We start from the raw sequence: 57671 nt of genomic DNA, 5'->3' as shown, positions 1-57671 counted from the left end.
CGATGCGCAGCTGACGATGATGGCCGAGCTGACCGGTGGCGCACTGGATCCCGAAACCCTGGTGCAGGTCGTGCTCGCCGAACTGTTCCCCGGTGTGGTCGACGCCGCCGACGGCACGTTCGGGCTGCTGCTGGACGCGCTGGCCGGTGACGCCATGGCCGCGCTGGGGGTGGAGCCGCCGGCGGCGGGGCAGGCGCCGACCCTGGTCGACCGCTTCGCCGAGCAGCTGGCCCGCACGCCCGACCTGGTCGCGGTGCAGTTCGGCGCGCAGACGCTGACCTATGCCGAATTCGACGCCAGGGTGCGGGTGCTGGCGGCGCGGCTGGTCGCGCTCGGCGTGGGACCGGAGGCGCTCGTCGGGCTGGCGATGCGCCGCGGCATCGAGCTGATCGTCGCCGTGCACGCGATCGTGCGCGCCGGTGGCGCGTACGTGCCGCTGGATCCGGATCACCCGGTGGACCGGCTGCACTATGTGCTCGAGGTGGCGCGTCCGGTCGTGGTGGTGACCCGCGCCGCCGACGAGCCCGACCTGAACGGTGCCCCGGTCCTGCGCACCGACGACATCGACTGGACCGTGCCGCCCGTCGAGGTGGACGGTGGCGCGCGGGCGGGCAACACCGCCTATGTCATCTTCACCTCGGGGTCCACCGGCAGGCCCAAGGGCGTGGCGGTCACGCACGGCGCGATCGTGGCGAACCTGGACTGGCGACAGCGCTGCTACGGGATGACCGATGCCGACGTGGTGCTGCAGAAGACGCCCTACACCTTCGACGTGTCGGTGTGGGAGCTGTTCTGGCCCTTGCAGATCGGGGCCCGGCTGGTTGTCGCGGAGCCCGGCAGGCACGGCGATCCCGCCTACCTGGCCGCGCTGATCGCCGAGCACCGGGTGAGCGTCACCCACTTCGTGCCCTCGATGCTGGCCGCGTTCGCCGGTGAGCTGTCCGAGACCACCGCACCGGTGGATCTGTCGTCGCTGCGGATGGTGTTCGCCTCCGGTGAGGCGCTGCCCGCCGCCACCGCGACGCGGTTGCGCAAGCTGTCGGCGACCGCGCTGCACAATCTGTACGGCCCCACCGAGGCGGCGGTCGACGTGACCGCGCACGAGGTGACTGTCGCCGACGAGGTGTCGGTGCCGATCGGCGGTCCCGCCGACGACACCGGTCTGCTGGTGCTCGACGAGAACCTCGACGAGGTGCCCGCCGGTGTGGTGGGCGAGCTGTACCTGTCCGGCGTGCAGCTGGCGCGCGGGTACGTGGCCAGGCCCGGCCTGACCGCCGACCGCTTCGTCGCCAATCCGTACGGCGGGCCCGGCGAGCGGATGTACCGCACCGGTGACCTGGTGCGGCAGCTGCCCGGCGGGGACGAGCTGGAATATCTGGGGCGCACCGACTTCCAGGTCAAGCTGCGTGGCCTGCGGATCGAGCTCGGGGAGATCGAGGCCGTGCTGGCCGCGCATCCCCGCGTCGGCAATGCCGCGGTGGTGCTGCATCGCCATGCCGCCGGTGAGGCGCTGGTCGGCTATGTGGTGAGTGTCGACGGCGCACCGCTCGACGAGGCCGAGCTGGTCGCGCACGCGAAAGCGTCGATGCCGGAATACATGGTGCCCTCGCTGCTCGTGCAACTGCCCGCGATGCCGATCAACGCCAGCGGCAAGCTGGATCGGAAGGCACTGCCGGAGCCCGATTTCCGGGTCGCGGCGGCCGAGTTCCGCGCGCCGGTCAGCAGCACCGAGCGCGCCGTGGCCGCGCTGTTCGGTGACCTGCTCGAGGTCGAGACCGTCGGCCTGGACGACGACTTCTTCCGCCTCGGCGGCAACTCGCTGATCGCCACCCGCGCCATCGCCCGCCTGCAGGCGAATTTCGGTGTCCGGGTGGATGTGCGGGACTTCTTCGACAGTCCGACCGTCGCCGTGCTGGCGAAGCTGGTCGACGGTGGGGCCGTCGACGACCGGCCAGCCCTGGTCGCGGGCCCGCGACCCGAGGTGCTGCCGCTCTCGCCCGCCCAGCAGCGCATGTGGTTCCTGAACCGGTTCGATCCGGAGACCGGCGCCTACAACATCCCGATCGCGGTCCGGCTGTCCGGCGCGCTCGACCTGGACGCCCTGCGCGCCGCCGTCGGCGATCTGATCGCCCGGCACGAGGTGCTGCGGACGGTGTACCCGGAGGTCGACGGGGTCGGAACCCAGCACGTGCTGTCGCCCGAGGCGGCGTTCGATTTGCTTGCCGCCGAGACGAACCCGCCCCTTCCCGCTGCTGGCGCGTTGGCCGGGCCGGGGATCGGTGGTGTGGAGCCGGTGGCGGTGTCGGCGTTGTCCGGCGTGCTCACGCCCGTCAGCGTTGCGCCGCAGGATCTTTCCGAGGTCTTGGCCGCCGTGATTCTGCGCGGGTTCGATGTCACCGCCGCGCCGCCGCTGCGGGCGCGGTTGTACGAGGTCGACGGTGACCACGTGCTCGTGCTGGTGGTGCACCACATCGCCTCGGACGGCTGGTCGGCCGGTCCGCTGGTGCGCGACACCATGACCGCCTACTTCGCGCGGACCCAGGGTGCCGCGCCGGAGTGGGCGCCGCTGCCGGTGCAGTACGCCGATTACACGCTGTGGCAGCGGGCGCTGCTCGGGGCCGAGGCGGAACCCGAATCCAGGGCCGCGCGGGAGATCGCGTTCTGGCGTGGCGCGCTGGCCGGGCTGCCGGACGAGTCGAGCCTGCCGACCGATCGCCCGCGCCCCGCCGTCGCGTCGATGCGGGGTCGCCGGGTCGAGTTCGCGCTCGACACCGAGCTGGTGTCGGCGCTGAATGCCGTTGCCGCCGACCAGGGTGCGACCCTGTTCATGGTGCTGCACGCCGCGCTGTCGGTGCTGATCGCGCGCCTGTCGGGCACCACCGATGTGGCGATCGGCAGCCCGGTCGCCGGGCGTGGCGCCGCCGAGCTCGACGATGTCATCGGCATGTTCGTCAACACCGCGATCCTGCGCACCGAGGTGCGTGGCGGGGAGTCCTTCGCCGATCTGCTCGGCCGGGTCCGCGGCGCCGATCTGGACGCGTTCGACCACACCACCCTGCCGTTCGAGCGCCTGGTGGAGGTGCTCGCGCCGCCGCGTTCGGCGGGTCGCCATCCGCTGTTCCAGGTGGCGCTGTCGCTGCAGAACCTGCCGCCGACCACCTTCGAACTGCCCGGCCTGCGTGCCGCCGCCGTCGACCTGCCCTACGACATCGAGAAGTTCGATCTGTCGGTGACGCTGCGGGAGTCCGACGCCACCGGTCTGTCCGGCGAATTCTCCTACGCCACCGATCTGTTCGACGAGTCCACGGTCGCGCGCATGGTCCGTCGCTTCACCGGCCTGCTCGCCGCGATCGCCGCCGCCCCGCGGACCCCGGTCGCCGACCTGCCGCTGCTGATCGACGCCGAACTCACCGAGCTGACCAGCCGCACCGGCGGTCCGGCCGATCCGTTCCCGCTGCTGCCGCGGGTGCTGGCCGACGCCGCCGCCGACCCCACCGTGATCGCGATCCGCGATGGGGAGCGCACCGTGACCTACGGCGAACTCGACGCCGCGTCCGCGCGCCTCGCCGCGCACCTGACCGGCCTCGGCATCGGCGCGGGTGACCTGGTCGCCGTGAGCATCCCGCGTTCCGCCGACTCCGTCACCGCCGTGTGGGGCGTCGTGAAGTCCGGCGCGGGCTTCCTGCCGGTCGACCCGACCTACCCCGCCGACCGCATCACCCACATGCTCTCGGACTCCGGAGCGGCCGTGGGTATCACCGTCGAGACGGTGCGCGCCGACCTGCCCGCCACCGTGGCGTGGCTCGTGCTCGATGCCGTGGCCGGCGCCGAGCAGCCGGACCGGCCCGGCGCGGACGAGTGGCCTGTCGGCTCCCCGCGCGCAGGGCGGCGCCGCGTGGTGGATCCGCTGGATCCCGCGTATGTCATCTACACCTCCGGCACCACCGGTCTGCCCAAGGGTGTGGTGATTCCGCACGGTGCGGTCGCGGCGTATCTGCCGGTGCAGGCGGAACGGTATGTGGCGTCGGCGGACGCGCGGGTGCTGCATGTGGCCTCGCCGTCGTTCGACATCTCGGTGGCCGAGCTGCTGCTGACCGTCACGGCGGGCGCGACCATGGTGGTCGCGCCGACCGGCGTGTTCGGCGGGGCGGAGCTGGGTGAGCTGCTGCGGGCCGAACGGGTGACCCATGTGATCATCACGCCGTCGGCCCTGGCGACGGTGAATCCGGACGGGCTCGACGCGCTGCGGGTCGTGGTCGTCGGTGGTGAGGCGTGCCCGGCGGAACTGGTGGCGCGGTGGACCGCCGCCATCCCCGGTCTGGTCTTCCGCAACGGCTACGGTCCCACCGAGACCACCATCGTCACCAACATCAGCGAACCCCTCACGGCGACAACGCCGATCACGCTGGGCGCGCCGGTGGAGGGCACTACCGAGCTGGTGCTCGACGAGCGGTTGCGTCCGGTTCCGGCCGGTGTCGTCGGCGAGCTGTACATCGCCGGGGCGCAGCTGGCGCGCGGCTATCACCGCAGGCCCGCGCTCACCGCGGGGCGGTTCGTCACCAATCCCTACGGCGCGCCGGGTGAGCGGATGTACCGCACCGGCGACACCGTGCGCTGGGTGCGCACCGGTGCCACCTGGGACCTGGAGTACCTGGGCCGCAACGATTTCCAGGTGAAGGTGCGTGGCTTCCGGATCGAGCTCGGCGAGATCGACGCCGTCCTCGCCCGGCATGCCACCGTCGACTTCGCCGCCACCCTCGGGCATCGCACCGAGGCGGGCGCGACCGTGCTCGTGTCCTACGTGGTGCCGGTTCCGGGCGCGACCATCGATACCGCGACGCTGATCGCGCACGCCGCCGAACACCTGCCCGCGCATATGGTCCCGGCCGCGATCGTCGTCCTGGACGCGGTGCCGCTGACCCCGGTCGGCAAGCTCGACCGCGCCGCGCTGCCCGCGCCGGTCTTCGAAGCCGCCGCCTATCGCGCGCCGGAGACGCCGGCCGAGCAGGTCGTCGCCGCCGCGTTCGCCGAGGTACTCGGTCTGGAACGGGTCGGCCGCGACGACGACTTCTTCGACCTGGGTGGCACCTCGCTGCTGGCGACCCGCCTGATGGCCCGCCTCGGCACCGACCTCGACATCCGCATCCCGGTCCGCCAGCTCTTCGACACCGCGACGGTGCACGCTCTCGCCGCGGCCGCCGACCGGCTGCGTGGCACCGGAGCCGGCCCCGCCCTCGTCGCGGGCACTCGTCCCGATCCGCTGCCGCTCTCACCCGCCCAGCAGCGCATGTGGTTCCTCAACCGGTTCGACCCCGGGTCGGCCACCGACAACATCCCGATGGCGGTGCGGCTCACCGGGGCACTCGATGTCGCCGCCCTCCAGGCCGCCCTCGTCGACGTGCTGGACCGGCACGAGGTCCTGCGCACCCGCTACCCGGAACGCGACGGACAGGCGATCGCCGAAATCCTGCCCGCGAGCGGTCTCGTCCCCGAGGTGCTGCCGCAGATCGTCACCACGGCGGCGCTCACCGGCGCGGTCCGCGCTTGCGCCACCACGGGTTTCGACCTGACCATCGATGCCCCGATCCGGGCGACGCTGTTCCGTGTCACCGAAGGTGAAGCGGTCGTGGGGCATTCGTCCGCTGCGGCCGTGGTCGACGACTCCCACCCCGACGCGGCGGCATCGATTCCGTTCGTGGGACGTGGCGTGGCGGACGTCGGTGCCGAATCGAGCTCCGGTGACGCCGAATACGTGCTTGTGATCGTGCTGCATCACATCGCCGCCGACGGGTTCTCGTTCGGGCCGCTGATCCGCGATGTGCTCACCGCCTACGGTGCTCGGGCCACCGGGAATGTGCCGCAGTGGGCCGCGCTGACCGTGCAGTACGCCGACTACGCGGTGTGGCAGCACGCGGTGCTCGGCGATGCCGCCGACCCGGAATCGGTGGCGGCGCGGCAGCTGGCGTTCTGGGCCGACGCGTTGGCCGGGGTACCGGAGCAGCTGGAACTGCCTGCTGATCGGACCCGGCCCGCGGTCGCCTCGCGCAGCGGAGCGCTGCACCCGATCACCATCGATGCCGAAACACACCGTGCGCTGGCCGAATTCGCCCGAGCGCAGGGCGTGACCGTGTTCATGGCGGCGCATGCGGTGTTCGCCGTCCTGCTGGCGCGGCTGTCGGCGACCACCGATATCGCGATCGGCACCCCGGTGTCGGGGCGTGGGGACCGGGCCCTCGACGACCTGGTCGGCATGTTCGTCAACACCCTCGTGCTCCGGACCGAGGTCGCCCCCGCGGCCTCGTTCACCGAGCTGCTGGCCCGGGTGCGCGAGACCGACCTCGTGGCCTTCGACCACGCCGACGTGCCGTTCGAGCGGCTGGTCGAGGTGCTCGACCCGGTCCGCTCCACCGCGCGCAACCCGCTGTTCCAGGTGATGCTGTCGCTCAACGAGGACACCCCGCGCGCCCTCGACCTGCCCGGACTCACGGTCGCCGGCCTCGACCTGCCCACCGGCGTGGCCAAGTTCGACCTCGAACTCACCCTCACCGAGCACCGCGACGAGCAGGGCGCGCCGGCGGGCCTGTCCGGCGCGTTCCTCTACGCCACCGACCTGTTCGACCCGACCACCGTCGCCGGATTCGCCACCCGTCTGCACCGCCTGCTCGCCGGTGTCCTCGCGGACTCGTCCCGTCCGGTCGGCGACCTCGACCTGCTCGACCCGGCCGAAGCCGCCGAGGTCCTGACCACCTGGAACGCCACCGACCTGGCCCTGGACGCCGCGGCCACCCTCGCCTCTCTGTTCGCCGACCAGGTCGCCGCTACTCCGGATGCCATCGCGGTGGTCATCGACACCGATCCGGCCGACGAGCCGGTCCCGGGCGATGATCATGGCGCGGAGGAGGGCCGGGCGGACAGCCGTGGCCTCGGCGCGGGCGCGAACTCCGTCGAGTCGCTGACGTACGCGGAATTCGCGAGCCGGGTCCATCGTCTGGCGCGTCACCTCATCGGGGTCGGCGCCGGACCCGGATCGGTGATCGCCGTGGCCCTGCGGCGCGGTCTCGATCAGCTCGTCGCCGTGCACGCCGTGCTCGCGGCGGGTGCCGCGTACGTGCCGGTCGACCCGGATCATCCGGCCGAGCGGACCGCCTACGTGCTGGCGCGGACGGCACCGGTCTGTGTGCTTACGGCTACCGGTCACGGTGTGGCTGTGGGGGAGTCGGTCGTCGAGATCGACACCCTGGATCTGTCGGAGCTCCCGGATCGGCCGATCACCGACGACGAGCGGACCCGCCCGCTGCGACCGGATCACCTCGCCTACGTGCTGTTCACCTCGGGCTCGACCGGCAGGCCGAAGGGTGTGGCGGTGCCGCACCGGGCCGTGGTGAACCAGCTGCTGTGGTTGCAGCGGCAGTACGCGCTCACCGCAAGCGATGTCGTCCTGCAGAAGACCCCGTTCACCTTCGACGCGTCGGTGTGGGAACTGTTGTGGCCGTTGCAGACCGGCGCGCGCCTGGTCCTCGCCACCGCCGACGGGCACCGTGACCCGGCCTACCTGGCCGCCGCGACCGCGCGGCACGCGGTGAGCGTCGTGCAGTACGTGCCGTCGGTGCTGGCCGCCGTCGTCGCCGAGCCGGTGCGCACGGCGAGCCTGCGCCTGGTCTTCGCCGGTGGCGAGGCACTGACCACCGAGCTGGCCCAGCGCGTGCGCACCGCCACCGGTGCGGCGGTGGTGAACCTGTACGGCCCCACCGAAACCGCCGTCCAGGTCACCACCCACGAGGTCGCCGCCGAGCCGACCGCCGCCGCCCCGATCGGTACCCCCGTCGCCAATACCCGGGTGTACGTGCTGGATTCGCGGCTGCGCCCGGTGCCCGCCGGTGTTCCCGGCGAGCTGTACGTGGCGGGCACCCAGCTGGCCGACGGCTATCACGGCCGCGCCGACCTGACCGCCGAGCGCTTCGTCGCCGACCCGTTCGGCGCCGGCGAGCGCCTCTACCGCACCGGCGACCTCGTCGCCTGGCGCACCGGCCCGGACGGCCCGGCCCTGCACTACCTGGGCCGCACCGACTTCCAGGTGAAACTGCGCGGCCTGCGCATCGAGCCCGCCGAGATCGAAGCCGCCCTCGCGTCGGTCCAGGGTGTCGACCGGGTCGCGGTGCTCGTCCGCTCGGACGACGACAGACCGGACCAGCTCGTCGCCTACATCGTGCCTACCCCCACTGCCCCCGCGGGCGATTCGGGCGCCGTCGCCGGTCCGAACTCTGCGGCCGCGGCTCGCGCCGTGTCCGAGCGTCTGTCGCCCGCCGACCTGGATGCCGCCGTGGCGGCGGTGCTGCCGTCGTACATGGTGCCGGGTGCCTATGTCTTCCTCGACGCGCTGCCGATCAACAGCTCCGGCAAGCTCGACCGCCGGGCACTGCCCGCGCCGGAACTGCCGGAACGGGACTACCGCGAACCGGTGACCGCGACCGAGCGGATCGTCGCCGCGACCTTCGCCGAGGTGCTCGGGCTCGACCGGGCAGGCGCCGACGACGACTTCTTCGCCCTCGGCGGCAACTCGCTGCTCGCCACCCAGGTGGCCGCCCGGCTCGGTGCGGCGCTCGACGCCAAGGTGCCGGTGCGGGAACTGTTCGAGGCGAGCACCGTCGCCGGTCTCGCCGTGCGGTTGGACGCGCTGCGTGGCACCGGCAGCAGGCGCGGACCGGTGGCAGGCCAACGGCCGCAGCGGATTCCGCTCTCGCCCGCGCAGCAGCGCATGTGGTTCCTGCACCGATTCGACCCGGACTCCACCGCTTACCACATCCCGGTCGCGATCCGGCTCAGCGGTGAACTCGACACCGACGCGCTTCGCGGTGCCTTGGGTGACCTGGTCGTCCGGCACGAGACGCTGCGCACCACCTATCCCGAATTCGACGGGCAGGCCACCCAGCTCGTCGGCGCGCCGTTCGTCCCGGAACTCGTGGTGACCGAGGTCGACGCCGACGACGTGGCCGCCGCCGTCGGCGCCACGCTCGACGGCGGCTTCGACATCACCACCGAGGTGCCCGTGCGCGCCGCGCTGCTGCGGGTCACGCCGACCGAGCACGTCCTGGTGCTGGTTGTGCACCACATCGCCGCGGACGGCTGGTCGATGGGTCCGCTGACCCGCGACCTGGTCGCCACCTACGCGGCCCGTACCGCCGGCGCCGAGCCGCGCTTGCCCGCGCTCGCCGTGCACTACGCCGACTACGCGCTGTGGCAGACCGAGGGCCTCGGCAGCGCTGACGATCCCGACGCGCCGCTGGCACACCAGCTCGCCTACTGGACCGACCGGCTCGCCGGACTCCCCGACGTGCTCACACTGCCCGCCGACCGCCGCAGGCCGCTGATCGCCTCCCACCGGGGCGCCACCTTCACCACCACCCTCGACGCCGAGCTGCACCGCCGGATCGACCGGCTGGCCCGTGCGCGGCGCGCGACCCCGTTCATGGTGCTGCACGCCGGGCTGGCGGTGCTGCTGGCGCGTCTGTCCGCGGGCACCGACATCGTCGTCGGCACGCCGGTGGCCGGGCGCGGGCATCGCGAACTCGACGACATCGTCGGCATGTTCGTCAACACCCTGGTGCTGCGGGCGAACGTGCCCTCGGCCGCGCCGTTCAGCGCACTGCTCGACGACATCCGCGTGGGCGACCTCGATGCCTTCGACCATGCCGACGTGCCGTTCGAAAGCCTCGTCGACGCGGTCAACCCGGCTCGCTCCCAAGGCTATTCGCCGCTGTACCAGGTGTCGCTGGCGATGCAGAACCAGCGCACCACGGCGTTCGAGCTGCCCGGCCTGACCCTGTCCGGGCTGACCCTGCCGGACGCGCCGATCGAAGTGGACCTGGATTTCACCTTCGTCGACCACTATGCCGCCGACGGCACGGCCGACGGCCTCGATCTCGAACTGCGCTACGCCACCGACCTTTTCGACGCCGACACGATCGCGGAACTGGTCGGCATGCTCGAGCGGGTGCTGCGCGCCGCCGTCACCGCCCCCGGTACCGCCGTCGGCGACCTCGCCGTGCTCGACGACAGCGATCGCGCGCGCCTGCTCGCGGGTCCGCACGGTGACGTCGTACCGCTCGATCCGGTCCTCGCCGAACTCGGCCTGCGCGCTCCGCTGGCCGCGCATCTGCTGGACGCGGCCGCCGCCCGTGACCCGCACGCCCTCGCCGCCGTCTTCGACGGCGACGAGATCACCTACGGCGCGCTCGCCGCCCGCGCGAACCGGCTCGCGCGCAGGCTGATCGACTGCGGCGTCGGTCCCGAGACCCCGGTCGCGGTCGCGGTGCCGCGTGGCATCGAGCTGCTGGTGGTGTTGCACGGCGTGCTCGCCGCCGGCGGCGTGTACGTGCCGATCGACCCGGCCCAGCCCGCCGATCGCGTCGGGCACGTGCTCGAGACCGCGGCGCCGCGTCTGGTCGTCGCCGCGTCCGTGGGTGATCTCGACCATGTCGACCGCGGCATCCGATCCGCCATGGCCTCCACGCATTTCGCCGCGGCCTCGCGCTCCGGGTTCCCGGTGCTGACCCTCGCGCAGCTCGAGGACCCCGCGCAGCCCCCGGTCCACGGCGGCCCGGTCACCGACGCCGAACGCCTCGCCCCGCTGCACCCCGAGCACCCCGCCTATGTGCTGTTCACCTCCGGCTCCACCGGTCTGCCCAAGGGCGTGCTGGTCTCGCACCGGGCCGTGGTCAACGAACTGTGCTGGCTGCGTGGCGAATACGATCTGACCGCGGCCGATCGGCTGCTCCAGCGCGCGCCGCTGACCTTCGACGTCTCGCTGTGGGAGCTGCTGTGCCCGGCGCTGCTCGGGGCCACCCTGGTCCTGCTGCGGCCCGGCGGTCACCTCGACCTCGCCTATCAGGCGCGGGTGGTGCGCGAACAGCGCGTCACCATCGCCGAATTCGTCCCGTCGGTGCTGGCCGCGATGCTCGCCGAAGGTTTGGCCGAGGACCTGAGCGGGCTGCGGATGCTGCACCTGGGCGGCGAGGAGCTGCCCGCCGCGCTGGCGGCCACCGTGCTGGCCACCGTGCCCGCCGAGCTGCACAACACCTACGGCCCGACCGAGGTGACGATCACCAGCACCTTCCAGCAGATCACCGCGCCGGTCGAGCAGACCGAGCTGCCGATCGGCAGGCCGAGCTGGAACGTGCGCGCCTACGTGCTCGACGAGCGGCTGCACCCGGTGCCCGCCGGGGTCGCGGGTGAGCTGTATCTGGCGGGCGACCAGCTCGCCCGCGGCTACCTGGGCAGGCCGGACCTGACCGCCGACCGCTTCGTCGCCGACCCGTACGGCCCGGACGGTGGGCGCATGTACCGGACCGGCGACCTGGTGCGCCGCGATCGTGCCGGTGCGCTGGTATATCTGGGCCGCAACGACTTCCAGGTCAAGATCCGTGGTCTGCGGATCGAGCTGGGCGAGATCGAAGCCGCCCTCGGCGACGCTCCCGGCGTCACCCACGCGACCGTGGTCCCCGCGACCGACGACGCCGGACGCCAGTGCCTGGTCGCCTACGTCGCCGGTGCGGTCGACCCCGCCGTGGTGCGCGCGCACGTCGCGAGCCGGGTGCCCGCCTACATGGTGCCCGCCCACCTGGTGGTGCTCGACACCGTCCCGCTCAACTCCGCGGGCAAGCTGGACCGGGCCGCGCTCCCGGCCGCCGACCTGTCGGTCACCACCGCCTACGTGGCGCCGCGTCCGGGCGCGCAGGCCGCGCTCGCCGCCGTGGTGGGCGAGCTGCTCGGGCTGGCCCGCGTCGGCGCCGACGACGACTTCTTCGACATCGGCGGCAACTCGCTGCTCGCCATGCGGCTCGTCGCCCGTGCCAACGCGGCGCTGGGCAGCGCGCTCGACGTGCGTGATGTGTTCGACGCCCCGACCGTCGCCGGACTGGCCGCCCGCACCGCCACCCACGGCGAGGCGCTGCCGCCGCTGACCGTGGTGGACCCGCGTCCTTCCCGGATCCCGTTGTCGCTGGCCCAGACCCGCCTGTGGCTGCTGAACCGGATCGACCCCGGCTCCGCCGTCTACACCCTCCCGATCGCCCTGCGCCTGACCGGCGACCTGGACACCGACGCGCTGTGGGCCGCACTGGGCGATGTACTCGCCCGGCACGAATCGCTGCGGACCGTCTTCCCCGAAGACGCCGACGGGCCGACCCAGGTGGTCCTTCCCGTCGACCGGGTGCTGCCGCCCGCCGTCGTCGGCGACGTCGCCGAGGCGGACCTGGCCGACGCGGTGCGCGAGATCATCGGGGCCGGCTACGACCTGACCACCCAGCCGCCGGTCCGCGCCGCGTTGCTCCGGCGGACGAACACCGAGGAAGGGCGGGTCAGCCGGACCGACGGTGGTGTGCTCGGTGGGTTGGTGAACAGCGACGCCGGCGAGGTGGTCGGGAACGGAGCGAGGCGTGCGGCCGGCGATGTCGAGCATGTGCTCGTGCTCGCCGTGCATCACATCGCCGCCGACGGTGTGTCGACCACGCCGCTGGCCCGGGACCTGATCACCGCCTATGCCGCGCGCAGCGCGGGGCACGCGCCGGTGTGGGCGCCGCTGCCGGTGCAGTACCCCGACTTCACGCTGTGGCAGCACGCGGTGCTCGGCGACGCCGCCGATCCGGCCTCGCGGCTGGCGCGGCAGCTGACGCACTGGCGCGAGGAATTGGCCGGGCTCGCACCGGCGCTGGAACTCGCCACCGATCGGCCGCGGCCCGCCGTGCGGACCGGCGTCGGCGGGTCCGTCGGTTTCGATGTGCCCGCCGACGTGGTGGCCGGGATCGAGGAACTGGCCCGCCGCCACGGCGTCTCCACCTTCATGGTGGTGCACGCGGCGTTCGCGGTGCTGCTGTCGCGGCAGGGAGCCGGTGCCGACATCGTGGTCGGTACGCCGGTCGCGGGCCGGGCCGATGCCGCGCTCGACGATCTGGTCGGCATGTTCGTCAACACCCTCGTGCTGCGGACCACGGTCGACGCGGGCGCCGGGTTCGCCGAGCTGCTCGCCCAGGTGCGCGCCGCCGACCTGCGCGCCTTCGCCCACGCCGATCTGCCGTTCGAGCGCCTGGTCGACGAGCTGAATCCGGCCCGCTCGACCGCGTATTCGCCGATCGTGCAGGTGATGCTGGCGTTCGAGCACCGGGACGACACCAGCATCGACCTGCCCGGTCTGCGGATCGGCGAATTCGCCCTGCCCGCCGCGACCACCCAGTTCGACCTGTCGCTGGCGATCAACGAGATCGCCGGCACCGCGGGCGAACCCGGTCTCCGTGGCTGGCTGCGCTATGCCACCGATCTGTTCGACGAAGCCACCGTCGTGGCCTTCGGCGAGCGCTTCGTGCGCGTCCTCACCGCGGTGGTCGCCGACGAGGCGCGGCCGGTCGGCGAGATCGACCTGCTCGACCCCGCCGAGACCGCCCAGCTCGCGGCGTGGAACGACACCGCCGCCGCGCTGGACACCGAGGCGACGCTCGTCTCGATGTTCGCCGCGCAGGCCCGGCGCACACCCGACGCCATCGCCCTCGACTTCGAGGGACAGCGGATCACCTACGGCGAGTTCGCCGTTCGGGTCGCGCGTACGGCGCGGTTCCTGATCGCCGAAGGCGTCGGTCCCGGCGCTGTCGTCGGGGTGGGTCTGCGCCGCGGCATCGACCTGCTGGTCGCGATCTACGCCGCGCAGGCGGCCGGCGCGGCCTACCTGCCGCTGGACCCCGACCATCCGGCCGACCGGATCGCCGAGGTGCTCGCGACCGCCGCGCCGGTGTGCGTGCTCGCCGGCGCCGGCTTCCCCGAGACCGCCACCCGCACGCTCGATCCCGCGGATCCGGACCTGTCCGGGTTCGCCACCGACCCGATCACCGACGCCGACCGGATCCGCCCGCTGCGCGCCGCCGACCTGGCGTACGTGCTGTTCACCTCGGGATCGACCGGCAAGCCGAAGGGCGTGGCGGTCAGCCACACCGCGATCGTCAACCGCCTGGTCTGGATGCAGGACGCGTACCGGCTCGACGCCGACGGCATCGTGCTGCAGAAGACGCCGATCACCTTCGACGTGTCGGTGTGGGAGCTGTTCTGGCCCTTGCAGATCGGCGCCACGCTGGTGATCGCCCGGCCCGACGGGCACCGCGATCCCGCCTATCTGGCCGAGCTGATCACCCGCACCGGCGTCGATGTCGCGCACTTCGTGCCGTCGATGCTGGCCGCGTTCCTCGCCGAGCCACGGGCCGCCGACTGCGGGTCGCTACGCCAGGTGTTCGCCTCCGGTGAGGCGCTGCCCGCCGCCGACGCCCAGCGACTGCGCGCGCTGGTGCCCGGGGTGGCCGTGCACAACCTGTACGGACCGACCGAGGCCGCCGTCGACGTCACCTTCCACGAGGTCACCGACGCCGACACCGTCACCGTGCCGATCGGCGCGCCCGTCGCCAATACCGCCCTGCACGTGCTCGACGCCCGCCTGCGGCCCGTGCCGGTCGGCACCCCTGGTGAGCTGTACCTGGCCGGTGTCCAGCTGGCCCGTGGCTACCTGGCCCGCCCCGACCTGTCGGCGGACCGCTTCGTCGCCAACCCGTACGGGACCCCCGGCGAGCGCATGTACCGCACCGGCGACCTCGTCGTGCGCACCCGCACCGGGGAACTGGAATACCTGGGCCGCACCGACTTCCAGGTGAAACTGCGCGGCCTACGCATCGAACTCGGCGAGATCGAAGCGATCCTGTCCGGCCTCGACACCGTCGACCGCGCCGTCGTCACCGTCCGTGACGACGGCACCGGCGACTACCTCACCGCCTACCTCGTCCCCGCGAGCACGGGTAGCGCTCGTCCGGCCGCGAACGGCGAGACACCCGCTCCTGCCGACGCGATCGACGCTGGAGCACCGGCCACGCCGGGCCACGGTGTGGACCTCCCGGACGTGGCTGCGAACCGCGCCCGGTCGGCCGGTCGCGCGGTCGACCTCGAGCTGGTGAAAACAGCTCTGCAGCAGGCGCTCCCGGCCTACATGGTGCCGAGTGCCTACGTGGTGCTCGACACGCTGCCGGTGAACGCCTCCGGCAAGCTGGATCGGCGGGCCCTGCCCGCTCCCGAGCTCATCGCACGCGAATTCCGCGCTCCGGCAACGCCGTCGGAGCAGCTGGTGGCCGGGGTGGTCGCGGAGGTGCTCGGCCTCGATCGGGTCGGCGCCGACGACGACTTCTTCGATCTCGGCGGCAACTCGCTCATCGCGACCCGGGTCGCCGCTCGGCTCGGCGCCGCGCTGGACCGGCAGGTGCCGGTGGCGCGGATCTTCGAGACCCCGGTGGTGGCCGCGCTGGCCGCCGCGCTCGACAGTGCCGAGGGCGGGGCCCGGCTGGCGCTGGTGGCGGGGGAGCGGCCCGCCGTGCTCCCGCTCTCACCCGCGCAGCAGCGGATGTGGTTCCTCAACCGGTTCGATCCCGATTCGGCCGGGTACAACGTGCCGATCGCGGTGCGGCTCAGTGGAGTTCTCGATGTCGACGCGCTCGCCGCGGCCGTCGGCGATCTCGTCGAGCGCCACGAAGTGCTGCGCACGTACTACCCCGAGACCGCCGACGGCCCGGTGCAGGAGATCCTGTCCGCCGCCGAAGCCGGTGTCGCCCTGCGGGTGCGCGAGATCGCGGCCGATCAGGTCGTCGCGGCGGTCACCGAGCTGGCCGCGACCACCTTCGACGTGACGGCGGGGGTGCCCTGGCAGGTCGTGCTGTACCGGCTCACCGGTGGACAGTCGGCGGACCGAGACCACACCGGGGCCTCGGCTGCGGTGTCCTCGGACACCGACGAGGCCGTGCTGGCCCTGGTCGTGCACCACATCAGCGCGGACGGCTCGTCCGTGCCGCCGCTGGTGCGCGACCTGATGACCGCCTACCTGGCCCGTCGCGACGGCGCCGCCCCGCGCTGGACGCCGCTGCCGGTGCAGTACGCCGACTACGCGCTGTGGCAGCGCGCGGTCCTCGGTGACGAAGCCGACCCCACCTCGGTGGCCGCCCGCCAGCTCGACTTCTGGCGCGGCGAACTCGCCGACCTCCCGGACGAACTCGCCCTCCCGCTGGACCGCCCGCGCCCGGCCGTGCGCACCCTCACCGGTGGCACCGTGCCGGTCACCCTCGACGCGGCCACCCATGCCCGGCTGACCGAGCTGGCCAGGGAGTCCGGCGCGACGCTGTTCATGGTCGTGCACACCGCGTTCGCGGCCCTGCTCGGACGGCTCTCCGGCAGCGCCGACATCACCGTCGGCACCCCCGTGGCCGGGCGTGGTGAGGCCGCGCTGGAAGACCTGATCGGCATGTTCGTCAACACCCTGGTGTTCCGCACCCGCCTGGTGGCGGGGGAGACGTTCGGTCAGCTGCTGGCTCGCCAGCGCGCCACCGACCTCGCCGTGTACACCCACGCCGACGTGCCGTTCGAGCGGCTCGTCGAGGTGCTGGACCCGGCCCGCTCCACCGCCAGGCACCCGCTGTTCCAGGTGGGTTTCTCGTTCCAGAACTTCGAGCGCGCCGAACTGGCGCTGCCCGGGATCACGGTGTCCGCGCTGGACACCGACAGCGAGCTGTCCCAGTTCGACCTGCACCTGATCGTCAGCGACGACTACGCCGCCGACGGGGCTGCCGCGGGTGTCACGGGCGTGCTCACCTACGCCGACGACGTCGTCGACACCGAGACCGCGGCGGCGATCGCGGGCCGCCTGGAACGGCTGCTCACCGCTGTCGCCGCGGCGCCGCACACGCCGCTGGACAGCATCGATGTGCTCGAGCCCGCCGAGCGGACCCGCATCCTCACCGAGTGGAACGACACCGCGCACCAGCTCGACCGCACCGCGACACTGCTCACCCCGTTCCACGACCGGGTGCGCGAGACCCCCGGGGCGACCGCGCTCGTGTTCGAGAACACCGAGCTGACCTACGCCGAGCTCGACACCCGGGTCAACCGCCTCGCCCGGCACCTCCTCGTCGAGGGTGTGGGCCCCGATGTGCTGGTGGCCCTGGCTATCCGGCGCTCGATCGACCTCGTGGTCGCCATGTACGCGGTGCTCACCGCGGGCGGCGCGTACGTCCCGGTCGACCCGGATCACCCGGCCGAGCGCACCGCCCAGGTGCTCGACACCGCGCGCCCCCACCTGGTTCTCACCACCGCGCGGGACTACTTCGATCGGCAGTCGTCGACGGGAACCGGCATCGCGGCCATGGCGTCGCCCGCTCCCCGGATCGTCGTCGTCGATACCGTCGATACGTCCGGCTACTCGGCGGATCCGGTGGCCGAATCCGAACTCCGTGCACCCCTGCGGGATTCGAACCTCGCCTACGTGCTGTTCACCTCCGGCTCGACGGGCAGGCCCAAGGGCGTGGCGATGAGTCACGCGGGTGTGCGCAACCAGATCGCGTGGCTGCTCGCGCAGTACCGGATCGACGGCGACGACGTGTATCTGCAGAAGTCCGCCGCCGGGTTCGACCTGTCGGTGTGGGGATTCTTCGCCCCGCTGGCCGCGGGCGCCACGCTGGTGCTCGCCACCCCGGACGGACATCGCGATCCGCTGTATCTGGCCGATCTCGTCGCCGCGCGGGGGATCACCGTCGCCGACTTCGTGCCGTCGATGCTGGCGATGTTCGCCGCGCACGCCGACGCGCGTCAGCTGGCGAGCCTGCGGCTGGTGTTCGCGATCGGCGAGGCGCTGACCCCGGACACCGTGGCCGCGCTCGGCGCGAAATCGGCCGCGGCCGTGCACAACCTGTACGGACCCACCGAGGCCGCCGTCTCGGTCACCGCCTGGCCCGCCGACGGCGCCACCGGGCAGACCGTGCCGATCGGTGTGCCCGAATGGAACACCAGGGTCTACGTGCTCGACGAGCGGCTGCGGCCGGTCGCCCCCGGCGTCGCTGGTGAGCTGTACCTGGCCGGCGAGCAGCTGGCCCGCGGCTACCTCGGTCGCCCCGACCTCTCGGCCGACCGGTTCGTCGCCGACCCGTTCGGCGCGGCGGGCGAGCGCATGTACCGCACCGGCGACCTCGTGCGCTGGAACCGCGACGGTGTCCTGAGCTACCTGGCGCGCATCGACTTCCAGGTGAAGTTCCGTGGCCAGCGCATCGAGCTCGGCGACATCGAGACCGCGCTGGGTGGTCTGCCACAGGTCAGCCAGGCCGCGGTGGTGGTGTCGGCGAGTCCGACCGGCGACCGGCTCGTCGGCTACGCGGTGCCGGTGCCCGGCGCCGAACTCGAGGCCGCGCAGCTGCGTTCGGCCCTGGCGACGGTGTTGCCGTCGTACATGGTGCCGTCGGTGATCGTCGTGCTCGACGCGTTCCCGCTCAACACCTCCGGCAAGCTCGACCGGAAAGCCCTGCCCGCACCGGAATTCGTCGCCAGGCCGTTCCGGGCCCCGGTCACCCCGGCCCAGCGCGCGGTCGCCGAGGTCTTCGGCGAGGTACTCGGCCGCGACCTGGTCGGTCTCGACGACGACTTCTTCGAGCTCGGCGGCAACTCGCTCATCGCCACCAGGGTCGCCGCCCGCCTCGGCGCGGCACTGTCGGCCCGGGTGCCGGTGCGCACCCTGTTCGAGGCGACCACCGTCGCCGACCTGGCCGACGTCCTCGCCGGCCGGATGGGCAGCGGCGCGGGCATCGCGCTGAGCGCCGCGCGGCGCCCGCACCCGATCCCGCTCTCGGCGGCGCAGCAGCGCATGTGGCTGCTCAACCGCCTCGATCCGGCGTCGGCGGCCTACAACATCCCGATCGCGGTGCGGCTGCGTGGCGATGTGGACGCCGCGGCGCTGGCCGCCGCCGTCGCCGATGTGCTCGACCGCCACGAGGTGCTGCGCACCGCGTACCCGGCGATCGACGGCATCGGCCACCAGGCGGTGTGGCAGTTCGTGCCGACCCCGGTCGTGGAGACCGTCGACCCGATCGCGGTGCCCGCGATGGTCGCCGCCGAGATCGGCCGTGGCTTCGACGTCACCGTCGCGCCGCCGGTGCGGGTGCGGGTGCTGCGTTGCGCGCCCGACGAGGTGGTGCTGGTCGTGGTGATCCACCACATCAGCGCCGACGGCTTCTCCGCCGGTCCGCTGCTGCGCGACACCACCGCGGCCTACCTGGCCCGGCGTGCGGGCGTCGACCCCGGGTGGGCGCCACTGGCGGTCCAGTACGCCGACTACACGCTGTGGCAGCGCGAGGTGCTGGGCAGCGAGGCCGACCCCGAGTCGGTCGCCGCCCGTCAGGTCCGGTTCTGGCGCGACGAACTGGCCGGGCTGCCCGGCCTGCTCGAGCTGCCCGCCGACCGGCCGCGTCCCGCGGTCGCCTCGCAGCGTGGCGCGAGCGTGGACACCGTGGTGCCGCCGCGGATCTGGCAGCGGGTCGGGCAGCTGGCCCGGCGTGCCGACGCCAGCCCCTTCATGGTCGCCCACGCGGCGCTGGCCGGGCTGCTGGCCCGGCTCAGCGGCACCGGGGACATCGCCGTCGGCACGCCCGTCGCGGGGCGCGGCGAGGCGGCGCTCGACGATCTGGTCGGCATGTTCGTCAACACCCTGGTGTTGCGCACCGCGGTCGACCCGGCCGCGTCGTTCACCGACCTGCTGCGTCAGGCCCGCCGCGTCGACCTCGACGCGTTCGAGCACGCCGACGTGCCGTTCGAGCGGCTCGTCGATGTGCTCGACCCGGTCCGCTCCACCGCGCACAGCCCGCTGTTCCAGGTGATGCTCGCCTTCCAGAACCTGGACGCCGCGCCCACCGACGTCAGCCTGCCCGACCTCACCGTCACCGGGCTCGACACCGACACCGCCGTCGCCAAGTTCGACCTGGACCTGGTGCTCGCCGACACCGCCGACGGCGGCTGCGCGCTGAGCCTCACCTACGCCACCGACCTGTTCGACGCCGCCACCGCGGCCCGGATCGCCGACGGCTACGTGCGGGTCCTCGACGCCGTCACCGCCGACCCGGCTCGCTCGATCGGCGAGGTCGACCTGCTGACCGACGCCGATCGGCGCCTGCTCGAAACCTGGTGTGACACCGCGTATCCGGTGGTCGCCGAGGTGCTGCCGGTCGCGTTCGACCGGCAGGCCGCCGCGACGCCGACGGCGATCGCGCTCATCGACGGCGACGTCTCGCTCACCTACGCCGACTTCGCGGCCAGGGTGAACCGGCTCGCCCGCCACCTCGTCGACCAGGGCGTCGGACCGGACACGGCGGTCGCCGTCGCCGCGCGCCGCTCGCCCGACCTGCTGGTCGCGGTGCACGCCGTGCTCGCCGCCGGTGGCATCTACGTGCCGGTCGACCCGGATCATCCGGCCGAGCGGATCACCCGCGTCCTGCGGATCGCGCAGCCGGTGTGCGTGCTGACGACCGCCCGCGACCGCGCCGACCTGCCGGTCCTCGGTTCCCCGGTGGACGGGGTCGACGTGGTGGTGGCCGACACGGTCGACCTCACCGGCTACCCGGCCGGTCCGCTCACCGATGCCGAGCGGGTGCAGCCGCTGCTGCCCGAGCACACCGCGTACGTGATCTTCACGTCCGGATCCACCGGTCTGCCCAAGGGCGTCGGGGTGCCGCACCGCGCCGTCGTCAACCAGCTCGACTGGATGGCCACGGAATTCGGCTTCGCCGCGGGCGACACCGTGCTGCACAAGACACCGGTCACCTTCGACGCGTCGATCTGGGAGCTGCTGCTGCCACCGCGCGTCGGCGCCCGCACGGTCATCGCCCGCCCCGGCGGACACGGCGACCCCGGCTACCTGGCCGCCTTGATCGCCGAGCACGGTATCGACACGGCGCAGTTCGCGCCGACCTTGCTCGCGGCGTACCTCGCCGAACCCGCGGCGCGGCCGACGGCAGCCGATCCGGCGCGGAACGGCAGTGCGAGCCTGGCACTTCCGATGAGCGAAGGCGATCGACCGGCCGTCGGCGACGATGTGCGCACAGCGACGGTCAGTGCCTCAGCCGCCGGTCCGGTGCGAGATGGCGTCGTCGACTCGGCCCCTCCGCGGCGCGAGGGCGCTCGGCCCGTCGCCGGCGACGATGTGCTGCCGGTGGCCGTCAGTGCTCCGGCCGCGGACCCGGTGACGGCCGCGGCGGGACTGCGGCGGGTGTTCGCCGGTGGTGAGGTACTGCCCGCCGCGCTGGCACAGCGGACCCGCGACGTGACCGGTGCCCAGGTGATCAACCTGTACGGGCCGACGGAAACCGCCGTGCAGGTGAGTACCCACGTGGTGGGCGACGCCGACACGGTGTCGGTGCCGATCGGCGCGCCGGTGTGGAACACCGGGCTCTACGTGCTCGACGCGCGGCTGCGGCCGGTGCCCCCCGGGGTGACCGGCGAACTGTACGTCGGCGGTGCGCAACTCGCGCACGGCTATGTCGGCGCGGCCGGGCTCACCGCCGAGCGTTTCGTGCCGGACCCGTTCGCGGGTCCCGGCGCGCGGATGTACCGGACCGGTGATCTCGTCCGCCTGCGGACCGGCGAGACCGGTGCGGCCGCACTCGACTACGTGGGTCGCGGCGACCTCCAGGTCAAGCTCAACGGGCAGCGCATCGAACTCGGCGAGGTGGAAGCCGCGCTGCTGCGCCACCCCGGCGTCGCGCAGGCCGCGGCCGCCGTGGTGGCGGGCGCGGGCGCGGACCGGCTCGTCGGGTATGTCGTCGCCGAATCGACCGGGACGCAGGGCGATTCGCCCGATCCGGGCGCCGTGCGCGCAGCACTGGCCGCCGAACTGCCCGGGTACCTGGTGCCCACCGTGGTGCTCGTCCTCGACGACTTCCCGGTCAACACCTCCGGCAAGCTCGACCGCGCCGCCCTGCCCCGGCCGGAACTGCGCCAGGCCGCCTACCGCGGCCCGGTCACCGAGACCGAACAGCTCGTCGCCGGTGCCTTCGCCCGGGTCCTCGACCTGGACCGGATCGGCATGGACGACAACTTCTTCGACCTCGGCGGCAACTCGCTGACCGCGGTCCAGCTGTCCGCGCGGTTGAGCGAGGCACTGGGCGTCGCGGTGCCGGTGGCGTGGTTCTTCACCGACCCGACACCCGCCGTGGTCGTGGAACGGTTGCGCGCCGAGGACGACGCGGCCGACGACGCGTTCGCGGTGCTGCTGCCGCTGCGCGCGCACGGCACCGGCGCGCCGCTGTTCTGCATCCATCCCGTGGGCGGCGTGTCCTGGTCGTTCGCCGGCCTGACCCGCCACCTCGACCCCGAGCGCCCGATCTACGGTCTGCAATCGCCCGCCCTCACCGCGGACGAACCGCTGCCCGGCACCATCGACGCCTGGGCCCGGCGCTACGTCACGGCCATCCGCGAAGTCCAGCCCGAGGGGCCGTACCACCTGCTCGGCTGGTCGCTGGGCGGTCTGCTCGCGCACGCCGTCGCCACCCGGCTGCAGGCCGAGGGCGCCGAGGTCGCGCGGCTGGCGATGATGGACAGCTGGCTCGGCGCCGGACCCGAGCGGACGCCGCTGCCGACCGTCGGCGACCTGCTCGGCGGCCTCGCGGGCGAGGACATCGACGCGGCCTTCGACGCCGACGGCCTCGCCGCCGCGGCGGCCGACCTCGGCGGACCGCTGGCCGCGCTCGACCGGACCCGCCTGGCCCGCATCATCGACGCCGCCACGGCCTCGATGACGATGGTCGACGCCTACCGGCCCGAGCGCTTCGACGGCGACCTCGTCTACTTCGCGGCCACCGTCGACGACCCCACCGGCGCGCACGGCGCGGCGAGCTGGGCCGGCGTCATCGGCGGCGATGTGCACCGGTACGGGATCGAGGCCACCCACTGGGCGATGGCGGGCGAGGCCGCGCTGGCCCGGATCGCCACCGTGCTCGACGCCGCCCGGCCGGCGGACGGGGACCTCGGAGCGGCGAGGGCCGATGCGCGAGCGGGGGTGCGGGGCGCATAGAATCGCGGAGCCGGCCGTCGAGCCTGCTGCCTGATCGCCGAGGCATCCGCGCACGTCGCCAGCATCCTTTCGAGAGGTTGAGAAGCCATGTCAGTACAGCCGTCCGGTGGGATCGGGTGACGAAGCCACAGTTGACCGAGTCGAGTACCGAAACCGCGGACGACGTCTCCACCGCCGGCGGTGTACGCCGTACCGTGCTCCCCGGCGGGCTGCGCGTGGTGACCGAGCACGTGCCCGGCGTGCGCTCGGCCTCCATCGGGGTGTGGGTCGGCGTCGGCTCGCGCGACGAAGGGCCCACCGTGGCCGGCGCGGCGCACTTCCTCGAACACCTGCTGTTCAAGGCGACGCCCACCCGCTCGGCGCTCGACATCGCACAGACGATGGACGCCGTCGGCGGCGAACTCAACGCGTTCACCGCCAAGGAACAGACCTGCTACTACGCCCACGTCATCGACGAGGATCTGCCGCTGGCCGTGGAACTGGTCTCCGACGTGGTGCTCAACGGGCTGTGCCGGGCCGTCGACGTGGACGTGGAACGGCAGGTGGTGCTCGAGGAGATCGCCATGCGCGACGACGACCCCGAGGACCTGGTCGCCGACTCCTTCCTCAGCGCGCTGTTCGGCGACCACCCGATCGGGCGACCGGTCATCGGCACCGTCGAATCCATCGAGGGCATGCGGGCCGCCCAGCTGCGCGGGTTCCACCAGCGCCGCTATCGGCCGGACCGGATGGTCGTCGCGGTCGCGGGCAATGTCGACCACGATCGCACCGTCGAACTGGTGCACCGCGCGTTCGGACCACGCTTGGACACCGCCGCCGAACCGGCGCCGCGCCGCGAGGGCAAGTTCCGCGCGCAGACCGCGCCCAGCCTGGTCCGGATCAACCGCGACAGCGAACAAACCCACCTCGTCTTCGGCGTGCGCGCCTTCGGCAGACACGAGGGACACCAGCGCTGGCCGCTGTCGGTGCTCAACACCATCGTCGGTGGTGGCCTGAGTTCCCGGCTGTTCCAGCGCATCCGGGAGGAACGCGGCCTGGCGTACTCGGTCTACTCGAGCGTCGACACCTTCGCAGACACCGGCGCGTTCTCGGTCTACCTCGGCTGTCAGCCCGAAAACCTCGCCCAGGTCACGACATTGGCGCGCGACGTGCTCGTCGACGTGGCCACCAACGGGGTCACCGACGCCGAATGCGCCCGCGCCAAGGGCTCGTTGCGCGGCGGTCTGGTCCTCGGCCTCGAGGACTCGGCCTCCCGGATGAACCGCATCGGCCGCAGCGAACTCAGCTACGGCAACCACCGCAGCGTCTCGGCCACCCTGGCCCGCATCGACGCCGTCACCACCGACGAGGTCAACGCCATCGCCCGCACCCTGCTCGCCCGTCCCTACGGCGCGGCGGTCGCGGGCCCGTACCAGCGCACCCGCGACCTGCCCGCCGCGGTCCGCAAACTCGTCGAGCACTGAGCCCTTCGCCCCGCCGGTAGCCTGCACGCGCTGGACCGCACCGGGGGAGGGGGCTGGGCGACTGGTGTGTGGTGCTCGGCATCGCGCCGGCCACCGTCGTGCTCGAGGGAATCATCGCGATGTGGCCCCAGCGGGCGGGCTGTCGCCGCGTGCCCGCGATCCTGGCGTTTGCTGATCGCGGCCGGTGCCGCGGTGTGGTGGGTGGAGCGGTCGGACCTCAGTCCCGCGCGGCCTGGTTGGCGGCATCGACGATGGCGGGCAGCAGGCCGGGGACCGCGTCCTCGACGGCGTCGGTGCGCAGCCGCTGATAGGTCTGGCCGTCGATGGTCAGGCGCTCGATCAGGCCGGCCTCGCGCAGGATCTTGAAGTGGTGGGTCGCGGTGGATTTGTTGATCGCGTCGTAGAGCGCCGAGCAGCGGACCGGGGCGTCCGCGTTGGCCATGCGGCGGACCATCTCCAGCCGGACCGGATCGTGCAAGGCGCTCAGGACAGTGGGGAGCCCGGCGACGGGCACGGTCGGCGCCGGGGAGAGACCGTTAGCCTGTGTCATGATCTACCTCACTCGGGGGTTTGATACTCATCATACTAGGCGTAGGGTCGACGTCGTTCGATGGTGATCAAACTCTGCTGATAGGGGCTGCCAATGGTGGCGACGACGATCGCTCCGGTCGAGTCGGGGAAGCGATGGGCGTACGGACTCGTCCTCGCGGCGAGCGCGGTGGCGCTCGGTGTCTCCGGTGCGCCTGCACCCCTCTACGGCATCTACCAGACCGAGTGGCACCTCTCGCCGCTCACCACGACCATGGTGTTCGCCGTGTACGCGGTGGCCGCCCTCGGCGCGGTGCTGGTCTCGGGCCGGATCTCCGATGTGGTCGGCCGCAAGCCGGTGATGGTGGCCGCGTTCGCGACGATGATCCTCGGCCTGGTGGTGTTCCTGCTCGCCGATTCGGTGCCGATGCTGTTGCTGGCCAGGGCATTGCACGGCGCCGCGGTCGGTGCGACCGTGGTGGCGGGCGCCGCGGCCCTGCTCGACCTGCGGCCCGCGCACGGCGCGCGGTCCGGCCAGCTCAGCGGGGTGGCGTTCAATGTCGGGATCGCGGTCGCGGTGCTCGGCACCGCCGTGCTCGCGCAGTACGCGCCCTCGCCGCTGCGCACGCCGTACGTGGTGATCGCGGTGGTCTGCCTCGCCGCGGGCGCGGGCATTCTGGCGGTGAGCGAGCCGCATACCGCCCGGGTGAAGGCGCGGATCACGATCGCGAAACCCGCTGTCCCGCAGGAGATCAGGGCCGACTTCTGGTTCTCCGCGATCGGCGTGATGGCGGCCTGGTCGGTGCTGGGTGTGCTGCTGTCGCTGTATCCCTCGCTGGCCGCGGCGGAAACCGGCGTGCACAACCTGGTGTTCGGCGGCGTGGTCGTCGCGAGTACCGCGCTCGCCGCCGCGCTGGCGCAGCTGTTCGCGTCGCGGATTCCGGCGCGCCGGGCCGCCGTCATCGGTGACCTCGGGATGGCGGTCGCGCTGCTGGCCACCATCCCGGCGCTGGCGACCAAGCAGCCCGCTGTCGTCGTGCTGGCCGGGCTGGTGCTCGGCGCGACCTTCGGCCTGGGCTTCGGTGGCTCGCTGCGGCATCTGTCGGAAGTCGTTCCGCCGCACCGCCGGGGCGAGACCATGTCGGCCTACTACCTGCTGGCCTACTCCGCGATGGCGCTGCCGACCCTGGCCGCGGGCTGGGCGGCCACCACCTGGGGCCTGTCGACGGTGTTCCCGTGGTTCATCGTGCTCGTCTCGGTGGCCTGCGTGCTGGCCGCGCTGCTCGGGCTCCGGGGAACCCGAGCAGCGCGCGCGGACTAGGCGGGCCAGCCGCCGTAGGGCACGGTGATCAATTCCATGAAGTGGCCGTTGGGGTCGAGGAAATAGACCCCGCGGCCACCGTCGTTGTGATTGATCTCGTTGACCCCATGTTGCCTGGGGTCGGCCCAATGATCCATTTTGTAGCGCTGGATCTTGGTATAGGCAGCATCGAACTCGGACTCCGAGACGAGGAATGCGTAATGCTGCGGCTGGATTTCGGAAACGTGCGGCGGCACCTTCGCGAAATCGAAGGTGACGCCGTTGGCGACGGGGATCGGAATGAACGGACCCCACTCTTTTCCTATGTCCAACCCGAGGAGATCCGCCCAGAATTCGGCGGTTTCCCTATTATCGCGACATCCGACAATGGTGTGATTGAACTGAACTGACAGTGGATTTCTCCTTGTTCGTGATGGCGCCGACCCTGGGCACGGTACGAGGCGGCCGACAGGAGCACCATCACCGCGAACGAGATTAGCCACCGATCCCGGATCGTGCAATGGACGCGCGGGGTAGCGTCGCGCACATGAGGATTCGTGGAGCCGTCCTGGAACGCATCGCCGCGCCCGCGCCGTTCGCCGAGTCGCGGCCGATCACCGTGTGCGACCTCGAGCTGGCCGAACCGGGCCCCGGGGAACTGCTGGTCCGGATCGAGGCGGCGGGACTGTGCCATTCCGATCTGTCGGTGGTCGACGGCAATCGGGTGCGGCCGGTGCCGATGCTGCTCGGGCACGAGGCGGCGGGACTGATCGAGGCGGTCGGCGACGGCGTCACCGACGTGGCGGTCGGGCAGCGGGTCGTGATGACGTTCCTGCCGCGCTGCGGCCAATGCGCCGGGTGCGCGAGCAACGGCCGCACGCCATGCGGGCCGGGCAGCGTCGCCAACAACGCGGGTGAACTGCTCGGCGGCGGCCGCAGGCTGCACCGCGACGGCGCCGAGGTACACCACCACCTGGGCGTGTCCGGTTTCGCCACGCACGCCGTCGTCGACCGGCGGTCGGTCGTCCCGGTCGACGCCGACGTGCCGCCCGAGGTGGCCGCGGTGCTCGGCTGCGCGGTGCTCACCGGCGGCGGCGCGCTGCTCAATGCCGCGAAGCCGGGGAAAGGTGATCGGATCATGGTCGTCGGGCTCGGTGGGGTCGGTATGGCCGCGGTGCTCGTCGCGGTCTCGCTCGGCCTCGGTGAGGTGATCGCCGTCGACACCGTGCCCGAGAAGCTGGCGCTGGCAAGGGAATTCGGCGCCACCGCGGCGTTCACGCCGGGCGAGATCGCCGAGCGGGGTGTGCAGGCCGAGGTGGTCGTCGAGGCGGCGGGCAATGTGCGCGCCTTCGAGACCGCCGTCGCCGCCACGGCACCCGGTGGCGTCACGGTGACGGTCGGCCTGCCCGCCCCCGACGCCACCGCGACGATCTCGCCGCTGGCCCTCGTCGCGCAGGGCCGCACGATCGTCGGCAGCTACCTCGGCTCGGCCGTGCCCGAGCGCGACATCCCCGAATACGTCCGCCGGTGGCGCGCGGGCACCCTGCCGCTGGAACGGCTGGTCTCCGCGCGGATCGGACTCGACCAGGTCAACGCGGCGATGGACGAGCTCGCGGCGGGCGCGGCGCTGCGCCAGGTGATCGTGTTCGACTGACCTCGGCGCCGGGTCACCCGTCGCTGCTCGATAGGCTTGCCGGTAAGGGCGAAGCGAGACACGAGGAGATACGGGTGACCATTCGGGTCGGAGTGCTCGGAGCACGCGGCAAGGTCGGACAGGCCATCTGCGCGGCCGTGGAGGCGGCAGCCGATCTGGAGCTGGTCGCCCAGGTCGACAAGGGTGACGCGCTGGAGACGTTCACCGAGACCGGCACCCAGGTGGTCGTCGATTTCACCCATCCCGACGTGGTGATGGGGAACCTGAAGTTCCTGATCGAGAACGGGATCCACGCGGTCGTCGGCACCACCGGCTTCGACGAGGTGCGTCTGGCCGAGGTACGGGGCCAGCTGGCCCAGCGACCCGGCGTCGGCGTGCTGATCGCGCCGAACTTCGCGATCGGCGCGGTGCTGTCGATGCGGTTCGCCGAGCAGGCGGCGCGGTTCTTCGAGTCGGTCGAGGTCATCGAGCTGCACCACCCGAACAAGGCCGACGCGCCCTCGGGCACCGCCTACCGCACCGCCGGGCTGATCGCCGCGGCCCGCGCCGAGGCGGGCGTCGGACTCAGCCCCGATGCCACCACCACCGAGCTCGAGGGTGCCCGTGGCGCCGACGTCGACGGGGTGCGGGTGCACTCGGTCCGTCTGGCCGGGCTCGTCGCGCACCAGGAGGTGCTGTTCGGCACCCAGGGCGAGACGCTGACCATCCGCCACGACTCCATCGACCGCAACTCCTTCGCGCCGGGCGTGCTGCTCGGGGTGCGCGAGATCGCCGGACGTCCGGGTCTGACGGTCGGGCTCGACCCGTTCCTGGATCTGTGAACGCGTCCGAACCCGCCGCGTGGCGACCTGACCGCCAGGTCGTGAAGATCGTCGCGCTGGTGGCGTTCCTGGTGCTGGCGCTGGTCTACTACTTCATCCGCCTGGGCGGGCTGGCCATCGCCTACATCGCCGACGGCGGGTTCGCGGGGATCGCGATCGGCATCGGCATGCTGCTGCTGCCGATCGTCGGCGTGTGGATCGTGTGGGCGACGTTGCAGGCGGCGCTCGCGCACCAGCACCTGGCCCGCCGGATCGACGAGGAGGGCCTCGAGGTCGACACCTCGGAGCTGCCCCGGCGGCCCTCCGGCCGCATCGAGCGCGACGCCGCCGACGCGCTGTTCGCGCGGATCAAGACCGAATGGGAAGCCGACCCGGACAACTGGCGCTCCTCCTACCGGCTGGCCCGCGCCTACGACTACGCGGGCGACCGCACCCGCGCCCGCGAGACCATGCGCCGCGCGGTGGCCCTGGAAAAGCTGGAACGCGGGGAGTAGACCATGGCTCGGTTACTGCTCGTCCACCACACCCCCTCGCCGCACACCCAGGCGATGTTCGAAGCGGTCGTCGCCGGCGCCACCGATCCCGAGATCGAGGGCGTGGAGGTGGTGCGCCGGGCCGCCCTGGCGGTCACCGCCGTCGACGTCCTCGAAGCCGACGGCTATCTGCTCGGCACCCCCGCCAACCTCGGCTACATGAGCGGCGCGCTCAAGCACGCCTTCGACACCGTCTACTACCCGTGCCTCGACTCGACGCGGGGGCGTCCGTTCGGGCTCTACGTGCACGGCAACGAGGGCACCGAAGGCGCGGAGAAGGGCGTCACGGCCATCACCACGGGGCTCGGCTGGGTGCAGGCGGCCGACTATGTGGTGGTGTCGGGTGCACCGGCCAAGTCCGACCTCGAGGCGTGCTGGAATCTCGGTGCGACGGTCGCCGCGCAGTTGATGGACTGAGCCGGCGCGCGCGGCACGGTCGAGAACAGTAGACTCCGCCTCGAATTGATCGGGGTGGGGAGTGAATCCCTGTGAGCTACAAGGGAATCGACAATGGCGATCGTCTTGGTGACCGGTGCCACCGGCTTCGTGGCCGGACACTGCGTCCGGGAGTTGCTCGAGCACGGCTATCAGGTCAGGGCTACCGTGCGCGAGCTCGGCGCGGCCGGTAGGCGCGCCCATCTGGTGGATTTCGCCGAACGGCACGGCGGTGCGGTGGAGTTCGTGCAGGCGGACCTGACCGCCGACGACGGCTGGGATGTCGCGGTGAAGGGGTGCGACTACGTCCTGCACGTCGCTTCGCCGATTCCCGATGGCGGCAAGGAGTCCGAGCAGGCGATGGTCGAGGCTGCCGTCGAAGGCACCCTGCGGGTGCTGCGGGCGGCCGCCGCGAGCCCGACCGTGCGACGGGTCGTGCTCACCTCCTCGATCGTGACCGTCAACCAGGGCCACGACGTGGACAAGGTGTTCACCGAACAGGACTCGTCGAACCCGGACCGGCTCACCGGCTACGACAAGAGCAAGGTCCTCGCCGAACGTGCCGCCCGGGATTTCGTCGACCGGTCGCCGGCGCTCGGGTTCGATCTGGTCACCCTGCACCCGCCGATGATTCTGGGGCCGGTGCTGCATCCGCAGACCAACATGTCGCACGAGCCGGTGATCAGGCTGCTCGGCCGGAAGGTGCCGGGATCACTCGACGTCGGGTGGTCCACCGTGGACGTCCGCGACCTGGCCCGCGCACATCGCCTCGCGATGGAAACCCCCGCGGCCGGCGGGCAGCGCTACATCTGCGGTGGCGAGCATGTCTGGATGCGGGAGATGGCGGACATCCTCGCCGCGGAGTTCGGCCCGCGCGGTTTCGCGGTGCCGTCACGCACCCTGCCCGACTGGATGGTCAAGCTGGCCGCGCTGACCGATGACGCCGTCAAGCGTGTCGTGCCCGCCCTGGGCAAGCAGGAGCGGGTCAGCGCGGAGAAGGCGAAATCCGAACTCGGACTGACCTTCCTGCCCGTCCGGCAATCAGTGCTCGACACCGCCGAGAGTCTGCTCACCCACGGTGTCGTCGCCGCGCCGAGGCCGCGCTGGTGGTCGCGCCGTGGCCGGATCGGCTGAGGCGGCGAGCGGCCTCGACGTGCGCGAATCGCCGCGGCCCCGAATTCTGGTGGGCTGACACGCGGGCGCCGGATGCGGTAGAACTCGACACCGACGGGTTGCGGGCTGGCCGCGAATGGGTGTTCGAGGATGGGGAGTGGTCGGTGAGCGAGTTGCAGCAGACTCCGGCGGTACGGCGGATCGGGCTGGTCGAGGACCACGAGTCCGTCGCGATCGGGCTGGCGGCCATGCTCGGCCCCGAACCCGATCTGGACCTGGTCGCGACCGCCGACACCGTGGCGGGGCTGCTCGCCGCCGACGACGCCCTGGACCTGGTCGTGCTCGACCTGCGCCTGCCCGACGGCTCGACGCCCGAGGACAACGTCACCACGCTGCGTGAACGCGGCATCGAGGTGCTGGTGTTCACCGGCGCCGACAACGCCTTCCTGGTGCGCTCCGCGGCCAAGGCGGGTGTGCTCGGGGTGCTGCGCAAGTCCGAGAGCGTGGCGACCGTGGTCGCCGCGGTACGCCGGGCCGCCTCCGGGGAACAGGTCGTCACGACCGACTGGGCCGCGGCGATCGACGGCGACCCGCAGCTGTCCGACGTCGGGCTCAGCCCGCGTCAGGAAGAAGTGCTCATGCTGTACGCCTCGGGGGAGAAGGCGTCGCGGGTGGCCCGGCTGACCGGCCTGTCCGAGCAGACCGTCAACGACTATCTCGGCCGCATCCGGCAGAAGTACGCCGACGCGGGCAGGCCCGCGCCCACCAAGACCGACCTGTACAAACGGGCTGTCGAGGACGGCTGGCTGCCCGTGCCGGAACGTCAGCAGCGCCCGTGACCGCCACCGCGGTCCGCCCGGCAACCGGGCCCGTCGCGGTGGACACCGAGCTCTCCCGGGCGGCGACCGATCAGATCCTGCGCCGGCTCGGCGTCGTGATCGGCGTCGGCGCGATCATCGTGATGGCCCTCGAACTGCCCGCCGTGCTGATCCAGCCGATCAACAGCTCGGTGTGGCCCGAGGCGCATCTGGTGGCCGCGTACCTGTTCTTCGCGCCGCTGGCGGTGGTGTCGGCGCGTGGGCCGGTCACCGCGATCCGCCGGATCGCCGCGGCGGCCGCGATCTGCTATCTGGTGGCGACCGTGACGACGCCGCTGGTGTATTCGGTGGTGACGGTCGGGTCGTTCGCGTCGTGGCCGTATCGCGGGCTGGTCCTGGGGGTGATGGCGGGTGGTCTGGCCTGGTCGGTGCGCACGGCGTCGTGTTTCGCGGCGGTGCTCGCCGTGGCGACCAGCGCGTCCAATGCCGCCGTGGTGCCGGACAGTTCGGCATGGGCGCTGTTCGGCGACGTCACCAGGGCGCTCGGGGTGGCGGCGCTGTTCCTGTGGTGCGTGGTCTACGCGCGCACCGCCGCCGAGCGGGTCGACAAGGAAGCCGTCCGGCAGCGCTCGCGGGCGGCGACGGTCGCGGCGACGGCGGCCCGCGAACGTGAGGCCGCCCGCTTCGCCGCGCTCATCCACGACGCGGTGCTGTCGACCCTGCTGGAGGCCTCCCGCACGACGGGCTCCACCGCGGCCCTGTCCGCCCAGGCGACCCGCACCCTCGACCAGCTCGAACAGGCCCGCAGCGCACCGGAACTCGAGCACCTCGACGCGGCCGCCGCCGTGGAGTTCCTTCGGGCCGCGGTGCACGAGGTCGATCCCGATCTGCCGGTCCAGGCGGCGCGGCGCGGGGCCGATCTGTGTCTGCCGCTGGAATCGGCGCAGGTGCTGGGCGCGGCGCTCAGCGAGGCCGTACGCAACAGCGTGCGCCACGCCGACGTCGCCGGCAGGCGGGTGCGCCGCGATGTGGCCGTCACCGTGGCCACCGGCGGCATCAAGGTGGTCCTCTCCGACGACGGCGCCGGCTTCGACCCGGCCCGGGTACCCGCCGACCGGATGGGCATCGCGGGCAGCATCCTGGGCCGCATGCGCACGCTGCCGGGCGGGGCGGCCTTCGTCGAATCCGCGCCCGGCACCGGCACCGTGGTGACCCTGGTGTGGGGCAGTCATGGCTGAGCGTGACCTGCCGTTCGGCATGCGTGACCTGTTCGGCCTCAGCGACGGCATGGCCTGGCTGTTCGTGGTGATCTTCGAGGCCACCATCGTCATGTACCTGCGGGTGAACTTCGACATCGTCCCGCCGATCCCGGCCGCCGTCGCCCTGGTGCTGATGGCCGTCGCCGCGCTGGTCGTGCTGGTGTTCCCGGTGGATCCGCTGCCGTGGCCTGCCACCGCCTACGTCGCCTGCGCCGGACCGGCCGCGATGGCGCTGACGGTGCCGTGGATCGAGAACCCCACGGGCTTCTCGCACCAGCTGTGGACCGCCTACCCGACCTCGTACCTGCTGGCGATGCTGGTGCTGCGTGGGCGGATCCTGTCGGCCTGGCTCGGCGTCGCGGCCGCCGCGACCGTGCTCGTCACCATGGGCGTGTTCACCACCTGGCATCCGGAAACGGTGGTGCGGGCGCTGACCCCGGTCGCCACCGTCGGCGTGGTGACGGTGTTCATGGCGATCGTGCGGCCCACCCAGCGCTCGCTGCGTGAGCTGCGCGGCCAGGCCAATCAGCGCGCGGCCACCGAGGCGGCGCTGGCCGCGGCCGGCGCCGAACGCGACCGGCAGCTGACCCGGCTCGACCTGCTCGCCCGGCCGATTCTCGCGCGCATCGCCGAGGGCGCCCACCTCACCGACGACGAACGCGAACAGTGCCGGCTGCTCGAAGCCGAACTCCGTGACGGGCTGCGCGCCCCCGAACTGGTCACCGAACAGCTCAGCGCCGCCGCGCGCGCCGCCCGCGCGCGCGGGGTGGAGGTCACCCTGCTCGACGACGGCGGCTTCCGTGGCGTCCCGACCTGGGTGCGCCACAACGTGATCGACGCCGCCGTCGAGGCGCTCGACAGCGCGCAGGAGGGCACGGTCACGGTGCGGGTGCTGCCGATCGGACGGCGCTGGGTGGCGACCGTGCTCGCCGCCGCCGCGACCGGCGACCGGCGCACCGAGATCGATACCGCGGGGGTCGTGCGGGTCTCCACCTGAGCCGGGCTCACCTGTCGTACCCCTGTGCCAGGCTGAGGGAATGCAGCGGATGAATGCGGCGACGGCCCGGCGGATCGCGCTGGCCGCGCAGGGTTTCGGCAAACGTCGTCCGGCCAACCCGAACCGGCGGGCCGTCCTCGATGTCGTCGCCAGAACCCGGCTGCTGCAACTGGATTCGGTGTCGGCGGTGGTGCGGGCGCACTACGCGCCGGTGTTCAGCCGGATCGGTCCCTACGACCGCACGTTGCTGGAGCAGGCGGCCTGGAGTGACAGTCCGCGCGCACGGCGCGGCCTGGTGGAGTACTGGGCGCACGAGGCGGCGCTCATCCCGGTCGCGGACTGGCCGCTGCTGCGCTGGCGGATGGCCGAGTACCGGCACGGGCGCTGGTCGGGCATGCGCAAGGTCATCGAACGGAATCCGACGCTGGGCAAGGACATCCTCGATGTCGTCACCGAGGTCGGCGCGTCCAGCGCGGGCGAGATCGAACGCCATCTGGAACTGGACAAGCCCCGTCCCAAGGGCACCTGGTGGAATCTCAGCGACACCAAGATGGTGTGCGAGCAGCTCTTCGCCGCCGGAGAGCTGTCCATCGCGCGCCGGGCGGGTTTCACCCGCCACTACGACCTGACCGAACGCGTGGTCCCGGCTGACGTCCTCGACCGCGAGATCGGCGAGGACGACGCCGTGCGCGAGCTGCTGCGCCGCTCCAGCCGCGCGCTGGGCATCGGCACCGAGACCGACCTGCGCGACTACTACCGCCTGAACCGGCGCCAGAGCGCCCCCGCGATCGCCGACCTCGTCGACGCGGGCGAACTGATCCCGGTCGAGGTCGACGGCTGGGACGCGCCCGCCTACCTGCACCCGGAGGCGAGCACCCCGCGCCGGATCAGCGGCGCCGCCCTGCTGTGCCCGTTCGATCCGCTGATCTTCTTCCGTCCGCGCACCCAGCGGATCTTCGACTTCCACTACCGCATCGAGATCTACACGCCGGAACCCAAACGGGTGCACGGCTATTACGTCTTCCCGTTCCTGCTCGACGGCGTGCTGGTCGGCCGCGTCGACCTGCGCGCCGAGCGCGGCAGCGGCAGGCTGCTCGCGCCCGGCGCGTTCGCCGAACCCGGTTACGCGACGGCCGAGACCGCGCACGCGCTGCGCGGCGCGCTGCGGGAGATGGCCGACTGGCTCGAACTCGACGACGTCGTCCTCGGTGAGCGCGGCGACCTGGCCCCGCTGCTGTGACCGGCTACCAGCCCTTCGGGCCCTGGCCGCGCATCTGGTCGCGCAGCGTATTGGTGACCGCGCCCGAGAGCCAGGAATTCAGCGACTGCCCGTTCTGCGCCGCCGCCTCCTCGGCCTTGTTCTTGAGCTGTTCGACCAGGCGCAGGGTGACGCGGCTGATGTCACCGGTCATCTCCTCGAAGGTCGGCTGTTCGTCCGAGCCCGACGGCGTGTTCTTGCGCACGTCGGCCACCGCCTCGGTGCCGTCGAGGCGCACGTGCACGGTGCGGTCGCCGAGCTCGGTGCTGATCTCGGCGGCCAGCTCCGACAGTGCCGACAGCAGCACGAGCCTGCTCGAACTCTCCACCGCCGCGGCCAGTGCGGCGGCGGTGGCCTGCGTTTTCTCGTCGCCGAGTGCGGCGGCGGCGATCAGTTCCTCGCGCAGCCGCGCGGTGTGAGCGTTCAGATCCATGACATCAGTGTGGCGTCATTATTGACATCACGCAAGGATGGTCGTGATGTCATCCCGACCGGGGACGCCGGCGAAAAACACCCACCGGCAGCCGGATCGGCCGCTAGGGTGTCGAGGCTCATCAGGCGACCGGGTAGCCTTTCTGACCATGACGAACGGTGAATCGACGCCAACGGAGCTGCACGCGTCCGGCACGGTAGGTGTCGCGATGGTGACCCCCTTCAGCGCTGCGGGCAAGGTCGACGTCGATGCCGGTGTGGCCCTGGCCGCGCGCCTGGTGGACCGCGGCGTCGATCTCCTGGCGATCTCGGGGACCACGGGTGAATCGCCCACCACTACCGAGACCGAGAAGGCCGAGCTGCTGCGCGCCGTCGTCGACGCGGTCGGCGATCGCGCCACCGTGATCGCGGGCGCGGGCACCTACGACACCGCGCACTCGATCGAGCTGGCGCGCGCCGCCGAGAACGCGGGCGCGCACGGCCTGCTCGTGGTGACCCCGTACTACTCGCGTCCCACGCAGGAGGGTCTGCTCGCGCACTTCACCGCGGTCGCCGACGCCACCTCGCTGCCGGTGACCCTCTACGACATTCCACCGCGGTCGATCGTGCCGATCGCTATCGACACGATCCGCCGCCTCGCCGACCATCCGAACATCGTCGCGGTGAAGGACGCCAAGGGTGACCTGGTCTCCGGTGCCGATCTCATCGCGACCACCGGTCTGGCGTTCTACTCCGGCGACGACGGCCTCAACCTGCCCTGGCTCTCGGTCGGCGCCACCGGATTCATCAGCGTCATCGGGCACGTCGTGCCGGAGCGCTTGCGCGAGATCCACCAGGCCTACACGGCCGGTGACGTGGTCCGGGCCAGGGAGATCAACGCGACACTGTTGCCGCTGTTCGCGGCCATGACCCGCCTGGGAGGTGTGGCTATGTGCAAGGGAGCTCTTCGATTGCTCGGCGTCGAGGTGGGGGAACCCCGGTTGCCCCAGCTGATGCCGACGCAGGCGCAGCTCGACGCGCTGGCGCTGGATCTGCAAGCTGCGGGGGTGTCGGCATGACCGAACCCACCGCTCGTAAGCCGCGTCGCCGGTCCGCCTCCCGCGCGGCGGGCGCGCCCGAACCCACCCCGGTCGAGCAGGCCGCGCCGCCGAAGCAGGCCGCGCCGAAGCCCGAGCCGGTCGCCGAGATCGTCGCCGAGGCGAACCTGGTCGGCGAGGCCGAGGTGGGCACCGATCTGATCAGCGTCGCCGAGGAGCAGGTCACCGCGCCGAAGAAGGCCACCTCGCGCCGCGCCAAGAGCAAGCCCGCCGCCGAGCAGGCCCCGCAGCAGCAGTCCCGTGGTGGTGGCCGTGGCCGTCAGGGCGGCGGCCGCGGCCGTGGTTCCGCGCCCGTGGCCGAGCCGCGCGAGAAGGCACCCCAGGACCGGCTCGGCACCCCGCCGAAGCTGCCCAAGAACGGCCTGCGCGTGTTCGCGCTCGGCGGCATCGGCGAAATCGGCCGCAACATGACCGTGTTCGAATACGACGGCAAGCTGCTGATCGTCGACTGCGGTGTGCTGTTCCCCGAGGACCAGCAGCCCGGCGTCGACCTGATCCTGCCCGACTTCCGGCCCATCGAGGACCGGATGGACGACATCGTCGCCATCGTGCTCACCCACGGCCACGAGGACCACATCGGCGCGGTGCCGTTCCTGCTGCGCAACCGCCCCGACATCCCCGTGATCGGCGCGCGGTTCACCCTCGCGCTGGTGGCCGCCAAGTGCCGCGAGCACCGGCTGCAGCCCAAGCTCATGGAGATCGCCGAGGGCGAGACCACCGTGCACGGCCCGTTCGAGTGCGAGTACTTCGCGGTCAACCACTCGATCCCTGACGCCATCGCGGTCGCCATCCGCACCCAGGCGGGTGTCGTGCTGCACACCGGTGACATCAAGCTCGACCAGCTGCCGCTCGACGGCCGCCTGACCGACCTGGCCGGTTTCTCCCGTCTGGGCGACGAGGGCGTCGACCTGTTCCTCGTCGACTCCACCAATGCCGAGGTCCCCGGCTTCGTCACCCCCGAGCGCGAGATCGGCGGTGTCCTCGACAACGTCATCGGCAAGGCGCGCAACCGCGTCATTGTCGCCTCCTTCGCCAGCCACGTGCACCGCATCCAGCAGGTCGTCGACGTGGCGCAGAAGCACAACCGCAAGGTCTGCTTCGTCGGCCGCTCGATGGTGCGCAACATGCAGATCGCGCAGGATCTGGGCTATCTGACGGTGCCCGACAACGTGGTCGTCGAGATGGATCAGGCGGCGAACCTGCCCGGCAACCGCCTGGTGCTGATCTCCACCGGTTCCCAGGGCGAGCCGCTCTCGGCGCTGGCCCGGATGGCGCGCGGTGACCACCGCCAGATCAACATCCGTGCCGACGACCTGATCGTGCTGGCCTCCTCGCTGATCCCGGGCAACGAGAACTCGGTGTTCGCGGTGGTCAACGGGCTGGCCCGGCTCGGCGCCACCGTCATCACCCAGCAGAGCGCGAAGGTGCACGTCTCCGGCCACGCCTCCGCCGGTGAGCTGCTGTACCTGTACAACGCGGTGCGCCCGACCAATGCCATGCCGGTGCACGGCGAATGGCGGCACCTGCGCGCCAACGCCGCGCTCGCGGTGGCCACCGGTGTACCGGAGGAGCGGGTCGTGCTGGCCGAGGACGGCGTGGTGGTCGACCTGGTCGACGGCATCGCCTCCATCGTCGGCCGGGTACCGGTCGGGCACGTCTACGTCGACGGCCTCTCGGTCGGCGACGTCGGCGAGTCGACCCTGTCGGACCGCCTGGTCCTCGGCGAGGGCGGCTTCATCTCGATCACCGTCGTCATCGACTCGACCACCGGCAAGGCCGTCAGCACCGAGATCAACGGGCGCGGCTTCTCCGACGATCCGGCCGCGCTCAACGGCGCGAACGAGCTGGTGGAGTCCGAGCTGCTGCGGCTGGCCGGCGAGGGCATCACCGACACCCACCGCATCGCCCAGGGCGTGCGCCGGGTGGTCGGCCGCTGGGTCGCCGACACCTATCGTCGCCGTCCGATGATCGTGCCCACGGTCATCGGCGTCTGACCCACCGAAACACGAAAACCGCCGGGCGACAGTGTCGCCCGGCGGTTTTCGTCGTGCGTCAGGCCTGGCAGGCCGCGGAGTCGAGCTTGGCCGACTTCACGATGTTGCAGGCGAAGGTGTGCGAGACCTTCCAGGAATCGTCCTCGGCGACGAAGTCGACGAAGGCGTCCTGCACCGGCTTGCCGTCGATGGTGACATCGGCGTCGGCCTTGAGCTTGCCGTCGGCGGGCTCGCCGACCTCGGTGATCGCGACGGTCACCTTGTTCTTGTTCGCGGCGTCGACGAACTTGTCGACCAGCATCGGATCCTGGTCGGCGTCCTCGATGTAGGTCTTCTTCTCCTCGCCGGTGAGCTTGCCCGCCAGCGCCTTGTTGATCCGGCTGTTCAGCTCCTCGGCGGTCGGCTTGGGCAGGTTGGGCGGGGTGGTGACCGCGAGGTCGCCGCCCTCTTCCTTGCCCTGCTTGGTATTGCCCGATTCGAAGGCGCCGCCGGCGGCGGTCGTGGTGCTCGCGCCCGCGCTCGACGAGCCCGAATCGCTACTGCACGCGCTGAGCCCGAGCGCCGCGACGATCGCGACGAGGGCGGCGGCGGTCTTCAGTGGACGGTTGTTCACTACAACTCCCCAGATACTGTTCTCGATACGGGTCGGGCTAGAGCTGGTAACCGCTGGTGCAGTTCCAGTGCTTGATGCTGGCGTTGCCCGGATTGTTGTTCAGCGCTTCGCGTTTGGCGCCGCCGATGGTCGAGGCGGAGCCGTAGCTCCACCAGCCGCGCGAGATCGCGATCGCGCCACAGCCGTTGCGGTAGGACACCTTCACATCGCACCCGCCGCCGCCTCCGCCGCGCCGGCATGCCGCCAGCGCGCCCGCCTCCGCGTCGGCATAGCTGCCGTAGTCGGTGGCGTACCCGTAGACCCCCGATTTGACCGATACCGCGATGGCACCGTAATTGCTCGACTGCGCCTGGGCCGGAGCGATGTGCCCCGCGAACAACGCCGCGGTGGTGGCACCGAGCACGGCCGCGCCGGTGAGCATTCTCTTCACTTGTTGCTTCCCCTTCGTAAGCACGGGTCAACCGACCCGATGGAGCGCAGTCAACGTACCGAGCACCCCGTCGTGCGCGCCAGCCGTAGCGTGGCCCACGGGCCGAATTGCAGGAGTTCGGCAAGGATTCGATAAGCCCGGGCCCGCGAAACGCGGTCGCGCGCGAGTTTTCCCCGCGCTGACCGGGAGCCCGCGACCTGCGCCTCCGGGTGAGATCACCGTCGCAACCGGGGTGGGACCAGTGTTGCGGATGGTCCGGACGGTGCCTGAGCGGCTAGCCTGATGGTCATGGCAGGTAAGTCCCGCAGCACCACGACCTCTCGGGCGCGGGCGGGATCGAGCCGGGGGCAGACGCCGCCGCCGCGATCTCGTTCGACGACTCCGCGAGCGTCGGCGGCGCCACGCGGGCGCACCGCCCCCGCCCGCAGGCCGGTCAAACGCGCGTCGAACACTGCGCCGCTGGCCGTGATCGGGCGTGGCGTCGGCAGCGGCTGGACCATGCTGGCCCGCGGCGTCGGCGCCACCACGCGCACACTGAGCCGGGCAGGCGAGATCGAGCACGGGCACCGGCGCGACGGCATCGGCCTGGCGCTCATCGCGGTGAGCGCGATCATCGCCGCCGCCATGTGGCTGTCGGCGGGCGGACCGGTCGGCCGCTTCCTGGAAGACGTCGTGCGCGCCATCGCGGGTACCGCGGGCGGACTGGCCCCGCTGCTGTTCATCGCGCTCGCCGTGGTGCTCATGCGCACCGAGCCGCACCCGGAGATCCGGCCCCGGCTGGTGCTGGGCGGGCTGCTCGTCGTGTTGCCCGCGCTCGGCGTCTGGCATCTGGCCGCCGGGTCACCCACCGACGCGCACGGACGTTCGCGGGCGGCGGGGGTACTCGGCTATGCCATCGGTGGTCCGCTCGGGCAGGGACTCACGCCCTGGCTGGCGCTGCCGATCCTGTTGCTGGCCATGGTGTTCGGTGTCCTGCTGCTCACCGGGACCACGGTGCGTGAGGTGCCATCGGCGCTGCGGGAGTACTTCGGCCTCGGCGAGCACGGCGACGACGACGATCCCTACGACCCGGCCAACTACGACGACGACGGTTTCCCGCTGCACCGCAACCGAACCCGTCGCCGTGGCCGGACTCCCGACGACAACTACCCGCCCGACGAGTTCGGCGGCTCCGACGCGCTCACCGAATCGCTGGGCGAACCGCCGCTGCGCGAAGCCAAGCAGCTGCGCATCGACGAGGAACCGCCCGCGCCCGAACCGGCCCCGAAACCGGCGCGCAAGCGCCCGCCCGCCAAGGTCGTCGACCAGACCCCGCCCGCCCCGCCCGAGCCGGAGTTCGTCACCGACCGGGTGGTCGACGGCGACTACACGCTGCCGCCGCTGACACTGCTGCTCGACGGTGAACCGCCCAAGAAGCGTTCGGCCGCCAACGAATCGATGATCGAGGCGATCACCGAGGTGCTGGTGCAGTTCAAGATCGACGCCGCGGTCACCGGTTTCGTGCGCGGCCCGACGGTCACCCGCTACGAGGTGGAGCTGGGCCCGGGCGTCAAGGTCGAGAAGATCACCGCGCTGGCCCGCAATCTCGCCTACGCGGTCGCGACCGAGAACGTGCGCCTGCTGGCGCCGATCCCCGGCAAGTCCGCGGTCGGCATCGAGGTGCCCAACTCCGACCGCGAACTGGTGCGCCTGGCCGACGTGCTCAAGTCGCCGCACACCCGCAACGACCACCATCCGCTGGTGATCGGCCTCGGCAAGAACATCGAGGGCGAGTTCGTCTCGGCGAACCTGGCCAAGATGCCCCACCTGCTGGTGGCGGGTTCCACCGGTTCGGGTAAGTCGAGTTTCGTGAACTCGATGCTGATCTCGCTGCTGCACCGGGCCACCCCGGAAGAGGTCAGGATGATCCTGATCGACCCGAAGATGGTGGAACTCACGCCGTACGAGGGCATTCCGCACCTGATCACGCCCATCATCACCCAGCCGAAGAAGGCCGCCGCCGCGCTGGCCTGGCTGGTCGAGGAGATGGAACAGCGCTATCAGGACATGCAGGCCAACAAGGTCCGCCACATCGACGACTTCAACAAGAAGGTGAAGTCCGGCCAGATCACCGCGCCGCTGGGCAGTGAGCGGGTGTACCGGCCGTATCCGTACATCCTGGCCATCGTCGACGAGCTCGCCGACCTCATGATGACCGCCCCGCGTGATGTCGAGGACGCGATCGTGCGGATCACCCAGAAGGCCCGCGCCGCCGGTATCCACCTGGTGCTGGCGACCCAGCGCCCGTCGGTGGACGTGGTGACCGGTCTGATCAAGACCAACGTGCCTTCGCGGCTGGCCTTCGCGACGTCCTCGCTCACCGACTCGCGCGTCATCCTGGACCAGCCGGGCGCGGAGAAGCTGATCGGTATGGGCGACGGCCTGTTCCTGCCGATGGGCGCGGGCAAGCCGACCCGTCTGCAGGGCGCGTTCATCTCCGACGAGGAGATCCACGCGGTCGTCGAGTTCAGCAAGACCCAGGCCGAACCCGAGTATCAGGAGGGCGTCACCGCCGCCAAGGCCGGCGAGGTCAAGGACGTCGATCCCGATATCGGCGACGACATGGACGTGCTGCTGCAGGCGGTGGAACTCGTGGTCACCTCGCAGTTCGGCTCCACCTCGATGTTGCAGCGCAAGCTGCGCGTCGGCTTCGCCAAAGCGGGCCGGTTGATGGACCTGATGGAGACGCGCGGCGTCGTCGGGCCCAGCGAGGGCTCCAAGGCGCGCGACGTGCTGATCAAGCCCGACGAGCTGGACGGCTTGCTGTGGTCGATTCGGGGTGGCGACCCCGGCGGCGCCGAGGACGAGTAGGTCGAACGCACGCCGGTCGGCGCGCGATACTGGTTTGCTCTGACCGTGCCGGGAGTAGGCGGCGACGAACGAGGAGGGACCGTGGCTCACCGCGGAGTCGAACCGCGCGCCCGGGCCTTATGAGAGCCCGTCGGCACCTGCGTGAGCCGGGAGTGTGGACGGTTCCCTCGGCGAGAGTCGAACTCGCACTTGCCGGTACCTGAGACCGGTGCCTCTCCCAGTTGGGCTACGAGGGAATAGCTGATCGCCCCGGGCCGCACGGGCGGGCTGGGGTACACGACAGGGACCGCGGGCGGTGGGCCCGCGCGTGGGGGAGGGGGTGCCTAGCGGCCTAGGGCCGGACGATGCCGGTCAGCAGTCGCCGCGCGCGCTCGAAAAGCGCTGCGGCAGCACGGCACCCAGGGGTAGCCGATGCATCGCGACACGGCGTTCGTACTTCGCGGTGGATCCGTTCACGGCTAGCTCCTCTCGGGGTACCGGTGGGGTGACGATGCGTCGACGGTAGCAGCGGATGGCGCCCGGCGAAACGGATTTTCCCGACGCGCCGACCGGCCCGTGCGCAGGTCAGGGTGCCTGTGTGTGAAATCATGACGAGCAAGCGCTCCGCAAAGCCGACTGAAACGGACATTTCGGGCATGATGGACGACGTGAACTTCATCGATCGGACCACCACATGCAGGTGACCACGCTCGAGTGGGTGATCACCGGTGTGGTGATCCTCGGCTTGTTCGTCTTCGACTTCTTCGCCCATGTGCGCACGCCGCACGAACCGACCTTCCGGGAATCGGGCTTCTGGTCCGCGGTCTACATCGGCTTGGCCCTGCTGTTCGGCCTGTTCGTCGCCTGGAAATGGGGCGGCACCTACGCCGGGGAGTACTACGCGGGCTTCGTCACCGAGAAGGCGCTCTCGGTGGACAACCTGTTCATCTTCCTGATCATCATGAGCACCTTCGCGGTGCCGCGGATCTACCAGCAGAAGGTGCTGCTCATCGGCATCGTGCTGGCGCTGGTGATGCGCGGTGCCTTCATCGCCGTCGGCGCGGCCGCGATCAGCGCGTTCAGCTGGGTGTTCTATCTGTTCGGCGCGTTCCTGATCTACACCGCGGTGAATCTGCTGCGCGAGAGCGGGCACGAGGTCGAGCACGAGCAGCAACGCGACAGCCGGATCGTCGCGCTGGCCAAGCGGATCCTGCCCACCACCGACCAGTACGACGGCGACAAGCTCATCACCCGGATCGACGGCAAACGTGTGGTGACCCCGATGCTGCTGGCGCTGCTGGCCATCGGCTTCGCCGATCTGCTCTTCGCCCTGGACTCGATTCCGGCCATCTACGGCCTCACCGAGCAGCCGTACCTGGTGTTCACCGCCAACGCCTTCGCGCTGATGGGCCTGCGCCAGCTGTTCTTCCTCATCGGCGGCCTGCTCGACCGCCTGGTGTACCTGTCCTACGGTCTGGCCGCGATCCTGGCGTTCATCGGCGTCAAGCTCGTGCTGCACGCGCTGCACGAGAACACGCTGCCGTTCATCAACGGCGGTGAGCACGTGAGCGTGCCGGAGATCTCGACCACGGTGTCGCTGAGCGTGATCATCGGCATCCTGGTGATCGCCACGGTGGCGAGCCTGCTGAAGACCCGCCGGACCACCTCCTCCTGACCGCGCACTGCCCGGAACCACCGTGGTTCCGGGCAGTGCTGTGTCAGTGGCCGGTCACTCGGCGAAGGCGCCCATCACCGGCAGCCATTCCACGACCCGCACGGCCTCGATCAAGCCCAGCTTCGCGAACGGGTCCTCGGTCAGCAGCGTGGTCAGCGACGGCGCGTCCGCGGCGCGGAAGATCAGCAGCGCGCCGGTGCCGTCCGGGTACGGCCCGCTGGTGAGCACCGTGCCCGCGTCCACGAGCGCGTTGAGCCACCCGCGATGCTCGGGGCGGTGGGTCGCCCGGTCGGCCGCGGTGGCCTCGGTGTAGGTGTAGTGGACGGCGAAGATCGGCACGGTCGATCACTTTCTCGCGGTGGACTTGCGGATATTCAGAGAGTCAGCAGCATGCGGGTGTTGCCGAGGGTGTTCGGCTTGACGTAGCTCAGGTCGAGGAACTCCGCGACACCGGTGTCGTAGGACCGGCACATCTCGGCGTACACCTCGGCGGTGACGGGCGTGCCGTCGATCTCGACGAAACCGTGCCTGCCGAAGAAGTCCACCTCGAAGGTGAGTACGAACAGCCGCTGGAGCTGCAGCTCGCGCGCGACCGCGACCAGCCGCTCGACGACGGCGCCACCGACGCCGCGGCCCTTCACCACCGGATCGACGGCGACCGTGCGCACCTCGCCCAGATCGGCCCACAGCACGTGCAGCGCGCCGCAGCCGACGACCTGTCCGTCGAGTTCGGCCACCCAGAACTCCTGGACCGATTCGTACAGGGTGACCAGGTTCTTCTCCAGCAGGATGCGACCCGCGTACTCGTCGACCAGACGCTTGATCTCGGGGACGTCCGAGGTTCGGGCTCGTCGCACGACCACACCGGAAACAGGCGCCACAGTGGGCGCGGCGGGATGCGCGTCGCTGGTCGAACCACCCAGTGGTCCCCGTGAGGTCATGGGGTGCACAGTAGTCGGCCGGGTTACCGATAGTCTGAACATGTGCCGCACATCCTGTCGATCCGCTCACCGCATCGCGCCGGGCTCGACGACCGGATCCGACGGCACTACCCGCGCGAGCAAACCGCGCGCGAAACGGGTGGATTTCGGCGCAGTGCCGGTGAGTGCCGAGAGGGCGGGGCATGAGAGGTCAGCGCGCGGAGGAGGCAGCCTGCGTAACCACGGAGAGCGCCCGAGCAGGCCAGATGGACGCAGCATGAGCGTGCGACCCGAGGAGATCGACCGCGGGTGGGAGGCGGCCGCGCTGGCGCGCGCGGTGCCCGACCGTGCCGAGGCGCAGGTTCCCGTGCTCAATATCGCGAACGTGCTGACCGTCGCACGGATCGTGCTTGTCCCGTTGTTCGTGCTGGCGCTGTTCGCCGAGGGCGGGCACGACACGCGCTGGCGGATCATCGCCGCGGCGGTGTTCGGGCTGGCGGCGATCACCGATCGCTTCGACGGGCAACTGGCCCGCAAATACGGTTTGGTGACCGATTTCGGCAAGCTGGCCGACCCCATCGCGGACAAGGCGCTGATCGGTTCGGCGTTGATCGGGCTGTCGATCCTGGGCGATCTGCCCTGGTGGATCACCGCGGTCATCGTCGGACGCGAGCTCGGTATCACCCTGCTGCGGCTGATCGTAGTCCGGCGCGGGGTGATCCCGGCCGGTCGCGGCGGCAAGCTCAAGACGCTGGTGCAGTCGATCGCCATCGCGATGCTGCTGTTGCCGCTGTCGGGGGCCTTCGCCACCGCGGGCATGGTGCTGATGTACCTGGCCGTCGCGCTGACGGTGATCACCGGCCTGGACTACGTCGGCCAGGCGGCTCGCCTGTGGCTGGCGGGAGGACGCGCACGCGGCGAGTCCCGCTCGTGAGCGATCCGCTCGTCGCCGGCGCGCCGGTCGCCGAACTGGTCCGGGCATTGGCCGCGGCCGGTCAGACCGTCGCCACCGCCGAATCGCTGACGGCGGGCCTGCTGGCCGCCACTGTGGCCGGTGTGCCGGGCGCCAGCGCGGTGCTGCGGGGTGGCCTGATCGTGTACGCCACCGACCTGAAGAACCACCTGGCCTGCGTCGACGATGACATCCTCCGGGTCGACGGGCCGGTCGCCGCGTCGACCGCCGAGCAGCTCGCCGTGGGTGCCAGACAGCGCTGTGGCGCCGACTGGGGCGTGGGTCTGACCGGGGTCGCCGGACCCGATTCCCAGGACGGGCACCCGGTCGGGACGGTATACCTCGGATTGGCCGGTCCACGGCACAGTGAAGTGGTCCGGTTGAAACTCGACGGCGACCGGTGGACGATCAGGATCGGTGCGGTGCACAGCGCGGTGCGGGAGTTGCTGCGCTGTGTGACGACGAACTAGCCGCGTCCGGGAACCACCGGCCGATGCTCGACGTTGTGCCAGAAAGAGGTGAGCACCGCTGCGGCGGTGACACGAGGTGGAGGAGAACGAGATGACGCTGCTGCGGGAGGCAATCGGGGACAGTCTGCGGCGTGCGCGTCTCGCCCAGCATCGAACGCTGCGCGAGGTGTCGACCTCGGCGCGCGTGAGCCTCGGCTATCTGTCGGAAGTGGAGCGCGGCCGCAAGGAAGCCTCCAGTGAACTGCTCGCCGCCATCTGCGAGGCACTGGACGTGCCGCTGTCGCGGGTGCTGTGGGACGTGAGCACCATCATGGCCGGCGCCGACGGTTCGGCGCCGCGCGAGCCCGCGCTGACCGGCCCCGCCGCCGAGCGCGAAGCCGCCGCGGCCGAGCCGGCCGCCGCCGAACCCGCCGCCACGCCGGAGTCGGCCGCCGCGGCGAGCATGTCGGCCGAGCAGGGCGCACGGATCGGCATCGCCGAGGACACCCGCATCGTCATCCCGGCGCCCAGGGCCGAGATGCTGGTACTGGTGAAGGGAATGTGACGCGGCGAACCACGTGCTCGACGGGCGAGACGCTGCACACTGCTGGTGAGAACGGATAGATTCTCATCAGGCGTCGATCGGGCCGGTCGCACCGGCCCGGGTGCCGCATGGTGAAGGATAAGCACATATCTGGTGCGTGACGGTCGCGCACCACCAGTCGCACGAGCGACGCACAGATGGAGGCGGGATCAATCGATGGCTAATCCGTTCGTGAAGGCCTGGAAGTACATGATGGCCCTCTTCGACTCCAAGATCGAGGAGCATGCGGATCCGAAGGTCCAGATTCAGCAGGCTATCGAGGAGGCGCAGCGTCAGCACCAGGCGCTGTCGCAGCAGGCGGCGTCGGTGATCGGTAACCAGCGTCAGCTGGAGATGAAGCTGAACCGCCAGCTCGACGAGGTCGAGAAGCTCAACGCCAACGCCCGTCAGGCCGTCACGCTGGCTGATCAGGCGGCCGCCGCGGGCGACACCGAGAAGGCGATCCAGTACACCAACGCCGCCGAGGCGTTCGCCGCCCAGCTGGTCACCGCCGAGCAGTCGGTGGAAGACCTCAAGGTGCTGCACGACCAGTCCCTGCAGGCCGCCGCACAGGCCAAGAAGGCGGTCGAGCAGAACGCGATGATGTTGCAGCAGAAGGTGGCCGAGCGCACCAAGCTGCTCAGCCAGCTCGAGCAGGCCAAGATGCAGGAGCAGGTCTCGGCCTCGCTGCAGCAGATGGACTCCACCCTGTCCGCTCCCGGTTCCACGCCCAGCCTCGACGCGGTGCGCGACAAGATCGAGCGTCGCTACGCCAACGCGCTCGGTGCCGCCGAACTGGCGCAGAACACGGTGCAGGGCCGCATGATGGAGGTCCAGCAGGCCAGCATCCAGATGGCGGGCCACAGCAAGCTCGAGCAGATCCGCGCCTCCATGCGCGGTGACGCACTGCCCACCGGCAACAACGCCGCGGCGATCGACCCGGCGGCGCAGCAGCAGCCCGCGCAGGCGCCACAGATCAACAAGGGCCAGGCGGCGCAGCAGTAATATTGGCGCGCTGGCGCGCGCGTGTTCGCGGCCCCTTGGTCCCGCCGGTCAGGCACCGTTGCTTGCTCCTTCGTCGCTGACGCAACGGCGCCTGACCGGCGGGACGGCCGCGAACCGGCCACTGCGTGGCCGCCGCTCCTCGGGGTCGCGGGTGCGCGGTGGTGGCAACTTGTCGTCGTCTGCTGCGACACTGGTCCGTGGCGACGAAAGGATGAGGGATGAGCGGGAGAACACGGCGCGAACGAGCCGAGATCGTCGATCCGGCGGCGCCGGTGCACCCCACCGTGACCGGTGGTGTGCCCGCGACTCTGCGCGAGGTCGGTGAGCAGGCGATGGTGGCGGTGCGTCGCTGGGCCGATCCGCGCGAGAAGGAATTGCGCCGTAGGCGCCGGGCCCGTCGGCGGAGTTTTCAGCTCGGCACCGCGTCGGGCATCACCACGGTCGGCGCGGTCGGCCTGGCCGTGGTGGCGGCGCCGGCCTGGGCGGTCGTCGTGATCGGTGGCGGCGCTGTCGCTTTCGTGACCGGCACCGCGTTGAGCGCTCGCCGGTATCTGCAGTTGCGCGGTCAGCCGTTGCCGCAGGCGGCCTTCGTCGCCCGCAAGACGCCGGGGCTGCGCTCGGTGGCCCGCGGTCCGATCCAGCGGTTGATCCGCGCCGAACGCGCGTTGCACGGGCTCGGCGCCCAGATCGCCCGCACCCGAAGGCTGCCCGAGGACGAGCTGCGCGACCTGCTCGCGACGGCCCGCTCCGGCGCGGCCGCCCTGCACGCGCTGGCCGCCGACATCGTGGCGATGGAGCAGGCCGCCGACACCGTCGGCCGGGCCAACCCCGAGACCGTCTCCGCGCTGAAAGTCACCGTCAACGGGGTGCTCGCGCGTCTGGAGACCGGTGTCATGGAGTACGAACAGCTCGTCGCCGCGGCGGCGCGCATTCTGGCGGTTCCCGAGGACACGGTGGTCGCCTACCAGTTCAACGGTATCGTCGCCGATCTGCGCGAGGCCGCCGACCGGCTCGACGGCTGGGCCCAGGCGCTCACCGATCTGGCCGACCGCCCTGTCTCCGGTCCGCGCTAGCCCGCGGGCGCACAACGACTTCCGGCCCCGATGCCCGTTCCGGCGTCGGGGCCGTGCCGTGTCAGGTGATGGTCTGGCGCAGCGCGTCGAGTTCGGCCGATCGTGGATTCGCCACCGTCGACGATTCCGGGGTGTCGAAGATCCGCACCCGCTTGCTCTCGCTGTCGAACGCCGCCCACCCCGGATCGCCGTCGGTCGCGAACTTCACCCAGGCGGCGTGGATTTCGTCGGCCAGTGCCTGCGGTGGGTGCGGGCCGGTCAGCGAATGCGCGCCGTCGAGCGCGTCGAAGACGAACGGGACCTCGAGCACGTGGCAGGCGCCGAGGCCGGGAAGATCGGTGGGCCAGGCGAATTCGTACACATGCGTGGGCGCGCCCGCGGCATTGGCCTCGGCGAAGTCGACCGTGCCCGCCCGGAAGCACCAGTCGGTGAGGATCGCGTTGAAGATCTCGGCCGGGGTGGCGTCGGGGCGCTGCGCCGAATACGCCTGCGCCACCGCGTGATCGATGCCGTAGCGGGTGAGCACGAACGGCAGGGTGTCGGCGGTGACGGCGGCGGTGATGCCGGTGGGGACGGTGAAGAACCGGAACTCGTCGGCGGTGGTACCCGCGATCAGCGGCACCGCCCGCTCGGGATTCGCGACCAGGACCGCCGTCGGCGTGCCGGGGACGATGTCGTTGTCGACCACCGGGAACAGGCTCATGATGCCCATGCCCTGCTCGATCACCGACGCGCCCCAGCGCTGCGGGTCGGGGTCGGTCATCACCGCGAGGGCGACCGCGTTCTGCGCGGTGCGCAGCTCGTCGGGGCCTAGCTCGCCGAAATCGGCGGCGGTCGGGGCGATGCCGAGCTCCGCGGCCAGCGCGGCGGCCACCATCCGGGCGTCCTGCGCGTCGGCGGCGACCGCGCCGGTGCCGCTCTGCATGATCGCCCGGCGGAACAGCCCGGTCGACTGCGGCGCGGCGATCAACGCCGCCACGCTCATCCCGCCCGCCGACTCACCGAAGACGGTGACATTGTCCGGATCGCCACCGAAGGCGGCGACATTGTCGCGGACCCAGCGCAGCGCGAAGATCTGGTCGTGCAGGCCACGATTGAGCGGGGCACCGTCCAGCGCGGCGAACCCGGAGATCCCGAGCCGGTAGTTGATCGACACCAGCACCACGCCGTCGCGCGCGAACGCCGTGCCGTCGTAGATGACGCGCGCGTTCGACCCGCGCACGAACGCGCCACCGTGGATCCACACCAGGACCGGCAGCCCGCTCGCGGCCGGGTCCGGCGTCCACACGTTCGCGTTGAGGTACTCGTCGCCGGGGATTCCGTCGCTGCCGATCAGTGCGTGGATCGGGGCCGGATACGGCGACTGCGCGCAGGTCGCGCCCATCTCCGTCGCCTCGCGCACGCCGTCCCAGGCAGGCGCGGGCTCGGGTAGCTGGAAACGTCGGGCGCCGACCGGCGCCGCCGCGTAGGGCACCCCGAGAAAACGGGTGACACCCGCCTCGGTCCGGCCGCGCACCGCGCCGCTCGCGATCGTGACGATGGGTTCCATGGACTCCTCCTCGCTGACGCCCCGATTATGGTCGTGTGACCTCGTCGCCGTCAGTCGTTCGGCGGGCAGCGGCTACGGGACCAGCGGCCCGGCCAGCACTCGCTCGCCCGCGGCGCGGTCGCCGGTCCAGGTGAGTGCGGGATCGGACGCCGACAGGCGGGCCCACAGCGCGAGCAGCAGATCCGACGCGGTGCCGGCCAGCTCGGCGACCGGTGCACCGGGACCGTAGGTCCAGCTGCCGTCGGTATCGGTGGCGCGCAGCCGCAGGGCGACCTCCGGCGCGGTCGCCAGGCCACGGTGGATCATCCGCGGTGCGAACAGCTCGAAGACCTCGTCGATACCGTCGACCGCGAGCTCGGGGTCGAACGGCGCGGCGGCGCCGAGCGCGGCGCGGCCGTCCCACCGGTGCATGAGTGTCTCGTGCGCTCGTCTGCGGCGCCAGAACCCCACCGTGCGCGGCATGGTCCGGGTGAAGGTCCATGCCTCGCGGTCCGGGTCGGCCGACAGCGTGGTCAGCAGGGTGCCGGCGGTCGCCTCGTACCACTCGCGCAGTGCTGCGGTGTCCTTCGGCGCGGGATCGCCCTCGTAGTCGCCGCGCAGCTCGGTCACCGCGGTGACGACCCACAGATTTCCCCGGCCGACATGGTCGACGAGGTCGTAGAGGGTCCAGTCGCCGCAGGACGGGATCGGGGTGGCGAGATCGGCGTCCGCCGTGACGAGTCCACCGAAGGAAGCGAGTTCCGCGCGCAGCACAGCCAGGTAGTCCATAGCGCCTCACGGTAGTGGCTCGGCGTGGCTGAGCGGCGCTGATCCGGTCTCGGGGTGAACCCTGAGATCGCCCCCGATTTCTGGGTTGACCTGGTGATTTATCGGATCGTGGGTGGGAGCATCGAAGGTGTCGGATCGCCGGAGGGCGGTCACGGAACTGGCGAGGAGCACATCATGGTCTGGAAAGTCATCGGCATCGTCGTGGTCGCGTTGATCGCGTTCTGGATCATCGGGGCGCTGATCGAGGCGCTGTTGCCGGTCCTGGTGATCGCCGTGATCGGTACCGGGGTGTACCTGTTGTACAAGGCGGTGTCCGGGTCGAACGACAAGACCACGCTGACCAAGCCGTAATCGGGGCGTCTGCGCTTAGCATGGCGGGGTGGATCAGGTACCCGAGGACTGGCAGCGCGGACTGGTGATCGTCGCGCATCCCGACGACATCGAATACGGTGCGGCCGCCGCGGTCGCGCGGTGGACCGGACAGGGCAAGGACATTCGCTATCTGCTCGTCACCCGCGGCGAGGCGGGTATCGCGGGCATGCCGCCCGCGCAGGCCGGGCCGCTGCGGGAGATCGAGGAGCTCGCGGGCGCGCGGGAAGTCGGCGTCCACACCGTCGAATTCCTCGATCACCCCGACGGGCGGATCGAAGAGGGGCTGGCGTTGCGGCGGGACCTGGCCGCCGCGATCCGCAGGCATCGCCCGGAGATGGTGGTGCTGTTCAACTTCGGTGACACCTGGGCGCCCGGGATGGTCAACAGCGCCGATCATCGGGCGGTGGGCCGCTCGGCGATGGACGCCATCTCCGACGCGGGCAACGAATGGATCTTCCCCGAGATCGCCGACCTGGCACCGTGGTCGGCGCGCTGGGCCGCCGTGGTCGGTCCGGTCATGACCCACGCGGTGGACGTCGGCGGACAGCTGGACAAGGCGCGCGCCTCGCTCGCGGCGCACCGGCGCTACCTGCAGGTGCTCAGCGCGGTGCCGGTCGAACAGCAGGTGGACGAGATCGTCGCCTTCGCGACATGTCCCAAGGACGGATTCCCCGCCGCGCACGCGGTCGGCTTCGAGCTTTTCGCCTTCGCGGGCTGATTCGGCCGCCGGGCCGCGACCGGGGTGCGCGGGCTCAGTCGACGGGTCCCGCGTCGGGTCCGGTCCGCACCGGTCGTCCGCGCCGTGCCGAGGTGGCGACGCGCTCGACCGTCGGTCGCCAATCCCGCAGCGGCGCAACGAACAGGCCGACGACCTTGCCCGCGTCGTCGGCCCGGCGCAAGGCGAGCGCGGCGGCGAAGTCCGGGTCGGCGCGGAACCTGCGCGCCTCCTCGGCTGACATCGGCCCGCCCTGCGCGAGCAGGGTGCGCCTGCTCGAGGCGGACAATCCGGCGGCGTGCGCCGGATCCGTCGCCACCAGAAAGCGCTTCGCGACCACGTGCAGCTCCACCAGGCGCGCGACCCGCTCGCCGAGCAGCTCGCGCACCGCGGCGGCGCCGTGGCGGCCGTGGCCCGCGTCGTCACCGGGGACCAGGACATGGCCGATGTCGTGGACCAGGCCCGCGACCTGGAGTTCCGGGTCGTCGGGATGGTCCCGGCGCAGCAGTTCGGCGCACTGGCGGTCGTGATCGAGGATGTCGACCGGATCGCCGCTGCGATCGACGGTGTCCCAGGCGTCCGCGCAGCGGGCGAGCAGCGCGAACAGATCGTCGACGGTCGCGATCGCGCGGTCGGGAGTGGAGGTTTCGGGCCACACGGCAGGTCACTCCTCGCGATTCGGCGGGCCCGCGGATGCGTGCCCGGCTGTCGTCGTGACGGTAGCCGACCGGCCGGTAGCCGGCTGGGCGCGGCGAACCATGCCGAGGGGTATGGCACGCTGACGGCATGCGAGTAGCTGTGGTGGCCGGGCCCGATCCGGGGCATGCGTTTCCCGCGATCGCGTTGTGTCTGCGATTGCTGGCCGCGGGCGACGAGCCGGTGCTGTTCACCGGCCCGCGCTGGCTCGACGCGGCCAGAGCCGCGGGCATCAGTGTGCGCAGGCTCAAAGGGCTCGCGCCGCGCCCCACCGACAACGACGCCGACGCGGGCGCGCGCATCCACGAACGCGCCGCCCACATCGCGACCGAGAACCTGCCCGAACTGAGCGCGATGCTGCCGGACCTGATCGTCTCCGACGTGCTCACCGCGGGCGGCGGGATGGCCGCCGAGCGGCTCGGGCTGCCGTGGGTCGAACTGTCCCCGCATCCGCTGTACCTGCCCTCGAAAGCGTTGCCGCCGATCGGCAGTGGCCTCGCGCCGGGGGAGGGCGTGCGCGGCCGGGTCCGCGACGGCGTATTGCGCACGATGACCGCCCGCGCGGTCAAGGCGGGCGGTCGGCAGCGTTCGGCGGCGCGCGAGAGCATCGGGCTGCCCGCCGAGGATCCGGGTCCCACCGCACGGCTCGTCGCGACCCTGCCCGCGCTGGAGGTGGAACGGCCGGACTGGCCCGCCGACACCCACGTCGTCGGGCCGCTGCTGTGGGAACCGACCGACGCGATCCTGCCGCTGCCGCCGGGGGACGCGCCGCTGGTGATGGTGGCGCCGTCCACGGCGCATACAGGGGTGGACGCCATGGCCGACACCGTGCTCGCCGGGCTGGCCGGGCTCGGCGTCCGCGCGGCCGTCTCGATGCTCGACACTCCGCCGGCCGATCTGCCCGGCTGGGCGACCGCCGGGCTGGGCCGCCAGGACACCCTGCTCACCGAGGCCGCGGTGGTCGTCGGTGGCGGTGGACACGGCCTGCTCGCGAAATCGCTGGCTGCCGGGGTGCCGGTGGTGACCGTGCCCGGCGGCGGTGACCAGTGGGAACTGGCCAATCGCGCGGTGCGCCAGGGCAGTTCGGTGCTGGTGCGCCCGCTGACGCCGGAGGCGGTCGGCGCCGCGGTGCGGCAGGTGCTCGACGACCCGGCCTACGCCGCCGCGGCCCGGCGCGCCGCCGCCGGGCAGGCCGAGGTCGAGGATCCGGTGGAGATCTGTCACGAGGCCGCCAAGCGCTGACCGGGCGATCTCGCGGCGGGCCCCCGACAGCGGTGGCCCTGTCGGGTGTCGCCGAGCGCGAGTATCTTGGGCATCGTGCGGTTGACCGAATTCCAGGAGCTGATGCACACCGAGTTCGGCGTGGCGCGCGCCGACGCCATGCTGGCCGATCACGTGATACCGGTGCTCGGGCGGACCGGTGCCGCCGCGATCGAGGCGGGCGTCGACCCGCGAGACGTGTGGCGCGCCCTGTGCGCCGATTTCGATGTTCCCCGAACCCGATGGTGAGCAGGTCATGGCTGTGACAGCGCGGAACCCGGACACCCGGCCGTATCGGTTCGACGAGCGGCTGCGGATGATCCCGGTCGACCCCGACACGCTCGCGGCGAGAGTCGCCGTCGCCGATCCCCGCGATTTCGGCGGCCTGCGCCGGCTCGGCATCGCGCTGATGCTGCTCGGCCGTCACGACGAGGCCCTCGACCGGCTCGATCAGGCGTTGGAACTGGCCGATACCGAGCGGCGCCGGATCACCGTGTGGATCAACCTCGCCGACGTGTACCGCTACCAGGGCGAGCCCGCTCCCGCCGAGATCCTGTACCGGCGTGCCCTCGACGCCAGCCGCGTGCTCGATCCCGAGCTCGTCTCCTTCGCCGCCCATCACCTGGGCACGTCGCTGGCCGAGCAGCATCGGCCGCGGGAGGCGCGGGAGCTGCTCAACGAGGCGATGCGGCTGCGGGTGGCCGACGGTGATTCCGAACTCATCGAGTCGACCCGCGCGGCCCTGGACCACCTCGACGAGCTGGCCCTGCCGCTGCCGCCCGCGATCGCCGAGCTGCTCGGGCCGGTGCCCGCGTGGTCGGCCGAGCACGCTGGCCGTGGCGGCAATCTCGTGCGCTCGGGTGGGTACTGGATCAAGCGCGGGCCGCGGGCGGTCGCCGAGCACGATCGGTTGACCTGGTTGCGCGACAACGGCATCGCGGTGCCGACGGTGGCCGCCTTCGCCGAGGACATCCTGGTGCTGGCCGACGCCGAAGCCCGCTCGCTCACCGATCTGGCCGGTGATCCGGCCGAGGTCGGCACTGTGATGGGGCAGGCCCTGCGCGCGCTGCACGCCATGCCGATCGGTGGGTGCCCGTTCGACGGGCGCCTCGAGGTGACTCTCGCGCAGGCCCGCCGCCAGGTCGTCGAAGAGTTCGTCGACACCGCCGATTTCGACGCCGACCATCGCGAACTCACTCCCGCGGCGATCCACGAGTACCTGGTGGCACAGCGCCCGTCCGAGGAGGATCTCGTCGTCGCGCACGGCGATTTCACCCCGGGCAATGTGCTCGCCGATGGCGTGCTGATCGATGTCGGCGCGCTGGGTGTGGCCGACCGCTATCGCGATCTCGCCCTCGCCGAACGCGACCTGGCCGAGGATTTCGGCATCGACGCGGTGGCGGCGTTCTTCACCGCCTACGGGCTGACCGGGCCCGACCGCGCGAAGCTCGAGTACTACCGGCTGCTCGACGAATTGTTCTGAGGGCGCGGCACTTCGGCGCTCAGCTGGTCTTGGCGTAGTGGCGCGCGGCTTTGGTGCGGTTGCCGCAGGTCGCCATGGAATGCCAGCGCCGGGTCCCGTTCTTGGACGTGTCGTAGAAGAACAACACGCAGTCCGGATGCGCGCACTGGCGGATCCGGTGCGGCGCCTCGGCGATCAGATGCAGCAGATTGTCGGCCGCGAGCCAGCCCGGCAGCCAGGCCGGATCGGCCACCTCGGGGATGTCGCGTGGGCCGTCGACGGTGAGTTCACGGCGCAGGCGGCCGCGATCGAGTACCTGGTTGAGTGCGGTGGGGTCGGCGGCGGTGACCGCCGCGTAGACGGCGTCGCGGGCGGCGTGCAGCGCGGTCAGCGTGTGCTCGTCGGCGGGAACGCGGTCGGCGAGGCCGGTGAGCTCGAGCCACAGCCGCAGCCCGTCGAGATCGGTGAGCAGGTCACCGGGGGTGGCGCCCGCCCAGCGCGTGTTGAGCAGGTCCAGAGCCGGTGGTTCGCCGGTGTGCGGACGGGGATCGCGCATGCCTGAGGCTACCAACTCATCTCCTGACCACTGTCGCGATTTCGCGGGTTGACGGTGCTGCCCGGCCACCCTACTGTCTAACCTGTAAACGCCGAATAGATAGTTAACATTCCGGAAGGGGTCCCCCGTGCGACCGCCACTGCCACCCTTCGACCTCGACTCCGCGCGCGCCAAGGTGCTCGCCGCCGAAAATGCCTGGAACACCCGCGATCCCGAGCGGGTCGCCGCGGCCTATACCGAGGATTCGGTGTGGCGCAACCGCGACGAGTTCTTCACCGGCCACGCCGCCATCGTCGATTTCCTCACCCGCAAGTGGTCGGCCGAGAACGGCTACGCCCTGCGCAAGGATCTGTGGGCCTTCCACGACAACCACATCGCCGTGCGCTTCCAGTACGAGTGGCACGACGAGTCCGGCCGGTGGTGGCGCAGCTACGGCAACGAGCAGTGGGAGTTCGCGCCGGACGGGCGGATGGCGCGGCGCGAGGCCAGCATCAACGATGTGCGGATCGACGAATCCGAGCGGCGGATCTTCGGGCCGCGTGCCGACGGCGACGACTCGGTGCTGCCGCAGCGGTAGCCCGCGGGCTGCGGTGCCGTCGATGTGCGCCGGGTTTGCGAGTCCTCGCGTGTTGGGCGGGCGCGTCGCTTGACTCGAATGGGTGTTCGACTAATCTGGGCGCCAGAACTTGTCGGTGCCGGCCTCTACTGTGGGCGCCAACCAGGGAGACACTCACCTCGAGAAGGGGACCACATCATGGCACCGCAGGCCTACGATCGCGACAAAGCGCTGGAGCTGGCACTGGCGCAGGTGGAGAAGAGCTTCGGCAAGGGCGCGGTCATGCGCCTCGGCGAAGATGTCCGCCCGCCCATCGGCGTCATCCCGACCGGCTCCATCGCCCTCGATGTCGCGCTCGGCATCGGCGGTTTGCCCCGCGGTCGCGTCGTCGAGATCTACGGCCCGGAATCCTCGGGTAAGACCACTGTCGCGCTGCACGCGGTAGCCAATGCCCAGGCCGCGGGCGGTGTGGCCGCGTTCATCGATGCCGAGCACGCGCTCGATCCCGAGTACGCCCGCAAGCTCGGCGTCGACACCGACGCGCTGCTGGTCTCCCAGCCCGACACCGGTGAGCAGGCGCTCGAGATCGCCGACATGCTGGTGCGTTCCGGC

At 71.5% G+C, this 57671-nt stretch carries 38 protein-coding genes, 1 tRNA gene and 1 pseudogene (2 of these 40 only partly in view); 28 read left to right on the top strand and 12 right to left on the bottom strand.

The features are described 5' to 3' along the window. A pseudogene (locus NV348_RS04415) lies at positions 1–22792 on the top strand (non-ribosomal peptide synthase/polyketide synthase) (its annotated part extends 128 nt beyond the left edge of the window); the annotation flags it as partial. Between the two features lie 233 nt (positions 22793–23025). Then, the gene (locus NV348_RS04410; protein ID WP_447150933.1) at positions 23026–24357 is read left to right on the top strand and encodes a M16 family metallopeptidase; all 1332 of its coding nucleotides are present in this window, start codon (positions 23026–23028) and stop codon (positions 24355–24357) included. 217 nt (positions 24358–24574) lie between these two features. On the opposite strand, the gene NV348_RS04405 is transcribed toward NV348_RS04410, so the two are convergent. Continuing rightward, a complete protein-coding gene (locus NV348_RS04405) occupies positions 24575–24907 on the bottom strand; it encodes an ArsR/SmtB family transcription factor (protein ID WP_447145824.1) in 333 nt (110 codons plus the stop codon). Positions 24908–25000: 93 nt separating this feature from the next. On the opposite strand from NV348_RS04405, the gene NV348_RS04400 reads away from it, so the two are divergent. Further along, on the top strand, positions 25001–26206 hold the full coding sequence (locus NV348_RS04400; protein ID WP_447145823.1) for an MFS transporter: 1206 nt from the start codon (positions 25001–25003) through the stop codon (positions 26204–26206). Here the strand turns inward: NV348_RS04400 and NV348_RS04395 are convergent. Beyond that, a complete protein-coding gene (locus NV348_RS04395; protein WP_447150932.1) occupies positions 26203–26598 on the bottom strand; it encodes a VOC family protein in 396 nt (131 codons plus the stop codon). The two genes, NV348_RS04400 and NV348_RS04395, sit on opposite strands and share 4 nt — an antisense overlap. A gap of 134 nt (positions 26599–26732) precedes the next feature. Here NV348_RS04395 and NV348_RS04390 point away from each other — a divergent pair, with 134 nt between their 5' ends. The 9 genes from NV348_RS04390 (at position 26733) to NV348_RS04350 (ending at position 35055) form a co-directional block, all read left to right on the top strand. Next, positions 26733–27839: an alcohol dehydrogenase catalytic domain-containing protein gene (locus tag NV348_RS04390; protein ID WP_447145822.1), complete on the top strand. Its 1107-nt coding sequence runs from the start codon at positions 26733–26735 to the stop codon at positions 27837–27839. 74 nt (positions 27840–27913) lie between these two features. After that, positions 27914–28660 (top strand): 4-hydroxy-tetrahydrodipicolinate reductase, encoded by a 747-nt coding sequence (gene dapB, locus NV348_RS04385; RefSeq protein WP_447145821.1) that lies wholly within the window; start codon positions 27914–27916, stop codon positions 28658–28660. Next, positions 28657–29154: a hypothetical protein gene (locus NV348_RS04380; RefSeq protein ID WP_447145820.1), complete on the top strand. Its 498-nt coding sequence runs from the start codon at positions 28657–28659 to the stop codon at positions 29152–29154. The genes dapB and NV348_RS04380 overlap by 4 nt, the downstream gene beginning before the upstream one ends. A 3-nt stretch (positions 29155–29157) precedes the next feature. Beyond that, positions 29158–29610, top strand: a complete 453-nt coding sequence (locus tag NV348_RS04375; protein WP_447145819.1) for a flavodoxin family protein — start codon at positions 29158–29160, stop codon at positions 29608–29610. A 93-nt stretch (positions 29611–29703) separates the two neighbouring features. Continuing rightward, positions 29704–30762, top strand: a complete 1059-nt coding sequence (locus tag NV348_RS04370) for an SDR family oxidoreductase (protein WP_447145818.1) — start codon at positions 29704–29706, stop codon at positions 30760–30762. A gap of 143 nt (positions 30763–30905) precedes the next feature. Continuing rightward, positions 30906–31580, top strand: a complete 675-nt coding sequence (locus NV348_RS04365; RefSeq protein WP_355277765.1) for a response regulator — start codon at positions 30906–30908, stop codon at positions 31578–31580. After that, on the top strand, positions 31577–32797 hold the full coding sequence (locus tag NV348_RS04360; RefSeq protein WP_447145817.1) for a sensor histidine kinase: 1221 nt from the start codon (positions 31577–31579) through the stop codon (positions 32795–32797). The genes NV348_RS04365 and NV348_RS04360 overlap by 4 nt, the downstream gene beginning before the upstream one ends. Further along, positions 32790–33815, top strand: coding sequence for a DUF8320 family protein (locus tag NV348_RS04355; RefSeq protein ID WP_447145816.1), 1026 nt, complete (start codon positions 32790–32792; stop codon positions 33813–33815). The genes NV348_RS04360 and NV348_RS04355 overlap by 8 nt, the downstream gene beginning before the upstream one ends. A 40-nt stretch (positions 33816–33855) precedes the next feature. After that, positions 33856–35055 carry a winged helix-turn-helix domain-containing protein gene (locus tag NV348_RS04350; RefSeq protein ID WP_447145815.1) on the top strand — a complete coding sequence of 400 codons (1200 nt, stop codon included), beginning with the start codon at positions 33856–33858 and terminating at the stop codon, positions 35053–35055. 4 nt (positions 35056–35059) lie between these two features. Here the strand turns inward: NV348_RS04350 and NV348_RS04345 are convergent, their stop codons facing one another. Further along, entirely contained in the window at positions 35060–35506 is a 447-nt protein-coding gene (locus NV348_RS04345; RefSeq protein WP_447145814.1) for a hypothetical protein, read from the bottom strand. Between the two features lie 148 nt (positions 35507–35654). Between NV348_RS04345 and dapA the strand changes: the two genes are divergently transcribed. Further along, the gene (gene dapA, locus NV348_RS04340; protein WP_447145813.1) at positions 35655–36563 is read left to right on the top strand and encodes a 4-hydroxy-tetrahydrodipicolinate synthase; all 909 of its coding nucleotides are present in this window, start codon (positions 35655–35657) and stop codon (positions 36561–36563) included. Next, entirely contained in the window at positions 36560–38596 is a 2037-nt protein-coding gene (locus NV348_RS04335) for a ribonuclease J (RefSeq protein ID WP_447145812.1), read from the top strand. The genes dapA and NV348_RS04335 overlap by 4 nt, the downstream gene beginning before the upstream one ends. Before the next feature lie 58 nt (positions 38597–38654). Here NV348_RS04335 and NV348_RS04330 read toward each other — a convergent pair whose 3' ends face one another. Both NV348_RS04330 and NV348_RS04325 read right to left on the bottom strand, forming a co-directional pair. Then, positions 38655–39209, bottom strand: a complete 555-nt coding sequence (locus NV348_RS04330) for a WKL family lipoprotein (RefSeq protein ID WP_447145811.1) — start codon at positions 39207–39209, stop codon at positions 38655–38657. 37 nt (positions 39210–39246) lie between these two features. Then, entirely contained in the window at positions 39247–39630 is a 384-nt protein-coding gene (locus tag NV348_RS04325) for a DUF4189 domain-containing protein (protein WP_447150931.1), read from the bottom strand. A gap of 297 nt (positions 39631–39927) precedes the next feature. Between NV348_RS04325 and NV348_RS04320 the strand changes: the two genes are divergently transcribed. Beyond that, positions 39928–42489 (top strand): DNA translocase FtsK, encoded by a 2562-nt coding sequence (locus NV348_RS04320; protein WP_447145810.1) that lies wholly within the window; start codon positions 39928–39930, stop codon positions 42487–42489. Positions 42490–42651: 162 nt separating this feature from the next. Here NV348_RS04320 and NV348_RS04315 read toward each other — a convergent pair. Continuing rightward, a tRNA-Leu gene (locus NV348_RS04315) sits at positions 42652–42725 on the bottom strand. Between the two features lie 437 nt (positions 42726–43162). Between NV348_RS04315 and NV348_RS04310 the strand changes: the two genes are divergently transcribed. After that, complete coding sequence (locus NV348_RS04310; protein WP_447145809.1) at positions 43163–44143, top strand: TerC family protein; 981 nt, start codon at positions 43163–43165, stop codon at positions 44141–44143. A 54-nt stretch (positions 44144–44197) separates the two neighbouring features. On the opposite strand, the gene NV348_RS04305 is transcribed toward NV348_RS04310, so the two are convergent. Beyond that, positions 44198–44482 carry a YciI family protein gene (locus NV348_RS04305; RefSeq protein WP_447145808.1) on the bottom strand — a complete coding sequence of 95 codons (285 nt, stop codon included), beginning with the start codon at positions 44480–44482 and terminating at the stop codon, positions 44198–44200. A 35-nt stretch (positions 44483–44517) separates the two neighbouring features. Next, entirely contained in the window at positions 44518–45084 is a 567-nt protein-coding gene (locus NV348_RS04300; protein WP_355277736.1) for an amino-acid N-acetyltransferase, read from the bottom strand. Between the two features lie 256 nt (positions 45085–45340). On the opposite strand from NV348_RS04300, the gene pgsA reads away from it, so the two are divergent. The 5 genes from pgsA to pspM all read left to right on the top strand — a co-directional run bounded on the left by pgsA (position 45341) and on the right by pspM (position 49125). Beyond that, positions 45341–45997 (top strand): CDP-diacylglycerol--glycerol-3-phosphate 3-phosphatidyltransferase, encoded by a 657-nt coding sequence (gene pgsA / locus NV348_RS04295; RefSeq protein ID WP_447145807.1) that lies wholly within the window; start codon positions 45341–45343, stop codon positions 45995–45997. After that, positions 45994–46485 (top strand): CinA family protein, encoded by a 492-nt coding sequence (locus NV348_RS04290; RefSeq protein ID WP_447145806.1) that lies wholly within the window; start codon positions 45994–45996, stop codon positions 46483–46485. Before pgsA ends, NV348_RS04290 begins: the two co-directional genes overlap by 4 nt. Positions 46486–46576: 91 nt before the next feature. Continuing rightward, a complete protein-coding gene (locus tag NV348_RS04285; RefSeq protein ID WP_447145805.1) occupies positions 46577–47029 on the top strand; it encodes a helix-turn-helix domain-containing protein in 453 nt (150 codons plus the stop codon). 195 nt (positions 47030–47224) lie between these two features. Beyond that, positions 47225–48052 carry a PspA/IM30 family protein gene (locus tag NV348_RS04280; RefSeq protein WP_447145804.1) on the top strand — a complete coding sequence of 276 codons (828 nt, stop codon included), beginning with the start codon at positions 47225–47227 and terminating at the stop codon, positions 48050–48052. Between the two features lie 218 nt (positions 48053–48270). Next, positions 48271–49125 (top strand): phage shock envelope stress response protein PspM, encoded by an 855-nt coding sequence (gene pspM / locus NV348_RS04275; protein ID WP_447145803.1) that lies wholly within the window; start codon positions 48271–48273, stop codon positions 49123–49125. A 61-nt stretch (positions 49126–49186) separates the two neighbouring features. Here pspM and NV348_RS04270 read toward each other — a convergent pair whose 3' ends face one another. Continuing rightward, entirely contained in the window at positions 49187–50674 is a 1488-nt protein-coding gene (locus NV348_RS04270; protein WP_447145802.1) for a carboxylesterase/lipase family protein, read from the bottom strand. Between the two features lie 72 nt (positions 50675–50746). Further along, positions 50747–51442, bottom strand: a complete 696-nt coding sequence (locus NV348_RS04265) for a maleylpyruvate isomerase family mycothiol-dependent enzyme (protein ID WP_447145801.1) — start codon at positions 51440–51442, stop codon at positions 50747–50749. A 174-nt stretch (positions 51443–51616) separates the two neighbouring features. On the opposite strand from NV348_RS04265, the gene NV348_RS04260 reads away from it, so the two are divergent. Both NV348_RS04260 and NV348_RS04255 read left to right on the top strand, forming a co-directional pair. Then, positions 51617–51793, top strand: a complete 177-nt coding sequence (locus tag NV348_RS04260) for a hypothetical protein (RefSeq protein ID WP_447145800.1) — start codon at positions 51617–51619, stop codon at positions 51791–51793. A 28-nt stretch (positions 51794–51821) separates the two neighbouring features. Then, on the top strand, positions 51822–52532 hold the full coding sequence (locus NV348_RS04255) for a PIG-L deacetylase family protein (RefSeq protein WP_447145799.1): 711 nt from the start codon (positions 51822–51824) through the stop codon (positions 52530–52532). 34 nt (positions 52533–52566) lie between these two features. On the opposite strand, the gene NV348_RS04250 is transcribed toward NV348_RS04255, so the two are convergent. Beyond that, on the bottom strand, positions 52567–53187 hold the full coding sequence (locus tag NV348_RS04250; protein ID WP_447145798.1) for an HD domain-containing protein: 621 nt from the start codon (positions 53185–53187) through the stop codon (positions 52567–52569). A 128-nt stretch (positions 53188–53315) separates the two neighbouring features. On the opposite strand from NV348_RS04250, the gene NV348_RS04245 reads away from it, so the two are divergent. From NV348_RS04245 to NV348_RS04235, 3 genes are all read left to right on the top strand, one after another. Next, positions 53316–54467: a glycosyltransferase gene (locus NV348_RS04245; protein ID WP_447145797.1), complete on the top strand. Its 1152-nt coding sequence runs from the start codon at positions 53316–53318 to the stop codon at positions 54465–54467. Between the two features lie 75 nt (positions 54468–54542). After that, entirely contained in the window at positions 54543–54734 is a 192-nt protein-coding gene (locus tag NV348_RS04240) for a DUF3046 domain-containing protein (RefSeq protein ID WP_447145796.1), read from the top strand. 7 nt (positions 54735–54741) lie between these two features. Beyond that, complete coding sequence (locus NV348_RS04235; RefSeq protein WP_447145795.1) at positions 54742–55968, top strand: tetratricopeptide repeat protein; 1227 nt, start codon at positions 54742–54744, stop codon at positions 55966–55968. A 19-nt stretch (positions 55969–55987) separates the two neighbouring features. Here the strand turns inward: NV348_RS04235 and NV348_RS04230 are convergent, their stop codons facing one another. Then, on the bottom strand, positions 55988–56503 hold the full coding sequence (locus tag NV348_RS04230; protein ID WP_447145794.1) for a CGNR zinc finger domain-containing protein: 516 nt from the start codon (positions 56501–56503) through the stop codon (positions 55988–55990). A gap of 127 nt (positions 56504–56630) precedes the next feature. On the opposite strand from NV348_RS04230, the gene NV348_RS04225 reads away from it, so the two are divergent. Next, a complete protein-coding gene (locus tag NV348_RS04225) occupies positions 56631–57080 on the top strand; it encodes a nuclear transport factor 2 family protein (protein ID WP_447145793.1) in 450 nt (149 codons plus the stop codon). 177 nt (positions 57081–57257) lie between these two features. Continuing rightward, on the top strand, positions 57258–57671 hold the beginning of the coding sequence (recA, locus tag NV348_RS04220; RefSeq protein WP_378854896.1) for a recombinase RecA. 624 nt of this gene lie beyond the right edge of the window; 414 of the gene's 1038 nt are visible here — the first part of the coding sequence; its start codon is at positions 57258–57260; its stop codon lies beyond the right edge, outside the window.

This window comes from Nocardia fodinahabitans, assembly GCF_052983615.1.
The sequence above is the reverse complement of the archived record's forward strand: the minus strand, read 5'-3'. Positions and strand labels throughout refer to the sequence as shown.

Coding starts and splice junctions, on each gene's coding strand:
- NV348_RS04405 (WP_447145824.1), bottom strand. CDS start 24,907: ATGACACAGGCTAACGGTCTCTCCCCGGCGCCGACCGTGCCCGTCGCC.
- NV348_RS04400 (WP_447145823.1), top strand. CDS start 25,001: ATGGTGGCGACGACGATCGCTCCGGTCGAGTCGGGGAAGCGATGGGCG.
- NV348_RS04390 (WP_447145822.1), top strand. CDS start 26,733: ATGAGGATTCGTGGAGCCGTCCTGGAACGCATCGCCGCGCCCGCGCCG.
- NV348_RS04375 (WP_447145819.1), top strand. CDS start 29,158: ATGGCTCGGTTACTGCTCGTCCACCACACCCCCTCGCCGCACACCCAG.
- NV348_RS04370 (WP_447145818.1), top strand. CDS start 29,704: ATGGCGATCGTCTTGGTGACCGGTGCCACCGGCTTCGTGGCCGGACAC.
- NV348_RS04355 (WP_447145816.1), top strand. CDS start 32,790: ATGGCTGAGCGTGACCTGCCGTTCGGCATGCGTGACCTGTTCGGCCTC.
- NV348_RS04350 (WP_447145815.1), top strand. CDS start 33,856: ATGCAGCGGATGAATGCGGCGACGGCCCGGCGGATCGCGCTGGCCGCG.
- NV348_RS04345 (WP_447145814.1), bottom strand. CDS start 35,506: ATGGATCTGAACGCTCACACCGCGCGGCTGCGCGAGGAACTGATCGCC.
- dapA (WP_447145813.1), top strand. CDS start 35,655: ATGACGAACGGTGAATCGACGCCAACGGAGCTGCACGCGTCCGGCACG.
- NV348_RS04335 (WP_447145812.1), top strand. CDS start 36,560: ATGACCGAACCCACCGCTCGTAAGCCGCGTCGCCGGTCCGCCTCCCGC.
- NV348_RS04325 (WP_447150931.1), bottom strand. CDS start 39,630: ATGCTCACCGGCGCGGCCGTGCTCGGTGCCACCACCGCGGCGTTGTTC.
- NV348_RS04320 (WP_447145810.1), top strand. CDS start 39,928: ATGGCAGGTAAGTCCCGCAGCACCACGACCTCTCGGGCGCGGGCGGGA.
- NV348_RS04310 (WP_447145809.1), top strand. CDS start 43,163: ATGCAGGTGACCACGCTCGAGTGGGTGATCACCGGTGTGGTGATCCTC.
- NV348_RS04300 (WP_355277736.1), bottom strand. CDS start 45,084: ATGACCTCACGGGGACCACTGGGTGGTTCGACCAGCGACGCGCATCCC.
- pgsA (WP_447145807.1), top strand. CDS start 45,341: ATGAGCGTGCGACCCGAGGAGATCGACCGCGGGTGGGAGGCGGCCGCG.
- NV348_RS04285 (WP_447145805.1), top strand. CDS start 46,577: ATGACGCTGCTGCGGGAGGCAATCGGGGACAGTCTGCGGCGTGCGCGT.
- NV348_RS04280 (WP_447145804.1), top strand. CDS start 47,225: ATGGCTAATCCGTTCGTGAAGGCCTGGAAGTACATGATGGCCCTCTTC.
- pspM (WP_447145803.1), top strand. CDS start 48,271: ATGAGCGGGAGAACACGGCGCGAACGAGCCGAGATCGTCGATCCGGCG.
- NV348_RS04270 (WP_447145802.1), bottom strand. CDS start 50,674: ATGGAACCCATCGTCACGATCGCGAGCGGCGCGGTGCGCGGCCGGACC.
- NV348_RS04265 (WP_447145801.1), bottom strand. CDS start 51,442: ATGGACTACCTGGCTGTGCTGCGCGCGGAACTCGCTTCCTTCGGTGGA.
- NV348_RS04260 (WP_447145800.1), top strand. CDS start 51,617: ATGGTCTGGAAAGTCATCGGCATCGTCGTGGTCGCGTTGATCGCGTTC.
- NV348_RS04245 (WP_447145797.1), top strand. CDS start 53,316: ATGCGAGTAGCTGTGGTGGCCGGGCCCGATCCGGGGCATGCGTTTCCC.
- NV348_RS04235 (WP_447145795.1), top strand. CDS start 54,742: ATGGCTGTGACAGCGCGGAACCCGGACACCCGGCCGTATCGGTTCGAC.
- NV348_RS04230 (WP_447145794.1), bottom strand. CDS start 56,503: ATGCGCGATCCCCGTCCGCACACCGGCGAACCACCGGCTCTGGACCTG.